The organism is Gordonia malaquae (assembly GCF_037148075.1).
GTDB classification, from domain to species: domain Bacteria; phylum Actinomycetota; class Actinomycetes; order Mycobacteriales; family Mycobacteriaceae; genus Gordonia; species Gordonia malaquae.
In genome coordinates this window covers 403,701-461,371 of record NZ_JBBCUB010000002.1, presented here as the reverse complement: position 1 = coordinate 461,371, position 57,671 = coordinate 403,701, and the positions used below count along the sequence as shown (strand labels likewise).

Here is a 57,671-nt window from a genome sequence, read left to right as displayed (position 1 = left end):
CTCGAACGCGTCGTGCACCACGAACTGCCTCGGCCCGATCGCCAAGGTCCTCGACGACGAGTTCGGCATCGTCAAGGGTCTGATGACCACGGTCCATGCCTACACCCAGGACCAGAACCTGCAGGACGGCCCGCACAGCGACCTGCGTCGTGCGCGCGCCGCCGCCACCAACGTCGTCCCGACCGGCACCGGTGCCGCCAAGGCCATCGGCCTTGTCCTTCCGCAGCTTCTCGGCAAGCTCGACGGCTACGCCCTCCGCGTGCCGATCCCCACCGGTTCGGTCACCGACCTCACCGCCAACCTGGCGAAGCCGGCCACCGCCGCCGAGATCAACGCCGCCATGAAGAAGGCTGCGGAAGGTCCGCTCAAGGGCATCCTGAAGTACACCGAGGACCCGATCGTCTCGAGCGACATCGTCACCGACCCGCACTCGTCGATCTTCGACGCCGGCCTGACCAAGGTGATCGACGACCAGGTCAAGATCGTCTCCTGGTACGACAACGAGTGGGGCTACTCGAACCGCCTCGCCGACCTCATCGGCCTCGTCGCGAAGTCGCTCTGAATCCATGGCAGTCCGTACCCTGAAGGACCTCCTCGCTGACGGCGTCGAGGGACGCGGCGTGCTCGTCCGCTCAGACCTGAACGTTCCGCTCGACGGTGGTCAGATCACCGACGCGGGCCGCATCATCGCCTCGGCGCCCACCATTCGCCAGTTGGTGGAGGCAGGCGCCAAGGTCATCGTGACAGCGCACCTCGGACGCCCCAAGGGCGAACCGGATCCCGCGCTCTCGCTGGCGCCGGTCGCCGCGCGTCTCGCCGAAGAGCTCGGACGCAATGTCCAGCTCGCGGGCGACGTCGTCGGCAGCGACGCACTCGCGCGCGCTGAGGGACTCACCGACGGTGACGTCCTGCTGCTGGAGAACATCCGCTTCGATCCCCGCGAGACCAGCAAGGACGACGCCGAACGGGCTCAGCTCGCATCGGCGCTCGTCGAACTGGTCGGCGACGACGGCGCGTTCGTCTCCGACGGGTTCGGTGTGGTGCACCGCAAGCAGGCGTCGGTCTACGACGTCGCGAAGGTGCTCCCGGCGTACGCGGGCGACTTGGTCGCCACCGAGGTCGACGTCCTGGCGAAGATCACCGGCGACGTCGAACACCCGTACGCGGTGGTTCTCGGCGGTTCGAAGGTGTCCGACAAGTTGGCCGTGATCGAGGCGCTGGCCCCCAAGGTCGACACTCTGGTGATCGGCGGCGGCATGGCGTTCACGTTCATCAAGGCGCAGGGCAGCCCCGTGGGCGACTCGCTCCTGCAGGCCGACATGATCGACACCTGCAAGGATCTGTTGGAGCGCTTCGGCGACGTGATCCACCTGCCGCACGACATCGTCGTGGCCGACAAGTTCGCACCCGACGCGCAGACATCGATCGCGATGACAGCGGACGGTTTCACCGAGGGGATGGGTCTGGACATCGGTCCCGGCACCGTCGAGCGGTTCGCCGCCGTCCTCACCGGAGCCAAGACCGTGTTCTGGAACGGACCGTCGGGCGTCTTCGAGTTCGAGAAGTTCGCCGCCGGTACTCGCGGTGTGGCCGAGGCGATCGCCCAGGCCACGGCGAACGGCGCGTTCAGCGTCGTCGGAGGTGGCGATTCGGCTGCCGCCGTCCGTGCACTCGGACTGGCGGATGAGGCGTTCTCGCACATCTCGACCGGCGGCGGCGCGTCGCTGGAGTACTTGGAGGGCAAGGAACTTCCCGGCCTCTCCGTTCTGGAGGTCTGAGTCGTGGCTCGCAAACCCCTGATCGCAGGCAACTGGAAGTGCAATCTGAATCACCTCGAGGGCATCGCCCTGGTGCAGAAGATCGCCTTCGCGCTGCCGGAGAAGTACTTCGAGAAGGTCGACGTGACGGTGATCCCTCCGTTCACCGACATCCGCAGCGTCCAGACTGTCGTCGACGGCGACAAGCTCCTGCTCACCTACGGTGCGCAGGACGTCTCCGAGCACGATTCGGGTGCGTACACCGGTGAGATCAGCGGTGCCTTCTTGGCGAAGCTGGGCTGCACCTACGCTGTCGTCGGGCACTCGGAGCGTCGGACGCTGCACGGCGAGTCGAACGAGACGGTGTTGGCGAAGACCAAGGCGGCTCTCCGTCACGGTCTGACACCGATCGTGTGCATCGGCGAGGGCCTGGACGTCCGTGAAGCGGGCGACCACGTCACGTACAACGTCGAGCAGATCAAGGCGTCGCTGGCAGGCTTGTCGGCCGCCGACATCGCCAAGGTCGTCGTCGCGTACGAGCCGGTGTGGGCCATCGGCACAGGCCGGGTGGCCAGCGCCGACGACGCTCAAGAGGTGTGCGCCGCGGTGCGCGGTGCACTCGTCGAGCTCGCGGATCAGGCGACGGCGGACGGCGTACGAGTTCTGTACGGCGGCAGCGTGAACGCCAAGAACGTCGGCGACATCGTCGGCAAGGCAGACGTCGACGGTGCGCTCGTCGGCGGAGCATCGCTCAAGGCTGACGAATTCGCTCAGCTGTCGGCGATCGCCGCCGGTGGGCCGCTTCTCTGATCGCAGTACCCATCACGTAGACTGTGGCAGGTCGTCCCCGCACTGTCGGGGATGACCTGCCACACTACTTTTCCTCCACTGACAGGACAGACGACTCGTGACTCTCGCGCTCAACATCGGCCTGGTCATCACCAGCCTCCTGCTGATCGTGCTCGTGCTCCTGCACCGCGCCAAGGGCGGCGGCCTGTCGTCCCTGTTCGGCGGCGGCGTGCAGTCGAGCCTTTCCGGATCGTCGGTCGTGGAGAAGAACCTCGACCGCCTGACGGTGTTCGTCGGTCTGGTCTGGGTGATCCTGATCGTCGGTGTCGGCCTGAACATCAAGTTCGGCGGCTGACGAGCCTCGTTCATCAGCAAGGAGCCCGGCAGGTCCAGATCGGACCTGCCGGGCTCCTTCGTCTGTCAACGCTCGTCTACGGGCTGGGGGCGGTGAGTGCGGTGAACACCACTTCGGCGCGGAGAGTGAAACCGAGGTCCTCGTACAGCCGTCGGGCGGGGTTGTCCGCCGCGACGTGGAGAAACGGCGTCGACCCGGACGCGATGATGTTCGCCGCGACGTGCCGGACCAGGGCCGACGCGAGACCCTGCCCGCGTGCTGCGGGGTCCGTGCACACCGCGCTGATCTCAGTCCACCCGGGCAGGCGGAGTCGTTCACCTGCCATGGCCACGAGTGCTCCGTGCTGGCGGATGCCCAGATATGTACCGAGTTGCACCGTGCGGGCCAGAAACGGGCCGGGTTCGGTCCGATCGATGAGGTCGAGGATCTCCGGCACATCCGCTCCGGTCAGCACCACGCTGCGTTCGTCGCGGACAGCCTCTACACGATCGCCGACGTACTGGGCGCCGGCGCCTTCGAACGCAACCGACCATCCGGTGGGCGGTGTGATTCCGCTCGGCGAGCCGAACGCGACCACTCCGCCCGGCCCGACGAGTGTTGCGAGGTCGGTCCAGTCGTCCGCGGTCGGATCTGAGGGGATCGCGGTGAACGGGGAGACGTCCGTCGGATAGCGCACAGCTGCGCCCACCCGTTCGGCGAACCCGCTGTGCGGTCCGTTGAGCGCCGCGAAAGCAGGATTGTCGAGGATGCTCGTGTCGACAGCCGTCACCGCCGGGCCCACTCGTCGGCCAGCAGCTCGTACGAGCGGACCCGCTCGGCGTGCCCATGGGTGATCGTGGTGATCACCAGTTCGTCGGCTGCGGTCGCATCCCGCAAGCGTTCGAGATGGTCGGCGACCTCGACGGCGGTGCCGACGAATCTGGTGTCGACGCGGTCGGCGACGAGTGCCGCATCGTCGTCGGTCCACGGGAGGGCCCGGGCCTGGGCTGGCGTCGGATACTCGATGGCGCCCTGCAGGGTGCGGATGCTGCGGACCCACGGCCCGTAGCCCTCGGCGAGCTCAACCGCGTCGTCGTGGGTCGGTGCGACGACGACGTCAGCCGAGACGCTCACATACGGCTGGTCGAGGACTCTGGACGGGACGAACGCCGATCGATACGCGTCGACGGCGTCGAGAACGGTACCCGGACTCACGTGATAGTTCGCGCCGAATCGAAGCCCGTTCGTACCCGCCACGGTCGCGCTCTCGCCTGCGCTCGACCCGAGGATCCACACCTGCAGGTCGGCGCCTTCGCCGGGGACCACGTGAGCCTCCTGATCGAGTTCATCGCGGAAGGTCCCAGCGATGAGAGCGAGGATGTCGTCGACCTGTTCGGTGTAGTCCTGCGGGGTTGCGCCGGGCAATTGGAGAAGCCGCTGGATCAAGCCGATTCGAGGATTGTCGAGAAGGCTCGCAAACGAGAACGGCTCTGGAACCCGGAGACCGTTTTCTGTCCGTCCGTCGACGATCTCGCGAGCCGGAGGAGCCGTCGTCGCCAACACCTTCGGGGGCTTGCCGCCGGACCTGCCGAGTCCGAGGTCGATGCGGCCAGGGTGCAAGGCGTCGAGCAGGCCGAACTCCTCGACGGTCGACAAGGCGGTTCGGTGGCCGAGTTGCACCGCGGCGGTACCGATGCGGATGGTCGACGTCGCAGCGGCGGTCAGCGCCAAGACCACAGCGGGCGATGTCCCGGCGACCCCCGGATTCAGATGATGCTCGGCGAACCAGTATCTGCGGTAACCGAAGCGTTCCGCCTGCTGCGCCAGGTCGATCGTGTTGTGCAGGGCGTCGGCCGCCGTCGATCCGGTGGATATCGGCACGAGGTCGAGGACGGACAGGTCGGTGGTGGTCATGAGGCGGCCTCTCGGCTGGTGGTCGGTTCGGGACGCGTGAGGCCGAGGTGGTCTCGCAGTGTGGTGCCGTCGTAGTCGGTCCGATAGACGCCCCACTCCTGCAGGATCGGGATCACCTTGTCGACGAACGGGGTGAGGCCTCCCGGCGTGATGTGCGGGGCGAGGATGACGCCGTCCGCGGCGTCCGACTGGACGAGTTCGTTCAACTGGTGAGCGACGGTCTCCGGTGAGCCGACGAGTCCGCCGCGGTGGAAGGCCTTTGCGACGACCTCTCGAGCCGACAGCCCTTCTGCGGCTGCGATGGCCCGCCACTGTTCCGCGACCTCCGCGGCTTCGCGTCCGAGCATGCGGACGCTCGCGCGTCCCTTGGACACCGTGGACTCGCCTTCGACAGGGTCGAACGACGGGAACGACCCGTCGGCGTCGAAGTCGGGCAGTGCGACGTTCCAGAGCTGTTCGATGAACCGGGTCGCGGTGGCCGCAGACACCTGGGCGAGGCGAACCCTGGCGGCGGCGTCGGCGGCTTCCGCATCGGTGTCGCCGAGCACGAAAGTGACTGCGGGAAGAATCAGCAGTTCGTCACGACGGCGACTGTACTTGGCCAGCCGCCGCTTCACATCGGCGTAGAACCTCGTGCCGGTCTCGAGATCGCCGTGCCGAGAGAAGATCGCATCGGCTTGAGCCGCCGCGAACTCGCGGCCGGCGTCGGAGTCGCCTGCCTGGAAGACAACCGGTCGACCTTGCGGGGACCGCGGCACGTTGAATCGTCCTTCGATGTCGAAGAACCGGTCGTGGTAGGAATATGCGCCCGCGTCTGGGCGGCGCAGGAAGCGCCCTGCCGCCTTGTCGGCGATCACGTCGTCGTCCCGCCACGAGTCCCACAGGGTCTGCGCGGCGGACAGGAACGATTCGGCGCGACCGTACCGATCCTCTTCGGCGAGAAAGCCGCCGCGCCGGAAGTTCTCTCCGGTGAACTCGTCCCAGCTGGTGACGACGTTCCAGGCCGCTCGACCGGCGGAGAGATGGTCGAGGGAGGCGAATTGACGCGCCACCTCGTACGGTTCGTTGAACGTCGAGTTGATGGTGCCGGCGAGGCCGAGACGATCGGTGACGGCGGCTAGTGCGGACAGAATCGTGAACGTGTCGGGTCGTCCGACGACGTCGAGATCGTAGATCTGTCCGTTCTGCTCACGAAGGCGTAGGCCTTCGGCGAGGAACAAGAAGTCGAACTTGCCGCGCTCCGCCTCCTGCGCGAATGTGCGGAAACTGTCGAACTCGATGTGGCTGCCAGCCTCCGGGTCGCTCCACACGGTGGTGTTGTTGACCCCGGGGAAGTGCGCGGCGATGTGGATCTGCTTGACGGGTTCGGAGTGTGCTGTGGTGGACATGGAATCTCCTGTCTACGAATGTGCGGTCGCGTAGCGGTTGGTCGGGCGTGGCAACCCCAGCAGTCCACGCAAGGTCGACGACTTCGGGTACTCGGACCGGAACGCTCCGCGCCGCTGAAGTTCGGGGACCAGACCGTCGACGATCCGATCCAGATCGGTCGGGAGCGTCCCGGGCCGTAGCCGGAATCCGCTGAGCCCTGCCGACTGACGCTCGATCAGCAGGTCGGCGAGACCGGCCGCCGTGCCGACGAACACCGGAGCGTCGCTGCGGAACGCCGCTCCCGCGGCATCGTCGAGCCGAGCGACGCGCTCGTGCGCATCGTGGTCGGTGTCGTCGAGGAAGACGACGAGGTCAGCGAACACATGGATCGTCTCGCCGTTGCGGCCCGCTGCCGCCGCGGCGGCGTGGATCGTCGCGACACTGTCGGCGGCGTCTTCCTGGGTGCTCGGAGTGATCAGCCCGATGTCCGCGGACTCGCCGATGAGCTCCAGGCCACGGGGCAGATGTGCGAGAGCTGTGACGGGCGGTTGCCCCTGCGGTGGGCGTGGGGTGATCGACGGTCCTTTCACCGAGAAGTTCGCACCCGCGAAGTCGACGTAGTGGAGCTTGTGTCGGTCGATGAATCGGCCGGTCGCGACGTCGCGGATCTCGGCGTCGTCCTCCCAACTATCCCAGAGACGACGGACGACCTCGACGTAGTCGGCGGCCTCCTCGAACAGCGCCGACTCTGCGGTGTCGAACTCGTCGGTGCCGACATCGTCGATGCGAAGGTGGGGTAACTGCCGTCGACCCACGTTGGCGTTCGCCTGCGGCGCCGCAGCGACCTGGACTCGCAGCCCGGCTCGGCCGCTGCTCACGTAGTCGAGTGTGGCGACTGCCTTGGACAGGTGGAACGGTTCGGTGTGGGTGACGACAGCTGTCGGAACGAACCCGATCGAGGTCGTGGCCGGGGCGACACGGGCCGCGATCTCGACAGCGTCCAACCGTCCGCGCACCCGGTCGGTGCGTTCGTCGGGTGAGAAGGGGTCATCGGACTGGACGGCCAGGGCGTCTTCGACGGTGACGAAGTCGAGCAGTCCCCGTTCGGCGGTTCTGGCGAGGTCGATCCAATAGGCGGCGTCGAACAGGTCGTCCGGCCGGGCCTGCGACTCGCGCCATGCGGCGGGATGCCAGCCCGCGCCGTCGAGGGCGACGGCGAGATGCAAGTGATCAGTCATGGTGGTGGGGCTCCTCGTTGTGCGCGCGTACGTCAGAACGTCGACGCGTCAGAAAGTCGTGGCGGGATTGAGTTCGGAGCGCTCGATCTTGTTGCCCGGGACATTCCACTTGTCGAAGATCTTCTGGTAGTCGCCGGTTGTGATGAGTTGGTTCACGGCGTCCACGATTGCGGGCGCGATGGGCGATCCCTTGGACGCGATGAAGCCCACTGGCGACTTGTAGATCTCACCGAGGTACCGCGTGTGGGGGATCCTCGACTCCGCGTACTGCAGGGCCAGCGACGGCCCGAAGTAGAGGTCGAGCTTGCCGTTCTGCAGTCCGAGGGTGATCGGTGCGGAGTCGGTGAAGTACTGGACGGTCCAGTCGGGCTTGCCGATCTTCTTGCAGGCGTCGGCGTTCTGTTCGAGCAGAGTCTGGAACGACGATCCCGGGGCGGTGCCGATCCGGTATCCGCAGGCGTCGCTGATCTGCGTGAACTTGTCCTGTGTCACCTTCTCGGCGCCGAGGAACCCTTGTCCGTCGGTGACGAAGGTCGCGAAGTCGACGACTTTCTCCCGGTCCTTCGTCACACTGAAATTGGCCTGGCCCACTTGGTATCGGCCGTTCTGGATGCCGGGCAGGATCGACGGGAACGTTCCGTACTGGTAGTCCGCCGTGAGGCCGAGCACCTTTGCGACGGCGTCGGTGAGGTCGCGGTGGAGCCCGACCGGCTCGCCGTCGACCTCTCCGCCGATAGGCAGGGAGGCGAGTCCTGGAGTCTTGATGGTGCCTATCGTGAGCTTGCCCGATGACCGGACGTCGGCCGGCAGCTTCGAGGCGATGGCATCGACCTTCGCGATGCCGGACACGACGTCTTGCGTGGGCACGGCGGGTGCGTCGCCGCCGGCGTCGGTGCTGGGATCGTCGGATGAACCGCAGGCGGTCAGGGCGAGTGATGCGGCCGCGAGAAGGGCTGCAGTCGCCGATGCGAAGCGGACCGAGCGGCGTCGGGAACGTGAAATGGGCATGGTGGAGCCTTTCGCGGAAGGGTGAATCGGGGGAGACGGGGTGGGGTTCAGAGAACGGCCGACACGAACGACCGGGTGCGTTCGTTGACCGGTGCGAGGAGCACGTCGTCGGGCGGTCCGGATTCGACGATCCTGCCGTCCTCGAGGAACACGACGGTGTCGGCGACCTCTCGGGCGAAGCCCAGCTCGTGAGTGACGATCAGCATCGTCATGCCATCGGCGGCGAGGTCGCGGATCACCGACAACACCTCTCCGACGAGTTCGGGGTCGAGCGCGCTGGTCGGTTCGTCGAACAGCATCAGGTTCGGACGCTGCGCCAGAGCCCGGGCGATGGCGACGCGCTGCTGTTGGCCGCCCGACAGTTGGCGCGGGTACGAGTCTTCGCGCCCGGCGAGTCCGACTCGCTCGAGAAGCTCTGAAGCATGGCGCAGGGCGTCGCGCCGGGACCCGCCTGCGGCGACAGGGCCCTCGATGATGTTCTGGGCAACGGTCCGGTGTCCGAACAGGTTGAACTGCTGGAAGACCATTCCAATCCGAGCGCGCTGCGCCGCGATCTCGCGAGACGGGCGTTCGCGGAGGCGTCCGCCGACGTGCCGATATCCGATGATGTCGCCGTCGACCTCAACGAATCCCGCGTCGGGCTTCTCGATGTGATTCACGGTGCGGAGCAGTGTCGACTTGCCCGATCCCGACGGACCGAGGAGCACGGTGACTTCGCCCTCGTTCACGTCGAGGTCGACGCCTCGCAACGCCGGGTGTGCCCCGAATGACTTGGTGAGTCCACGCACGCGGACCAGCGGGCGGCTCATGCCTTGCCTCCAGCTGTGCGGCGCTGAAGTGGCCCGAACAGTGGCAGGTTGTCGCGGAACGTCTGAGCGAACGACGACGGCTGCTGTCGACGGCGGCCCCGGTTGTAGTGGCGTTCGACGAAGTACTGGCCGATCGACAGGATGGTCGTGAGGATGATGTACCAGACCGTCGCCACCAGGAGCAGCGGGATGACGAGGTAATTCTGCTGGTAGATGAGCTGTGTCGAGTACAGGAGATCCTCGACCGCGATCACGCTCACGATGGACGTGGCCTTCAGCAGTCCGATCAACAGGTTTCCGGTCGACGGAACGATGGCCGGCATGGCCTGCGGCAGCACGATCCGCCAGAAGATCCGGACCCGGCTCAGGCCGATCGACTGCGCCGCTTCGGTCTGGCCCTCGTCGACCGACAGCAGTCCGCCGCGAACGATCTCGGCGGAGAAGGCTGCGACGTCGAGTGTCAGAGCGATGAACGCCGCGACCACCCCGGTGATGAGCGTGGCGGTGTCGAATGTGACAAAACTCGGGCCGAATGGGACGCCGATGGAGAGTTGGGGGAACAGCGACGCCAATTGGAACCAGAACAACAGCTGGACGAGGGGCGGGACAGACCTGATCAACCAGACGTACCCGAAGCTGATCGACGACAGTACCGGGCTCGATGAGAGTCGCATCGCCGCCAGGAGGACGCCGAGCGCGAAGCCGACGACCATGGTGGCGGCCGTCAGCCACAGAGTGAGCCACAGGCCGTTGAGCACAGACGAACTCGTGAAGTAGTCGCCGACGACGTCCCACTGGAACCTGTCGTTGGTGACGAGGGTGTGCACGAGCATCGCGGTCAGTACCAGCACGATGCCGGTGCCGACCCATTGCCACGGATGGCGTGCGCCGACTACCGGAGCGGCGAGGAGTTCGTCGTCGCCCGGACGGCTCACGGGGCCGACCGATCCGGGAGACGACGGGGATATGACAGCAGTCACGGGGGAGTCCTTACTGAGTTTTGCGCTTACCGAGGCGCAGGGAGCGCACGGTCGGGTTCTCACCTGGAGCACCCCGCCGCACAGTGGAGGGTTGCCGGCCAGCAAGCCAGGGCTTGTCGCTGACGCTCGTAACCGGATACGACCGTAAGCCGACAGCGGACGAAGACGGAGACTAAGGCGCACGCTGCGTCGAATAGCTGCCGGATCGTCAGGCGCAGAGGTACATTCGCCGTGCTCTCCATCCCGTGCCGCCGAGCTCGTGCTGAGCGAGCCTGCGAGTCGAAGTGCGCCATCGCGCGTAGGTTGAGGACATGACACCCGAGCGGCATCACGATTCCGAAGCGATCGCGCGGGCGATCGCAACGCCGATGGTCGACCGGATTCGCGTCGACGACACCGGTAGGTCGGCGACTGAACCACTGCGTGACGACATCCGCTTCCTCGGCGGACTGCTCGGCGAAGTGATCCGATCCCAGGCCGGCGACGATGTGTTCGACCTGGTCGAGGACTCACGGCGGGATGCCTTCGGCATCCGATATCAGGACGTGTCCCGCGACGACCTGGCGGAGCGGTATATCGGAAGAGACGTGTCGGAACTGATGCCGGTGATCCGCGCGTTCACCAACTTCGCACTGCTGGCCAACCTCGCCGAAGACCTGCACCGTGAACGACGGCGACGGATTCATCTGATCGCCGGGGACCCGCCGCAGGCGTCGTCGCTCGGGGCGACGTTCGCTCGACTGGCCGACGCCGGCCTGGACGACGAGCGGGTGCATCGGTTGATCGCCGACGCCAATGTGGTCCCTGTGATCACTGCCCATCCCACTGAGACCCGCCGCAAGAGCGTGTTCGATGCTCAGAACCGCATCAACGAACTCATGCGAGTCCGCGGGCGGACCGAGTTGACCGCAGATGAGGAGTCGGCGGTCACTCGGGAGATCTCCCGCCACATCCTGATGCTGTGGCAGACGGCGCTCATCAGGATGCGACGCCTGACGATCAGCGACGAGATCACCACTGGCCTCCGTTACTACGGCGCCTCGTTCTTCGACGTGATCCCGGCGTTGAACAACGACGTCAGAGAGTCGCTTCAAGCGGCCTTTCCGACTGCCGGCCTCGACACGTCGATCATCACCATGGGCTCGTGGATCGGTGGAGACCGCGACGGCAATCCGTTCGTCACCGGCGACATCGTGACCGAGGCGACGTCGGCGGCCGCAGCCACCGCGATGCGGCATCACCTCGACGAGCTCACCGCCCTGCATCAAGAGCTCAGCATGTCTGTGCGTCTGATCAGTGGTGTGACCGACGAACTGTCGGCCCTCGGTGAGGGATTTGCGCCCGAGACCCCGGACGGTGTGGACGACGAGCCGTTCCGGTCGGCTGTGACCGCTGTCCGCTCACGGCTGCTGGCGCGTGCCGACGCGACCCTGGGCAGCGACGTCGTCGCACCGACCGATCGATACCTCGCGGCAGACGCGGAGCCGTACGCCGACGCGGCGGAGTTCCTCGCCGACCTCGACGTGATCGACGCCGCCCTGCGAGCGGTCGTGGACGACGCGATCGCCGACGACCGTCTCGCGGCGCTCCGAGAGGCGGTCCGCACGTTCGGATTCCATCTGTCCGGGCTGGACATGCGGCAGAACTCCGAGACCCACGAAGAGGTTGTCGGCGAACTGCTCGCGTGGGCTGGCGTGTGTGACGACTACGCGGCCCTCGACGAGGACGAACGAGTCGAGGTGCTGGCCGCGGAGCTCACGTCGCGCAGGCCGCTGACCAGTCCTGATGCTCAACTCAGCGAACTCGCGGTGAAAGAGCTGGGTGTGGTGCACGCGGCGGCGGCCGCGGTCGAGCGCTTCGGACCGAAGGCCGTGCCGGTGTACATCATCAGCATGTGCCAGTCCGTCTCAGACATGTTCGAGGCGATGATCCTCCTCAAGGAGGCCGGTCTCTACGACGCCGGCGACGGCTCACCGGCGTGCAGCGTCCGGGTGGTCCCGCTGTTCGAGACCATCGAGGACCTTCAGGCCGGCGCGGGCATCCTCACTTCCGCGTTGGGTGTGCCGTTCTACCGCGAACTGATCCGGTCCCAGGGCGACCTCCACGAAGTGATGCTCGGCTACTCCGACTCCAACAAGGACGGCGGCTACCTGGCGGCCAACTGGGCGCTGTACCGCGGGGAGCTCGACCTGGTGGACGCCGCTCGCACCGCAGGCGTCCGACTCCGGCTCTTCCACGGCCGCGGCGGAACGGTCGGTCGCGGCGGCGGCCCGAGCTACGACGCGATCCTCGCGCAGCCACCGGGTGCGGTCCAAGGGTCGCTGCGGCTCACCGAGCAGGGCGAGATCATCGCCGCGAAGTACGCCGAGCCGGTCCGGGCCCGGCGAAACCTGGAGTCGTTGGTCGCCGCGACGCTCGAATCGTCCCTGCTCGACGTCGAGGGCCTCGGTGACGAGTCCGCCGAGGCCTACCGTGTGTTCGATGAACTCGCCGCGTCCGCACGTGCCGCTTACTCGCGACTGGTGCATGACACGCCGGGGTTCGTCGAGTACTTCACCGCATCGACACCGTTGTCGGAGATCGGCGCCCTGAACATCGGAAGCCGCCCGACGTCGCGGAAGCAGACCACCGCGATCTCCGACCTGCGAGCGATTCCGTGGGTGCTGTCGTGGACTCAGTGCCGGGTGATGCTGCCGGGCTGGTACGGAACGGGAACCGCGTTCGCCGAGTGGATCGGTGACGACCCCGATCGCCTCGCCGTTCTCTCCGACTACTACCGTCGCTGGCCGTTCTTCCGGTCGGTCATGTCGAACATGGCGCAGGTCCTCGCGAAGAGCGACATGGGGCTGGCGTACCGCTACGCGCAGCTGGTGCCCGACGTCGAACTCCGGGACCGGGTCTTCACTATGATCGTCGACGAGCACGAACGCACCATCGCGATGTGCGCGGCGATCACCGGCACTGACGATCTCCTCGCCGACAACGATGCGCTGAAGCGTTCGGTCGTGAATAGATTCCCGTACCTCGAACCGCTCAATCTGCTCCAGGTGGAACTGCTTCAACGATTCCGCGCAGGCGACGACTCACCACAGATCCGGCGCGCCATCCAACTCACCATGAACGGACTGGCGACGGCTCTGCGTAACAGCGGCTAGCAGTCGGCCCGGATCAGAGGCCGGATGCGGCGGCGTGGTCCAGGAACCAGACGGTGCCCTCGGTGCCGCGTGCTCCTGCACACGGCCAGTCGTCGCGTGACGCGCCGTCGTGTGCGGCGGCGACGGCCTCGGCCTTCTCCGCTCCCGACACCAGGAACCACACCTCGCGGGAAGCGTTGATCACCGGGAACGTCAACGTCAACCGGGCAGGCGGAGGCTTCGGCGAGTCGGTGACAGCCACCACGGGGAGGACGTTCTCCGCGGTCGCAGCCGTGTGCGGGAACAGCGAATTGACGTGCCCTTCGCCGCCCATGCCGAGAAGGTGAACGTCGAAGACGGTGTCGTTCCCGATCAAGCGAGCGTAGTCACGTGCGGCCGCGGCGATGTCGTCGCCGAACTCTCCGTCGGACGGCGCCATCACGTGCACGCGAGACGGATCGACGGCCACGTGATTGAGAAGCGCGTCGAAGGCCTGCCCAGAGTTGCGCTCCGGATGGGTTGCCGGCACGAACCGGTCATCGCCCCAGTAGATCTCCACGCGCGACCAGCAGATGTCGCCGGAGTCCGCGGCGAGTGCCTTGAGCAGTCCGATGCCGTTGCTCCCGCCGGTCAGCGCGACCGAGGCCACGCCGCGGGCCTCCTGCGCACGGACCACGAGATCGACAAAACGAGCGCGCGCCGTCTCGATCAGTTCGGCGGACGATTCGAAGACCAGAGTCTCGGGTGCGGTCACAGCGTCTCCTCGTATTCGACTGCGGGCAGACCGTGGAGGGCCGCCTCGTACACTTCGTCTGCGTCGAGGCTGCGGAGCTCTTCCGCGAGACACTCCGCAGTGGTGCGGCGCGAGAACGCCGCTCGGCCGTCGGGGTGGCCGGTGCTGCGCAGCACCCCGCCGCCTGATTCGTTGACAGACACCTCCAGTTCGCCGTTCTCGCGCAGAAGCCGGACGCCGAGGCGACCGGGTGTGCGGACGACCCTGGTCTTGAGCGCGTGGGCGAGCCAACCCGCGAAGATGTCCAGGCCCGGCATGTCGAACGGTCCGCTGACTTCGGCAGACACGACACGAGTATGCGGAGGTCGGTCGAGCGCCGACACCAGCATTGCCCGCCACGGCGTGATCGCCGACCACGACAGGTCGGTGTCGCCTGGATGATAGCCGGCGCGTCTGGCGAGGAGGAATGCGTTCGGGTCCGACGACTGGCGGGCGTCGGTGATGCGTCGCGAGGCGAGGCGACCGAGACGGTCCTTCGACGGGTCCTCCGGAGCACGGCCCGGCCACCACGTGACAACGGGGGTGTCCGGCAGCAGGAACGGCGTAACCACGGCGTGGGGATGCTCGGCGAGTGGACCCGACAACGTCAGCAGGACCACCTCTGACGCGCCTGCGTCACCGCCGACGCGGATCTGGGCGTCGAGTCGGGCGGCGACGTCCCGATCGGCACGGCACACGACGATCACGCGACACGGGTGCTCACGGCTGGCGGCGTTCGATGCGGACACGGCGGCTTCGGTGTCGTCGGTCGCGTCGACGTCGATGATCAGGGTGAGGACACGGCCCAGCGTGACGGCCCCGCCGCTGCTGCGCATACGCACCAGCTTCTTGCTGATCTCGGTGGTGTCGGTGTCCGGCAGATCGACGATCATCGGGCTTCCCTCGCGTCCTGCACTGTCACGGTCGCCTCCAGATACGGCCCGTCCGGCTCATCATCTCGTCGGCCGACGTCGGGCCCCAGGTGCCCGACTCGTACTCGTCCGGTGTTCCGGACGCCGCCCACTCGGCGAGCACCGGGTCGAGGATGTCCCAACTCAGCTCCACCTCCTCGTTGACCGGAAACAGCGACGGCTCGCCGAGGAGGACGTCGAGCAGCAGACGCTCATACGCCTCGGGTGAGGACACGGTGAACGCGCCGCCGTAACTGAAGTCCATGTTGACGTCGCGCACCTCCATGCCGCTACCCGGAACCTTCGACCCGAACCGCAGCGTGACGCCTTCGTCCGGTTGCACTCGGATGACGAGAGCGTTCTGGCCGAGCTCCGCTGTCATCGTGTCGTCGAACGGCAGATGCGGCGCTCGCTTGAAGACGAGTGCGATCTCGGTGACCCGTCGGCCGAGACGTTTTCCTGTGCGCAGGTAAAAGGGGACGCCGGCCCACCTGCGAGTGTCGACTTCGAGGGCGATGGCCGCGAACGTCTCGGTGGTCGAGTCCGCGGCGAAACCGTCTTCGTCTTTGAGCCCGACGACCTGTTCGGATCCCTGCCAACCGGGGCCGTATTGACCGCGGGCGGAGTTCTCCGAGATCGGGAGGATGTTGCGGGTCGACTGGAGGACCTTGATCTTCTCGGTCTGGAGATGTCGCGGAGAGAACGAGACCGGCTCCTCCATCGCGACCAGCGCGAGAAGCTGCAGAAGATGGTTCTGGATGACGTCTCGGGCCGCGCCGATGCCGTCGTAGTATCCGGCTCGACCGCCGAGACCGATGTCCTCGGCCATCGTGATCTGGACATGGTCCACGTAGTGGGAACTCCACAGCGGATCGAACAGTTGGTTCGCGAAGCGCAGGGCCAGGATGTTCTGGACCGTCTCCTTGCCGAGATAGTGGTCGATGCGGAACACCGACTCCTCGGGGAACACACTGTTCACGAGCTCGTTCAGTCCGACTGCGGATTCGTGGTCGTGACCGAACGGCTTCTCGATCACCACTCGACGCCAGCTGTCGCCCGAAGGGTCGGCCATGCCGGTTCGCCGAAGCTGGCTCAGCACGACGGGGAACGCCTTCGGCGGGATCGACAGGTAGTACGCGTGATTCCCATCGGTCCCGCGGGACGCGTCGAGGTCCGCGAGAGTCCGCTGCAGTTCGGCGAACGCCTCGTCGTCCTCGAAGGAGCCCGCGACGAACCGGATGCCTTCGGCGAGTCGCTCCCACACCTCCTCGCGGAACCCGGTGCGGCAATTGGCCTCCACCGCCTCACGCACCAGTGTGGTGAAGTCCTTGTCGGCCCAATCCCGACGGGCGAAGCCGACGAGGGCGAAACTCGGCGGGAGGAGCCCACGATTCGCGAGGTCGTAGATCGCGGGCATCAACTTGCGACGGGCCAGGTCGCCCGTCACACCGAAGATCACCAGCGCCGACGGCCCCGCGATTCGCGGGAGACGGCGATCGTGCGGATCCCGCAGGGGATTGGTCCACTCGGGTTTCACCGCACGCGGCATACTCGCCCTTTCGCCCGTCGTATCCGTATCGCTTCTAGCGTGCCGCGTCGAGCTGCTGCGACGTCGCCGTCAGGAGTTCATCCCACGCCTGCTCGAACTTCTCGACGCCTTCGGTCTCGAGGACCGCGAACACGTCGTCGAGGTCCACTCCGACACCGCGCAGCGCGGCGAACACTTCGCGGGAGCTGCCTTCGAGTCCGACGATCGACTCGTTGTTGACCCAACCGTGATCGGCGTACGCCTCGAGGGTCTTGCCGGGAACCGTGTTGACGGTGTTCGGCGCGACCAGTTCGCTGACGTACAGGGTGTCGGGGTAGTCGGCGTTCTTGGTGCCCGTGGAGGCCCACAGCGGACGCTGGGGAAGCGCGCCGTGCGCCTGCAGGTCCGGGAAACGCGTCTCGGTCTCGAAGACCTCTTGGTAGGCGGCGTACGCGAGGCGCGCATTCGCCAGACCGGCCTTGCCACGCAGCTCGAGCGCCTCCGGGGTGCCGATGGCGTTCAAGCGGTTGTCGATCTCCGAGTCGACACGTGAGACGAAGAACGACGCGACCGACGCGATCTTGCCTGCGTCGTGCCCGTTGCGCAGGGCGCGGTCGAGGCCGTCCAGGTACGCGTCCATCACCTCGCGGTAGCGCTCCACCGAGAAGATCAGGGTCACGTTGACGCTGATGCCCTGCGCGATCACGTCGGCGATCGCCGGAACGCCCGCCGCGGTGGCCGGGATCTTGATCAGCACGTTGGGCCGGTCGACGAGTTTCCAGAGCTCGGCGGCCTGCTCGACGGTCTCCGCGGTCTTGTTCGCGAGGCGGGGATCGACCTCGATCGACACGCGGCCGTCGAGACCGTCGGTGGCCTCGAAGATCGGCGCGAACACGTCGCAGGCGTTACGGACGTCGTCGGTGGTCAGTGCGGTGATCGTGGCGTCTACGTCGGCGCCCGACTTGGCGAGCTCGGCGATCTGATCTGCGTACGCGCCGCCGCCGGACGAGATGGCGTTCTGGAAGATCGCCGGGTTGGTCGTCACACCCACGATGGAGCGGGTGTCGATCTGCTCCTGCAGACCCCCGGACGAGATCAGCGTGCGCGACAGGTCATCGAGCCAGACGGAGACGCCTGCCTCGGACAGTGAGGCGAGATTCGGGTTCTGAGTCATGGAGAAATCAGTGTCCTTCCGAGATCACTTGCCGAGGAGTCCGCGTGCGGCGGCGGCGACGGCCGTCGACGTGACGCCGAACTCCTCGTACAGCTTCTTGTAGGGGGCTGACGCGCCGTAGTGCTCGATCGAGACGATCGCGCCGCCGGCGACGATCGCATGCCACGGCATGGCGATGCCGGCTTCGACGGCCACACGTGGGACACCGGTCGGGAGGACCGACTCGCGGTAGTCCGCGTCCTGCTCGTCGAACCACTCGATGGACGGCATCGACACGACGCGGGCCTTGATGCCGTCGGCCGCGAGCGCGTCGCGTGCCTCGACGGCGAGGCTCACCTCGGAGCCGGTGCCGATCAGGATGACGTCCGGCGCGCCGTCGGCGTCGGCGAGGACGTAACCGCCCTTGGCGACACCTTCATACGACGTGCCCGCGAGGACCGGAACGTTCTGGCGCGTGAGAGCCAGGCCGACCGGGCGGTTCCGGCGAGTCAGGAGGTGACGCCAGGCGTGTGCGGTCTCATTGGCGTCGGCCGGGCGAACCACGTCGAGGTTCGGGATCGCGCGGAGTGCGGCCAGGTGCTCGATCGGCTGGTGCGTGGGGCCGTCCTCGCCGAGGCCGATCGAATCGTGCGTCCACACGTAGATCGGGTCGATCTCCATGAGCGCTGCGAGACGGACCGCGGGACGCATGTAGTCGGCGAACTGCAGGAACGTTCCGCCGTACGCGCGCGTCGGGCCGTGCAGGACGATGCCCGACAGGATCGAGCCCATCGCGTGTTCACGGATGCCGAAGTGCAGAGTCCGGCCATAGGGCTCGGCGTTCCACGTCGACGTCGAGATCGACGCGGGGCCGAAGGACTTGGCGCCGTCCATCGTCGTGTTGTTCGAGCCCGCGAGGTCCGCCGAACCGCCCCACAGCTCGGGAAGGATCGGTGCGAGTGCCGAGAGCACCTTGCCCGACGCCGACCGCGTGGCCACATCCTTGTCGCCGGCCTCCCACGCGGGGAGAGCTTCGGTCCAGCCCTCGGGCAGTTCGTGCGCGAACAGGCGGTCGAACAGTTCCTTGCGCTCGGGGTTGCTCGTGGCCCAGGCGTCGAAGCCCTTCTGCCACTCGGCGCGGACTGCGGCCGCCCGTCCCACGAGTCCGCGGGTGTGCTTGATGACGTCGTCGGCGACGTCGAAGTTCTTCTCCGGGTCGAAGCCCACGGCCGCCTTCGTCGCGGCGACCTCATCGGCGCCGAGTGCACTGCCGTGCGAGGCGCCGGTGTTCATCTTGGTCGGCGCCGGGAACGCGATGATGGTGCGGACCCGGATGATGGACGGCTTGTCGGTGACCGCCTTGGCGGCTTCGACGGCCGCCTCGAGGGCTGCGACGTCCTCGCCGCCCTCCACGGTCTGGACGTGCCAGCCGTACGCCTCGTAGCGCTTGGCGACGTCCTCGGTGAGGGCGATCTGAGTGTCGTCTTCGATCGAGATCTGATTGTCGTCGTAGAAGACGATCAGGTTGCCGAGCTGCTGCGTGCCCGCGAGCGACGACGCCTCCGAGGTGACGCCCTCCTCGATGTCGCCGTCGGAGGCGATCACGTAGACGTAGTGATCGAAGGGGCTCTCGCCTGCCGGAGCGTCCGGGTCGAACAGACCGCGCTCACGACGCGCCGCCATCGCCATGCCGACGGAGGACGCGAGGCCCTGGCCGAGCGGGCCGGTGGTGATCTCGACGCCTGCGGTGTGGCGGAACTCGGGGTGACCCGGCGTCAGCGAGCCCCATGTGCGCAGTGCGACGAGGTCGTCGAGTTCGAGGCCGAAACCGCCGAGGTACAGCTGGATGTACTGGGTGAGGCTCGAGTGCCCGCAGGAGAGGACGAACCGGTCGCGGCCCACCCACGCCGGATCGGCGGGGTCGTGGCGCATGACGCGCTGGTACAGGGTGTAGGCGAGGGGAGCGAGGCTCATCGCGGTGCCGGGGTGGCCGCTGCCGCAGTTCTGGACCGCGTCGGCGGCGAGGATGCGGGCCGTGTCGACAGCCTTGGTGTCCACATCGGTCCAGTCGGCGGGGTGAACCGGTCGGGTCAGTGCGCGGATCTCGTCGGTGATGGCCACGATCGTGGAGTCTCCTGTGGGTCGATGCTGGTGCTCGTCTTCTACGAAGACGATTCTCGTCGTCCAGCCTAGCGGGGCGAGCGCGCTGTGCGTACGACACCACTGTGCACGGTTGTGTGGCGGTCGTCGCACCCCCGCGCGCCCGATTCCCTCCGTGATGATCGCCCGGTCTACCATCGCTTGTAGTAGTGGTCGGCGTGTGACGCGACCTGATGTGGTCGCGACCGTGAGGAGTATGTGGTGAAGACGTCCGAGAGCGCTGGTGTCGACGCGCCGTCGTCAACCGGATGGGGACGAGTCCGCACCACGATTCTCGCGTACATCGCGCTGACGAAGCCTCGCGTGATCGAGCTCCTCCTCGTCTCGACGATCCCGGTGATGCTGCAAGCACAGCGTGGACATGTCGACATCCGGTTGATTCTGGTCACCGTCGTCGGCGGTTGGCTCGGAGCGGCGAGTGCGAACAGTCTGAACATGGTCGCCGACGCCGACATCGATCAGAAGATGAAGCGCACCCAGAAGCGTCCGCTCGCCCGCAAGGCCGTCCCGATCCGGAACGTCTTGATCTTCGGCATCGTGCTGGCCTTCGCGTCGTTCGCCGTCCTGTACTTCGGGACCGCCGACGCCGACGGCAACCGATCGTTCCTGCCGTCGATCCTCGTGTGGATCACCATCGCGTTCTACGTCTTCGTGTACACGCTGATCCTGAAGCGTCGCACCTGGCAGAACGTCATCTGGGGCGGCGCCGCAGGCTGCATGCCGGCCCTGGTCGGTTGGGCCGCGGTGACGCACTCGTTGAACTGGCAGCCGTTCGTGCTGTTCCTCGTCGTCTTCTTCTGGACGCCGCCGCACACGTGGGCGCTCGCGATGCGGTACCGCGAGGATTACCGCGCAGCAGGCGTTCCGATGCTCCCGGTTATCGCGTCCGACGAGAAGGTCACCTTCCAGATGCTCGTGTACACGGTGCTCACCGTGATCACGTCGCTGTTCCTCATTCCGCCGTCGAGCTGGATCTACCTGGTCGTCGCCATCGCGTCCGGCGTCTGGTTCACCTGGTGGGTCGCGAAGCTGTACGTCCAGACGCGTGCCGGCGTGGAACTCAAGCCCCTGAAGATCTTCTTGGTCTCCAACGAGTACCTCGCACTCCTGTTCTGCGGTCTCGCCGTCGACGCCGTGATCAACCTCCCGACGATCTCGAGCTACTTCTCCTAGTCCTCAACCCGCCTCACACGATTGGCGAGTGAGCATGCGCATCCCGAAACCACAGGCCACTGTCGGTATCGCTGTCTTTGTGACACTCGTTGCGTTCGCCGTCGCAGCTATCGCAGACACGCTGCTTGTACGCCTCTTCGCAGTCGTGCTCGGCGCGGTGGCCGCGATCGTGCTCGTCAGGTCCGCGGGTCGCCGATCGACACGTGCGGGCGCCGCAGGCGTATTCCTTGTCCCCGTCGTCATGCTCGGTCTCGGAACCACCGTCGTCGGTGCGCTGACGGATGGGTCTGGCACTCCCTCGTATCAAGAGTCCGCCGACGACACGACGGCGCGAGCCGATCTCGTCGAGGATCCGAACGCCAGACTTCGGGCGGCGTTCGACAAGGCGGACGAACTGGTGCCCGGCGGCTCAGGCCACGTCCAGTTGATCGACCTGGACGAGGATTCGACACGCGTCGTCGTATTGGACCCGAACACAGGCCAGCAGGTGACCGCCAACGAAACGTCATCGGGATGGAGCGACCCGACCCGTGATTCGGCGAGCGACCGAAACACGTTCGGCCGCGCAGACACCGCACGACTGGATCTGTCCTCCGCCCAGAAGAAGGTCGGGGATGCCGCGCGCCGGATGAAGATCGACCTGTCCGAACGCAACTCGTCGGACGGCATCGAGATCAGCCAGCGCTACCAAGACAAGAAGCTGATCGCGACCTTCACGGTGGGGGGCTCCGAGATCGAGGTCGACATGGCCGGTGGGCTCCCCGACACGCTCGACGCGGGATCGTTCGACACGGTGGTCGATTCGATGACCCGGGTCATGACGACGAACGGTTTGGATCCGCGGAAGCGAACACTGTCCGACGCCGACTTCAAGTCGTCTCTCGAGACCGCGTACTTCCCCGGCGCCGGATCGGTCGGCCACTACGGCGGATTCGTTCTGAGTTTCGATTCCGGGCCGGTTGCGCGCATTGAGGTTGTTCCTGGCGCATTTCCCGTCGTCACTTCGGCGGAGTCCGACTCTCGGCCCTCATCTGGAGCCTTCGCCCTCAGCGCGGTCACGATGAAACTCCTCACAACGATTCGGGACGACGTCGTCGAGCGGTTTCACGCGCCCGCCTACGACAGGCAAGCGGTCGGGTTCGAGATCGAGCGGGAGCGCGACGACACCCTCGACGAGTACGTCCCGCTCATCACGCTGAGCGTGGGGCCGAGTTCGGCGGAGGCGCAGGCCGTCTGCAACCTCCGCGGCGTCGAGGTTCCGAAGAACTGAGCAGTCGCCGGTGGTCGCCGGCTTCGATTTCCGTCTGGGCCCTCCCGAGGTATGGGCGCACGGGTATGCGCTCGTGAAGTGCAGGTTCAGCGGGGGACCGTGTGAGGGCTCTGCCGCGGAATATGCTGATCGGGTGAGCATGCCCTCTCCGAAGCCTGCGGTCGCTGTAGCCGTCGCCGTCATCGTCGCTTTAGGTGCGTTCTCCCTCGCGTCGCTGGCCGACTCGCTCGCGCTTCGACTGGTCGTTGTGGTCGCCGGCGCGGTGACCGTCGTCTGGCTGGTCCGGTCGGCGAGCGCGCATTCCGACGCCGCGGGCCTCACCGGAATCGCTGTGGTTCCGATCGTCATGCTCGCCGTCGGTACCACTGTCGTCACGATTGCATCGTCCTCGACGGACTCTTTCGGTGCTGACCCGCCACCGGCGGGCGCGGACGACACCTCAGTCCTCGAGTTGGTCGCCGACGCCGACACGCGGCTGCGTGCGGGTCTCGACCATGCGGACGCGATGATCCCCGGAGGTTCGGCGCATCTCCTGGCCGTCGACCTGCGGGGTGACGACGCGATCAGCGTCACGGTCCTCAATCCCACGAACGGAAAGCGGATGTACGCATCTACGTCGTCGGCCGGGTGGAGTGAGGTGTCGACGTCGGCGGCGTACACCCGTGTCACCTTCAGCAGGGCCGACCTCGCGCGGCTCAACCTCGCGGACGCATCACGAAAGGTCGAGGCCGCCGCACGGAAGATCGGCGTAGACGACGAACATCAGTCGTCGTCTCCCGGCATCATGATCGCGCCGCGGTCCAGGCCCGACAACAAGGTCGTCGCGACGTTCACCGTCAGCAGCGACCTGGGCATCGAGGTCGACCTGAACGGAGACCTTCCCGATACCGTGGACGCCGGGTCCATGGACACCATGCTCGACGCGGCGAGTCGAGCTCTCAAGGCCAACCGGGTCCCGCTTCATCAACGGACTCTGCGTGAGCTGCAGTTCATGTCCTTAGCGGACGGCGCGAGCAGCATCTCGGCGACATCGGTCCAGAACAGTGGCGGAGTGGAACTTGAATTCGACACCGGACCGGTCAGCGAAATCACGCTCGTCCCCGGCTCGTTTCCGGCTGTGAGACCGCCTGCCGAATGGGCTCGCCTACAGGACACTTCGTTCGCCTTCTCATCGATCACGACCGACCTGCTCAATCGGATCAGGGATGACGCCATGAAGCGGTTCCGTTCACCCGCCTACGACCGCGAGGTCGTCGCGGTAAGAGTCGGCCATGCACCTGGTACTGACCGCGATGAGGGGACAACCGTCACCATTCGAGTGGGCCCGAGTTCGGCGGACGCAGCCGCGATCTACACGATGACCGGCGAGCACCTTCGTGACGGGACTTGGTGAAGCGGGTCAGGCTTCGATCGCGAGTTGAACACGGGTTGCGAGTTCTTCGCTGATCTTCGGGACTGCTGACACCACGCCGCGGTTTGTGAGTCGGTCGACGGTCGTGATGACCTGGCCGAGATAGGAAGCTCGTTCCTGGCCAGTCGTGCCATCGGCGTGCCGCAGCAGTTTCAACGCGCGTCGGCAGTCCCGCGCGTCGGGCTCGGCGAGTTGATCGGTGCCTGTGGTGCGTGCGAAACGGTCGGCCTTCGTCCAGGCGCTACGGAGGATGTCGACGGCGTCCGCGTAGTCCTGTGCGTCGGATGGATCAGCCGGGTATGCGTCGGACTGGAGCCCTCCGGCGAGGTCGAGCGCATCGTGGAAGTCCATCACGGGTTGCGCGCTTAGGTCCCACAGTGCGGGGTATTGCAGAAGCATCGCCGGGTCGAGTTCATATGCGCCGTATGCGCTCAGAACTGCGCTGTGGTGTTTGCAGGCCGCTGTCCACCGGCTCTTCAATGCGACGGCTGGATCGACCTTCGTTGTCGGACTGGCTGGGCGAGCATGCGTGGTCGGTGCGCTACGGGGCTTGGTCGCTTGTGCTGCGGTGACCGCGACCGAGGTGAATGACGGCATTGCGAGAGCGGCCAGGAGTGCACCCAGGAGCAAGGCGTATGAGACGATCTGGCCTTCCGGCGGGAAGGGGCGAAGCACCGTCAGGATCAGTATTCCGAAGGCAGCAGCAGCCGCAGCGGTGATCCGGCGGGGGCCGAGGCCGCTCACGGGATCAGCGCCGTCGCGCCGGTGGTGGACCGGGCCTCGAGTGCGCGGTGAGCGTCGGCGGCGTCGGCGAGTGCGAATGTCTGGCCCACGTCGATGTGCAGGACGCCGTCGGCGATGGCGCCGAAGAACTCGTCTGCGCGCCACGCGAACTCGGCCGGGTCGGAGATGAAGTACTGCAGCGACGGGCGTGTCACCGACAGTGAGCCGCCGCGATTGAGCCGCTGCAGGTCGAATGGCGGGACGGGGCCGCTCGCGGCGCCGAACAAGACGACGGTCCCGCGGACGGCGGTCGCGTCGAGAGATGCGTCAAATGTGGACGCACCCACACCGTCGTAGACCACGGATGCGCCGCGTCCATCGGTCAGCTCCCGCATGCGGTCGGCGATCGGGTCGTCGTACCTCAGGACATGTGCCGCGCCTGCCTTGCGGGACAACTCGGCCTTCGCATCGGACGAGACGGTGGTGACCACCGTGATACCGCGCGCAGCTGCCCACTCGGTGAGAATCAGACCGACGCCACCGGCGCCCGCATGAACGAGGACAGTGTCGCCCGACGTCGGACGAGCACTGCCGTCGAGGAGATAGTGGGCGGTGAGACCCCGTAGGAGAGCGGACCCTGCGACGTCGAACGGCACGCCGTCGGGGACGTGCAGTGCGTCGACCGCGGGCACAGCCACCTGTTCCGCGTAGGAGGACACGACGTCACACCATGCGACACGATCGCCGACCGCGAATCCAGTGACGTTCGACCCGACCCTGGACACGATCCCGGATCCCTCGAAGCCTGGAATGTACGGCGGCTCGGAGGGATACACGCCTTCTCTCAGATACGTGTCGATGAAGTTGACGCCGGCTGCTTTCACATCCACCAGAAGATCGTCGGGGCCGGCCGTGGGAGAGGTGACGTCGACACTCGTCAGAACGTCGGGACCGCCGTGACGGGACACATGGATCGCGCGCATGGATCCATTTTGGCACGCCGGTATGATCACCCGTATGAGTGATGATTCCGCAGTGGCGACGACCGTGACCGCACCGGCCGACGTGGTCGGTTCCATCCGAAAGTACGTCGCAGCCGAGGGCGGCTCGGCCAAGGCCGTCCTCCAGGCGGCAGGCGACGCAGGCGTTCGGATCACCCTGGTCGGCGGCTCGAACGGTGTCCTCGGCGACCGTGTGGTCCGCGACATGGCGACGGCCGAAGCTGTGATCGACGCCGTCGAGGGGCTCGAGAAGGCCGAGTGGGACCGCGACCTGACGTCGTCCGCGACTGTCAGTCCGTCGCACTGGCGCAAGATGGCAGGCTGGGTGGCAGGCCAGAAGCGTTTCCCGAAGGCACGTAACCGCAAGATCGTCGACTGACGCCGCACCTGCCGACAAACGCTCCTTTCAACGACAAACGCTCCCTTCGCGAAGGGAGCGTTTGTCGTTGAAAGGAGCGCTTATCCGTATCAGGCCTTCGTCGCGGTGGACTCCGTGGACCGGGTCGCGGAGACCAGCAGGTAGGTGGCGCCCACCATGAGCAGGGCGCTTCCGAACATGTGCAGGACGACCATCCACTCGGGCAGGCCCGCAGCGTACTGGATGTAGCCGATCAGCCCCTGCAGCACGATGACGCCTCCGAACGTGATCGCCGCACGCCGCGACGGGAGCTTCGCGACGACGGTGACCAGGATCAGCCCGATCGAGATACCGACGAGCGTCCACACCGCATCGACGTGCAGCTGGGTGGACTGAGTGGGTTCGAGACCGTTGCGGTGCGACTTGATATCGCCGGCGTGCGGCCCCGACCCGGTCACGACCGTCCCGAGATAGATGGTCACCCATGTCAGTGCGTAGACGACCCAGGACGCGGCGATCGCCAACCGCGTGACGACTGCGGGAGCATCGGGCGCGGTGTCGTGCTCGCGGGCGGGGTTGGTGTGGAACACGAGCCAGGTAGCCAGCGAGATGATCAGGATCGTCGCCAGGAAGTGGAACGAGACCACCCACGGATTGAGGTTGGTGAGGACAGTGACGCCGCCGACCACCGCCTGAAGCGGCACGCCGAGAGCCACACCGGTCGCGAGACGACGAGCGAGGCGATCCATCGGTCGGTAGCGCATCGCGGCGACCCAGGCGCCCACGGCGACCACGACCAGCACCCACGTGAGCATTCGGTTTCCGAACTCGATCACGCCGTGAATGCCCATCGCCGCATGCGGTGTGAGCGACCCCGAGGTGCACTGCGGCCACGTCGGGCATCCGAGACCGGAGTCCGTCACGCGGACCGCGCCTCCGGTCACGACCAGCAGGATGTTCGCGGCAAGGTTGGCGATCGCCCACCTGTACAGGAATACGCGCGTCGGGGCGCGGAAGCCTCCCCACGACTGCGACAACGATTGAGTGCTCATTCGAACCGGAACCACCTCACTGCGAGGGCGCCGCCGACGACGGCCCACGCCGCCAGCACGCCGATGCCGAACAGATCAACTGAGCCGGCCAACGCCTGCGTCAGGGACTCGGTGAGCGCACCGGACGGTGTACACCTGGCGGCCCAATGGACGGCCGCCGGAACGTGCTCGTCGAAGACGACAAGACTGGAGACTCCGAGTAGGACGAACCAGATCAGATTGCCGAGGGCCAACACCACTTCGGCTTTCATGGTGCCGCCGAGCAGAAGCCCGAGCGCCGCGAACGCGACAGTGCCGAGAACGATGACGACCGCGCCGAGCGCGAGCCCTCCGACACTCGGTCGCCAACCGAAGGCCGCGCCGATGCCGCCGATGATCACGGCCTGCAGAGCGACGACGATGGCTACCGCCGACGACTTTCCCGCGATGATTCCCCAGCGGGGTATCGGGGTGGCGCCGAGTCGCTTGAGTGCGCCGTATCGGCGGTCGAAACCGACCGCGATGGCTTGCCCGGTGAACGCCGTCGACATGATCGCGACAGCCAGGATCGCCGGCACGAACGTCGTCGCTCGTGCAGCCGGGGTGTCACCCGACCCGGTGTCGATCGGCAGGATCGACAGGCCGATCAGCAGGGTGATCGGGATGAACATCGTGAGCAGCAGCTGTTCGCCGTTGCGCAACAGCAGGGTCAGCTCCATCCGCGTCTGTGCCGCGAGCATGGCGGTGAGCGGCGCGGGCGACGGAGCCGGGGCAAAGGTGCCCGCCGGAAAGCGGTTCGGTGTGGTGGTCTGGTCGGTCATGCACGTACCTCGCGGCCGGTGAGTTCCAGGAACACGTCCTGCAGGGAGTTGGTGTCCACCGCGAGGCTCGTCACGAGAATGTCGTGCTCGGCACACCACGCGGTGACAGCGGCGACGATGCCTGGAGTGATGTCGCCTGCGACGAGGACGTCCCCCGCAGGTGAGCGCCTGCAGGAGAAGCCGTCGGGTAGTGCCTTCTCGAGCTCCGCCGCCTCGAGTCCTTCTGCGGTGACACGCAGTTGGCCCTCGGCGTCACGGCGGACCAGGTCGGCGGGCGTCCCCGACGCCACGACGCGACCGCGGTCGACGATGACGATGTGATCGGCGAGCTCTTCGGCCTCATCCAAGTGGTGGGTGGTCAGCAGGACCGACACGCCGTCGGACTTGAGGCGACTGATGAGCTCCCAGACCATGATGCGGGCGTGGGCGTCGAGACCTGCGGTGGGTTCGTCGAGGAACACCAGCTCGGGCCTGCCGACGAGCGCGCACGCAAGCGACAGCCGTTGCTGTTGCCCTCCCGACAGCCTGCGGAAGGGCGTGGTCGCCACATCGGCGATGCCGAGGACGTCCATCAGCCAGTCGGGGTCGATCGGATCGGAACTGTACGAAGCGCACAGTCGCAGCATCTCGGCTGCCTTCGCGCCGGGGTAGGCGCCGCCGCCCTGCAACATGACACCGATGCGGCTGCGGAGGGCGTCGTTGTCGGCGATCGGATCGAGTCCGAGAACTTCGACGCGGCCTGCGTCGGGAGCGCCGAAGCCTTCGCAGATCTCGACGGTTGTCGTCTTCCCCGCGCCGTTCGGGCCGAGGAGCGCGAGGACCTCGCCGGTTCGGAGTTCAAGATCGAGGCCGTCGACGGCGACGACGTCGTCGAACCGCTTGACCAGCCCACTGATGCTCAGGGCGACGGAGGAGACTGACGGTTCGGGCACGCCTGCCAGCCTAGGCCAGACGCGGCCCACGGACGGTGCCGGGTGCGACCGACGCGGCGTGTGTCACACCTTGTGTCGGCGGCGGTTGAACCAGACTCGAATCGGACTGTCGATGAAGAACGCGGTGGCTGCCACGCCGACCATCAGAACTCCGGTGGCCAGGCCTTGCGCGACAGTCAGAGGCGGAGTGTCCGAACTCGTCGGCATGACGACCACGGACATGATCCCGGAGATGATCACGGTGCCGAGGCGGAACCAGCGGGTGGTGGCCCAGGCGGCGAGCGGGATGATCGCCCACAGGAGGTACCAGGCCTGCACGAATGGGAAGAACACCACGAAGGTCGCCATCGCGATGCCGAGACCACCGAGCGCGTGGACGCGACCCGCGAGGCACGCCAGCAGCCAACGGATCACGAAGACTCCCGCGATCACCTGGCCGATCGGACGGGCGATGTCGAGGATCGCCTGTGTCTGCTCACCGAGCCCGAGCCACAGTCCGACGCGGCCGGAGACGACGCCGAGCAGGGTGGGCATCGACATCCACGAACGGACGATTCCTCCGGTGCTGAGCGTTCCGGTCCACCCGAAGCCGAGGCCCGTCGCCGTGCCGATTCCACCGATGACGATCGCCGACACGGCGAGCAGAATCGACGCGGACTTGCTGAGCGCGATGATCGACGTCTTCGATCGAGTCCACCACTGACCGATCGGGGCGTGTCTCAAGGCCGGGAGCGTGGCGCCCCATCGTCGAGCGAGAGCGATCCCGACGAAGCCGAGCGCGAGCATCGACGCGACTTTGATCATGGCCGACGCGGCGATCAGGGCGGCGCCGCCGATCAGGATCCAACCGGCCCGGGAAGGGAGCGGCCCGGACGGTCGGCGTAGTGGATCGGAGCCTTCGATTGCCCGGAAGCACAACTCCATGCCGACGAGCATCATGCCGAGCATCAGCGATTCGTTGTGGATGCCGCCGATCAGATGAAGGATCAGAAGCGGATTGAGAGCACCGATCCAGAGAGCCGCAACTGTCGAGACGCCGCAGCGGCGAGCGAGACGGGGGAGCGCCCAGACGATCATCGCGACGCCGGCAAGTGCGATCAGGCGATGCAGGAGCACGGCGGCCGTGATGTTGTCGCCGGTCAGGGCCGTGACATGTTCGCCGATCCACAAGAACAGCGGACCGTACGGCGCAGGCGTGTCCTTCCAGAGGTTCGGGACCGACAGCGTCAGCGGATGGTCGACGCCGAGCCCGCGCATCGGACTGTAGGTGTACGGGTCCATGCCCTTGTAGGCGATCGCGCTCTGCGCGAGATAGGAGTACACGTCCTTGCTGAGCAGCGGAGGCGCAAGGAGCAGCGGAGTGATCCACATGATGAGCGTGGTGTCTGCCTGCCTGCGCGACATGCGCCGCGCCGGGCTCCGGCCCTCCGCCACTTCGACGGAGAACCTGCCGATCGCATATCTGCCGAGCAGGAGCCAGGCGACGACGAGCATCATCATGCCGCCGATGGAGACGGTCAACGCCGTCGAGTACATGCGGGACGGGAGCGACAGGATTCGGGTGCCGACGATCGGATTCTGCAGCACCGGGAGCATGCCCGTGCCGAGCGAACCGATGAGGATCAGGACGGTGCCCGTCGTCCCGAACAGCTGGATGCGTCGTAGTCGCTTGTTCTCGTACGCGTTCAGCGGGCCGACTTCGGCCTCGTCGTCGTGCATCCGGGCAAGACGGGAGCCGTAGTCGCCGGTGTCGTCGACGGAACGCTCGACGGGCGGCTTGGCCAGGCCCAGATAGTCCAGGCCGCGGCGCAACAGGGGGAGTTCCGGCACAGAACGACTGTAGCGGCCCGGTGCTTGGAGTTCGGCGAGGGCGGGTGAACGCATGCGGCTCGCACAGCGTAGAGGCTTAGGTCACCCTTGCTGGAAGAGGGGAATCAATTAAGACACACTTGTGTTGTGAAAAGCATGACCGACTCGAAGCAGCTGCAGTGGCAGCAGCACGCGGAAGGGGCTGGCGCAGACGGCCAGACCCGCGCGGCAGTCGTGTCTCTGCTGGTCGACGAGGGGCCGATGACGGCGAGCGACATCGCCGAACGTCTCGGGATCAGTCCCGCGGGCGTCCGACGTCACCTCGACAACCTCACCGACTCCGGCGACGTGGATCTCGCGCCAGCCGGATTCAACAAGGGCGGCCGAGGTCGCCCAGCCAAGTGGTTCCAGCTGACCCCGACAGGTCGCGGCAAGCTGCGTCACGCCTACGATGATCTCGCCGGAGCGGCCATCCGCTCGCTGCGTGACATCGCAGGGCAGGAAGCAGTCGAGAAGTTCGCGCGCGAGCGCGTGAACGGAATCGTCGCGAAGGTTCAACCCGTCCGTGAGTCCGGCTCGGTCATCGCGACCGTCGACCAGATCGCCGACGCGCTGACCGGTGCAGGCTATTCCGCAGACACCCGCCAGGTCGGGAACGGTGTGCAGATCTGCCAGCATCACTGCCCGGTGGCGCATGTCGCCGCAGAGTTCCCGGAACTCTGCGAAGCGGAGACGGCTGCCTTCACTGAACTGCTCGGCACCCACGTTCAACGTCTGGCGACGATCGCCAACGGTGACTGTGTCTGCAGCACTCACGTGCCGGTCAGCACAATCGCCACCGCGGTTCACACGAAAACGTCAGACCCGAAGGCGGACGCTCAGCCCGGCGCCGCCGACAACCCCGATGGAAAGGTCCCCCGATGACGGTCACCGATCCCGCCGCACCGCAGCAGCTGTCCCAGGAAGAGACGATCGCTTCCTTCGACCGCTACGGATACGGCTGGTCAGACAGCGACGACGCAGGCGCCGCCGCTCAGCGCGGTCTGTCCGAGGCTGTCGTCCGCGACATCTCGTCGAAGAAGAACGAGCCGGAGTGGATGCTGGAGCAGCGCCTCAAGGCTCTGCGGATCTTCGACAAGAAGCCGATGCCCAGCTGGGGCGGCGATCTGTCGGGTATCGACTTCGACAACATCAAGTACTTCGTGCGGTCCACGGAGAAGCAGGCGGAATCGTGGGAGGACCTCCCCGAGGACATCAAGAACACCTACGACAAGCTCGGCATCCCCGAGGCGGAGAAGCAGCGCCTCGTCGCCGGCGTCGCCGCGCAGTACGAGTCCGAGGTCGTCTACCACCAGATCCGTGAGGACCTGGAGGAGAAGGGCGTCATCTTCCTCGACACCGACAGCGGACTGCGCGAGCACCCGGAACTGTTCCAGGAGTACTTCGGCAGCGTCATCCCCGCCGGTGACAACAAGTTCTCCGCACTGAACACCTCAGTGTGGTCCGGCGGATCGTTCATCTACGTCCCCAAGGGCGTCCATGTCGACATCCCGCTGCAGGCGTACTTCCGCATCAACACCGAGAACATGGGTCAGTTCGAGCGGACGTTGATCATCGTCGACGAGGACGCGTACGTCCATTACGTCGAGGGCTGCACCGCGCCGATCTACAAGTCCGACTCGCTGCACTCGGCTGTCGTGGAGATCATCGTGAAGAAGGGCGGTCGCTGCCGCTACACGACCATCCAGAACTGGTCGAACAACGTCTACAACCTCGTCACCAAGCGTGCGAAGGCAGAGGCCGGCGCGACGATGGAGTGGGTCGACGGCAACATCGGCTCCAAGGTCACCATGAAGTACCCGGCCGTGTGGCTCACCGGCGAGCACGCCAAGGGCGAGGTGCTCTCGGTGGCGTTCGCAGGCGAGGGCCAGCACCAGGACACCGGCTCGAAGATGGTCCACCTCGCGCCGTACACCTCGAGCAACATCGTCTCGAAGTCGGTGGCGCGCGGCGGCGGACGCTCGTCGTACCGCGGCCTGATCAAGGTGAACCCGGGCGCACACGGCAGCCGCTCCACGGTGCAGTGTGATGCTCTGCTGGTCGATCAGATCAGCCGCAGCGACACCTACCCCTACGTCGACATCCGCGAGGACGACGTGACGATGGGCCACGAGGCCACGGTCTCGAAGGTCAGCGACGATCAGCTGTTCTACCTGATGAGCCGCGGCCTCACTGAAGAAGAAGCGATGGCCATGGTCGTTCGCGGATTCGTCGAGCCGATCGCCAAGGAACTCCCGATGGAGTACGCACTCGAGCTCAACCGGCTCATCGAACTGCAGATGGAAGGATCGGTCGGCTGATGGCAGACCTCGAGACCACCGCTCCCGGCGCCGGCGCAGGAAGCGTCGTCGTCAACAAGGGCGAGATGTTCAGCTCGTTCGACGTCGACGCGTTTGAGGTGCCCGCACAGCGTGAAGAGGCGTGGCGGTTCACCCCGTTCCGCCGCCTGCGTGGACTCCACGACGGTTCGGCGAAGGCCACGACGTCGGTCGACTACGCGGTCACCGAACTGTTCGACGGCGTGACCGTCGAGACCGTCGGCCGCGACGACGCGCGCCTCGGGACGGGCGGCACCCCGTTCGACCGCATCGCGGCCCAGGCCTACTCCTCCTTCACCTCGGCCACCGTGCTGACGGTGAAGAAGGAAGCTCAAGTCGCCGAACCTGTGTTCGTGACGCTCGACGGACCCGGCGAGGGCGAGGTGGCCTACACCCACCTGCAGATCCACGCTGAGCCGTTCTCCAAGGCCGTGATCGTTCTCGATCAGCGCGGCAGCGGGACCATCGGTGAGAACGTGGAGTTCGTCGTCGGCGACAGCGCGCATCTGACGGTCGTCAACGTCCACGACTGGGCCGACGACGCGGTTCACGTGACGGCTCACCACATCTCGGTCGGACGCGACGCCGCGATCCGCCACTTCGCCGTCAGCCTCGGAGGCGATCTGGTCCGCCTGTCGCCGCACGTGCAGTACCGCGCTCCCGGCGGCGACGCCGAACTCTGGGGCCTGTACTTCGCCGACGCGGGGCAGCACCTCGAGCAGCGCCTCCTCGTCGACCACTCGGCGCCGCACTGCCGCTCGCACGTCACCTACAAGGGCGCCCTGCAGGGCGACCTGTCCGGTGACAAGCGCGGCGAGGCGCACACGGTCTGGATCGGCGACGTGCTGATCCGGCCGAGCGCCGAAGGTACCGACACCTACGAGCTGAACCGCAACCTGGTGCTCACCGACAACGCGCGCGCCGACTCGGTCCCGAACCTCGAGATCGAGACCGGCGAGATCGTCGGCGCCGGACACGCCAGCGCCACCGGTCGCTTCGACGACGAGCAGCTCTTCTATCTGCAGGCGCGTGGAATCCCGGAGGACCAGGCCCGTCGTCTGGTGATCCGCGGCTTCTTCGGTGAGGTGCTCGCCAAGATCGCCGTCCCCGAACTCCGCGAGCGACTCGAGGCGGCCGTCGAGGCCGAACTCGAGACCGCAGGCGCCTGAGCGCCTTCGCCCCACAGCCACACTCTTACGAAGGAACTTCACTTCACATGACGACTCTCGAGATCCGCGACCTGCACGTCGACGTGACCCCCTCCGACCCCGATGCGGAGCCGATCCACATCCTCAAGGGTGTCGACCTGACTGTCCGTTCCGGTGAGACCCACGCGATCATGGGCCCCAACGGCTCGGGCAAGTCGACGTTGTCGTACGCCATCGCCGGTCACCCCAAGTACACCGTCACCTCGGGCACCATCACGCTCGACGGCGAGGACGTCCTGGAGATGAGCGTCGACGAGCGCGCCCGCGCAGGCCTGTTCCTGGCGATGCAGTACCCCGTCGAGGTGCCCGGCGTCTCGATGTCGAACTTCCTGCGTTCGGCCGCGACCGCGGTCCGCGGCGAGGCTCCGAAGCTGCGCCACTGGGTCAAGGAAGCCCGCGAAGCGATGACTGAGCTCGACATCGACCCGTCGTTCGGTGAGCGCAGCGTGAACGAGGGATTCTCCGGCGGCGAGAAGAAGCGCCACGAGGTCCTGCAGCTGAGTCTCCTCAAGCCGAAGATCGCGATCCTCGACGAGACCGACTCGGGCCTGGACGTCGACGCACTCCGCATCGTGAGCGAGGGTGTCAACAAGTACTCGGAGCGCGAGAACGGCGGCATCCTGCTGATCACGCACTACACGCGCATCCTGCGTTACATCAAGCCCGACTTCGTCCACGTGTTCGTGAACGGACGCGTCGTCGAGTCGGCCGGCCCGGAGCTGGCAGACGAGCTGGAGGAGAACGGCTACGAGCGGTTCACCTCTGCCGTCGCCAAGTGAGCCGATGACCATCACAACGGGGTCCGGCGTGACGGCGTTCGACGTCGCGACGGTCCGGGCCGACTTTCCGATCCTGCACCGCACGGTGCGCGACGACAAGCCGTTGGTCTACCTCGACTCCGGTGCGACGTCGCAGCGGCCGCTGCAGGTGCTCGACGCCGAGCGCGACTTCCTGCTGAATCGCAACGCCGCCGTGCATCGAGGTGCACATCAGCTCGCTGAGGAGGCGACCGACTCGTACGAGTACGCACGCGGCGCGATCGCCGGGTTCGTCGGAGCGGCCGTCGACGAGATTGTGTTCACCAAGAACGCGACCGAGTCGATCAACCTGGTCGCCTATACGCTCGGAGACGAACGGGCCGCAGGCGTGCTCGGTGGAAAGCCGCTGGGCGAAGGCGACACGATCGTCGTCACCGAGCTCGAACACCACGCGAATCTCGTCCCGTGGCAGGAACTGGCACGTCGGACCGGTGCCACGCTGCGCTGGTACTCGGTGACCGAGGACGGCCGGATCGATCTGGACTCGCTCGACGTGGACGACACGGTGAAGATCGTGGCGTTCACGCATCAGTCGAACGTGACCGGAGCGGTGGCGGACGTCGAGGAACTCGTCCGTCGTGCACACGCCGTCGACGCGCTGGTGGTGCTCGACGCATGCCAGTCCGTTCCACACATGGCTGTCGACTTCGCGGCCCTGGGCGTGGATTTCGCGGCGTTCTCCGGGCACAAGATGCTCGGGCCGTCGGGTGTCGGCGTCCTGTACGGACGTGCGTCGCTCCTCGCGCAACTGCCGCCGTTCATCACCGGCGGTTCGATGATCGAGACGGTCACGATGGAGGGCTCGACCTACGCGCCGCCGCCGCAGCGATTCGAAGCGGGCGTTCCGATGACGTCGCAGGTGGTCGGGCTCGGCGCCGCCGTCGACTACCTCGAGAAGATCGGGATGGACGCCGTCGCAGGCCACGAACACGACCTGGTCGTACGAGCGCTCGAGCGTCTCACCGCGATCGAGGGACTTCGGGTCGTCGGGCCGACCGACGCCGATCGTCGGGGCGGTGCCGTCGCGTTCGTCGTCGACGGCATCCATGCGCACGACCTCGGTCAGGTCCTCGACGACGAGGGCGTCGCGATCCGCGTCGGTCACCACTGCGCGTGGCCGCTGCACCGCACGTTCGGCATCGCAGCGAGCGCCCGCGCGTCGTTCGCGTTGTACAACACGCTCGACGAAGTGGACAAGCTCGCCGATGCGATCGGTGTCGCCAAGAGTTTCTTCGGGGGCCGCTAGATGCGGATGGAGCAGATGTACCAGGACGTGATCCTGGACCACTACAAGCACCCGCATGGGCGTGGACTTCGTGATCCGTTCGACGCCGAAGTCCACCACGTGAACCCGACGTGCGGTGATGAGATCACCCTGCGTGTGTCCGTGGTCGACGGCGAGGTGGCCGACGTCTCGTACGACGGTCAGGGTTGTTCGATCTCGCAGGCGTCCACGTCGGTTCTGTTCGATCAGATCGTCGGATTGAGCGTCCCCGATGCGATGATCGCGCTCGACTCGTTCAACACGATGATGACGTCGCGTGGCCAGGACGAGGGCGACGAAGACCTGATCGGCGACGGCATCGCCTTCGCCGGCGTGAGCAAGTACCCGGCACGCGTCAAGTGCGCGCTGCTCGGGTGGATGGCGTTCAAGGACGCGGTCGCCCAGACCGTGGCCGGACAGACTGGAGCGTGAACCGATGACCGATACCGTGACCACCTCGCTGCCGAGCGAGGACGACGTCGAAGAGGCGATGCGCGACGTCGTCGACCCCGAACTGGGAATCAACGTCGTCGATCTGGGGCTGGTGTACGGCTTCGAGATCAACGACGAGGCGGCGGTCCGCCTGGACATGACGTTGACCTCGCCCGCCTGCCCACTGACCGACGTGATCGAGGATCAGACGCGGAACGCACTGGTCTCCAGCGGTCTGTGCACCGACGTGGAGATCAATTGGGTCTGGATTCCCGCATGGGGCCCGGACAAGATCACCGACGACGGCCGCGAGCAACTGCGCGCACTGGGCTTCACCGTCTGACGGACGTAATAGCCGCCTGAACCGCATGACAGTGGTTCAGGCGGCTTTTTGCTCTGGTCAGACGCAACGGAGTCCAACGTCGTCTACGGTCGGTGTGAAGGTCGACATCCGAGGGGACGGCATCAAGCTGTTTCATCCATAGTCTCCCGTGGTGTGTTCGACGGCCGTGGGCAGCTTCGTGCCCCGGGATTCACTGTTCGACAGGCACAGAACCCGCCGGTAAGCGCATAATCGTGCCGATGAATCCCATTCAGCGGGCATGAATCGTCGGGTGGATCACTTTTGGTGCAAACATGTGAGGCGCGTCATAACGACGTGCTGATCAAGCCCCGAAGGAATCCTCCCCATGACCCATAAGAAGTCACTCCGCGCTCGCCTGGGCGCCGTTGTCGCCGCCGCCGCCACCGCGGCGTGTGTCGCGACAGCCGTCGTGCCGGCTGCGCCCGCCGAAGCAGAACCCGAGCTCACGATCACGTTCGTCCGCCACGCGGAATCGGCAGGCAACGCGTCGGGCCTCGTCGACACCAAGACTCCTGGCCCTGCGCTGACCGAACTGGGTCGCACTCAGGCGCGCCAGGTTGCAGTGCTGCTCGAGGACCGCAAGTTCGACGGAGTGTTCGCCTCGCGGATGATTCGTACCCAGCAGACCGCGGCGCCGCTGGCCCGCAAGCTGTTCAAGCATCCCGTGGTCCTCCCGGGCATCCACGAGATCCTGGCGGGCGACTACGAGGGCACTCCCGAGCGGGACGCTCCGACCGGGTACATGCTGGCGCCGCAGCAGTGGCTGCGTGGCGACCTCGCGGCCCGTATTCCCGGTGCCGAGAGCGGTACCGAGTTCAAGGCTCGGTTCACCGATTCGATCGCGGCTGTGGTGAAGGCGCGCAAGACGAACGCCGTGGTCTTCTCCCATGGCGCCACCATCATGTTCGGCACGATCCTGGCGTCGACCAACGGACGCGAGTACATGGCCCGCCTCGGCACGGACTACATGAAGAACGTCGGACGCGTGGTGCTCAAGGGCAACCCGACAGACGGTTGGCGGATCACGGAGTGGGTCGGCAACCCGACGCTTCCGAACGTTCCGGACTGCATCTCGACCGGATCGATGATGATCGATCCGTCAACGCTCGCTCCGTGCTGAGCTGAGGCATCTCGACTCCGCTCGATGATCGGGAGGGTGACTCCGCTCGATGATCTGGAGGGCGGCTCCCTCGCTACGCGCGCATCTCACCCCTGACCGGCGGTGAGGTGCGCGCGTTCGCCGTCTCTGTCGAAGATCGTCAGGATCTCGGCGACCCTGCGGTGGGCGGTGAACGCGTGCGGCACCATCGTCGAGAATTCAGCCGCTTCGCCCGCCTCCACGTCGATCACTCGATCCGCGAGTCTCAGGCGGACGGTGCCGGACAGCACGGTGAACCACTCGTAACCGGGGTGCACACGCTGCTCGGGCTCCACCCCGGGCTGCGGCGTGAGGCGCATCTTGGCGACGACGACACCGTTCTCCGCTCGATCGCGGGACAGCATCCACGTGACGACGCCGGGGCGTTGATGCGGTTCGGGTCGGATCACGACGTCGCGGTCGTCCAGAGGTTCGACGAGGTGATCGAGGGTGGTTCCGAGAGCCCGTGCGATCGGAACGAGCTGATCGAGTGCCACTCTGCGATGACCGGTCTCGATACGGGAAAGCGTCGACGGGCTGAGGTGGCAGCGACGGGCGAGGGAGTCCAGCGTCCAGCCCTGGGCGACCCGAAGGCCACGGATCCGGGCTCGGACCAGGCCGTCGACGTCGTTCTCAAGCGATTCTTGCGTCATGAGCAAGAGTGTATGCCCATTCGGCAATCTTGGTTGTACGGTCGGAGACATGAGTAACTCGACAGCCAACATCGGAGCCCGATTCGACGCAGTCATCGTGGGAGGAGGCGCCGCCGGACTGTCCGGAGCGGTCGCCCTCGGGCGGTCACTGCGCTCGGTCTTGGTCGTGGACAAGGGAGAACAGCGGAACCTGCCGGCGGACGCCGCGCACAACGTGATCGGCCGGGAGGGGATCTCGCCCCGAGAGTTGGTCGCAGAGGGACGACGAGAAGCGGTGTCCTACGGCGTCGAGTTCGCCGACGACGAGGTGATCTCGGTCGAGCGGGACGGAGACTTCACCGTCACCTTGGGCTCCGGACGGATCGTGACCGCCCGACGACTGCTGCTCGCCACCGGTCTCGTCGACGAGCTGCCTCGGATTCCAGGTGTGCAGGAGGCATGGGGACACGGCGTCCTGCACTGCCCGTATTGTCACGGCTACGAGGTCCGAGGCAGGCGTATCGGCGTCATCGCCACCACGTCGATGGGCTCGGTCCACCAGTCCCTGCTGTTCGCGCAGCTGAGTCAGCACGTCACTCTCTTCGCGGGCGCCGTCGAGTTCGACGAACAGCAACTCGCGGAGCTGCGGGTGAGCGGAGTCGGCATCGTCGAGGGCGAGGTGGAGCGAGTGATCGAACACGACCGCGACGTGACCGGCGTTCAGGTCGACGGGCGGGTCCACGACGTCGACAACGTGGTCGTCGGCACGCGGATGATGGCTCGAACGGAACTCTTCGAGCAACTCGGTGGAGTTCCGCAGGATCATCCGTTCGGTCAGTTCATTCCGTCCGACCCGACCGGGGCGACTGGAGTCGACGGCGTCTGGACCGCCGGGAACGCTGGAAATCTCGCTGCGATGGTGTCGGTCGCCGCAGGCGCGGGTCTGCTGGCGGGCATCGCCATCAATGCCGATCTTGTCGCCGCAGACGTCCGGGCGGCGCTCGTCTGAGTCCGTCCCGCCCACCGGGACGGCGCGAGTCGTCATCGCACGCCGACTGCGACCATCGGCCGATGCAGATGTTCACGTCCTCGGTCCGTCCCATCCCCGTCGATCAGGTCGAGGCGTTCGACCACGACGTCGACGTCCTCGTCGTCGGCTTCGGCTGTGCCGGAGCGTCGGCGGCGCTGGAAGCCGACGCCGCCGGCGCGCAGGTGGTGATTCTCGAACAGCGCAGCGGCGGCGGTGGATCGTCTGCACTGTCGGGTGGGGAGATGTATCTCGGCGGCGGGACGTCTGTGCAGCGAGCATGCGGTTTCGACGACTCGGCATCCGCTATGGAGGCTTTTCTGCTCGCCGCGCTCGGGCCGGACTGTGACCCCGAGAAGGTGCGTCTCTACTGCGAGAACAGCGTTGCTCACTTCGATTGGCTCGTCGATCAGGGCGTGCCGTTCAAGGATTCGCTGTGGCCGACTCCGACCTGGGTCCCGCCCACGGACGACGGCCTGATGTGGATGGGGGAGAAGGCGTTTCCGTTCGCGGACCTGGCGGTACCGGCGCCGCGTGGTCATCGGGTCACCGCTGACGGATTCGGCGGCAAGGTGTTGATGGACGTGCTCTGCCGCCGAGTCTCCGAGTCGACTGTCGATGTGCACGTCGACACCGTCGCTCTACGTCTTGTCGTCGACGGAGACCAGGTCGTCGGCGTGGTCGCACGACACTTCGACACGACGGTGACCTATCGCGTGCGCGGTGGGGTGGTCATCACGACAGGTGGGTTCGCCGACAACAAGGCGATGCTCGCCGAACACGCGCCTGCGCTCGTCGGCCTGCCGGTCAACAGCGACGGAGGCGACGACGGTCGGGGCATCGCACTCGCTCAGGCCGCAGGCGGGGCAGTCCGTCACATGTCTGCGGGCCAAGTCGGCATCTCGTTGATTCCGGGCATGGCGGTCCGGGGCATGGTGGTCGACGATCGTGGCAGGCGATTCATCAACGAGGACGTGTACCCGGGCTTGATCGGGCAGGCTGCACTGTTCAAACACGGACTGCGCGTCTGGGTGATCCTCGACGAGGAGGCCTTCGAGGCGGTGCCCGAAGTGGAGCGATGGGGTGTGCGTCCACACCATGTGGCGGAGACGCTCGCCGAACTGGAAGCCGAGATCGGCATGCCCGACGGGTCGCTCGTGTCGACCGTCGGCGAGTACAACCGACACGCGGAGAACGGTGACGACCCGTACTTCCACAAGGCTCCCGAATGGGTCAGGCCTTTGCGATCTCCGTTCGCTGCGATCGACGTGAGGCGCGGCATCGTGCCCCCGGAGCACGGTGGAAGCTCCGGAGGGGCTGAGGTCTTCACCATCGGCGGCCTCCGGACATCAACGGAAGGCGAGGTGTTCGACCTCGACGGACGACCGATCCCGGGACTGTACGGTGCAGGCCGCGCGACGTCGGGCCTGCATTCGTGGGGATACATCAGCGGTACGTCCTTGGGAGACGGAACGTTCTTCGGACGGCGTGCGGGTATCGCGGCCGCGCGCAGATCCAGTACGTCGGCGGAATAGTCGGCGGCTCGCAGCTGTTAGATTCAGGCATGGCAACGATTGATCTGACAGGCTCCGACTTCGAGCAGACCATCATCGACAACAAGATTGTTCTGGTCGACTTCTGGGCAGAGTGGTGCGGCCCCTGCAAGCAGTTCGCGCCGACGTACAGCGCGGTGTCGGAGAAGTTCGACGACATCGTGTTCGCGAAGGTCGACACCGAGGCAGAACAGCAGCTCGCCGCCGCAGCCAGCATTCGCTCGATCCCGACGATCATGGCGTTCAAGGACGGCCACCTCGTGTACAACGAAGCCGGAGCACTGCCTCCGCAGGCCCTCGAGTCGCTGATCGGCCAGATCCAGGAACTCGACGTGGAGAAGGCGATCCGGGAGAGCGGACAGGCACAATAGCGCCGGTTACATCGTTCGGATGAGGGACGCAGCACCGCTGCGGTGGGGCGCAGACCTTACGATGATGGGCATGCGCATGCTGTCACGAGTCGTCGTCCCCGCCGTCGCACTCGCCACCGCCGCGGTGCTCGCCGGATGCACAGTCGACGGTTCGCCGCAGCGCGGGCCAGTGGACCTTGATCTCGGCAAGTACGGATCGATGCAGGCGGCGACGCTGCCGTCCGCCACGACGGACGGTCAGTGGGCAAAGCTGCGTGCTGTGCGCCTCGCCGATCACATCGTCTTCCCCGTCGACATCGACGCCGGCATGACGGACATAAAGATGCCGACCATGCCGATCGTGGTTCCGAAGAATCTGGGTCTGGTGATGTCGGAAATGGTGGACCTGCCCGTGATGGAACGCTTCCAGTACGGGTTCAGCATGGCGGCAGGGAACGGCCCCAACGACTTCGGCGTCAATCACGTCGTCATGCGGTTCGCCGACGATCGGTCGGCAGGAGACGCCGTCACACAGATCGGCGGCGTTGCAGCGAAGCCGAAGGACTACTACAAGCCGGGCGGTGGGCGCGTCGATGTCGCCGGCATGCCGCCGGGCAGCGTTGTGGTCCACAATGTCGGCTCCGGCAACAAGCACGTGTTCGTCGCGGTGTCGCAGTCCGGCCCATACGTCGTCTACACGTGGGCCGACTCGCCGGACCGCGCGTGGGGAGAACGGGCGATCGTCACAGCATTCGACAAGCAGAAGTCGCTGCTGGACGCGATTGGACCGGAGAACCCGGACCGTAACCCCGACCCGACCGGACTGATCCGTGGCACCATCCGGGTGCCTTCCGATGAGCAGACCGTCTCGACGCAGATCGTGTTCGGTCAGCGTGGCGCCGCACTTCTCTACGGCAACGGCCCGGAAGCATACAGCGAGCTGAAGAAGGCAGGCATCACTGCTGCCGCGCTCAATCAGACTCAGGCGTACCGGGCGGCCGGCGCGGCTCAAGCGGAGGGCTGGCGCGACTACCTGATCAAGGGCTTCGGAGACGACACCTCACGCAAGGCCGCCAGCCCCCGCGACCTGTCGTCGGCCAAGTGCTTCCAGAAAGACGATCGAGTCGGCTGTTTCATCGCCGTCGGCGACTACGTCGGCGAAGCGTACGGGAAAGAACTCATCGACACCCAGCAGCAGATCTCGGCCGTCTACACGTTCTTGAAGGCGATGTGACTCGCTCGAGTCGCGTGCAGTTCTCGATCGCGGCGATCCGGCTCTAAGCTCGCCCCATGCGTAGTCGGGTGAGTCGATCGATCGGTGCCACCGTGGCTCTGGTCGCCGCGGCGTCAATGACGGCGTGCGCGGTGGACGGTTCGCCCGTCCGCGCGCCGTCAGCGTTGGACGTCGGCGTATATGGAGCGCTGCGCGAGTCGGCTCTTCCCGATGCGACAACCGACGCCGCATGGGCACGGCTGCGCGCCGTCCGCCTCGCGGACCACATCGTATTTCCGATCGACGTGGAGCCGGAGCTGACCAGAGTCAAATTCCCGACGATGCCGATCGTCGCTGAGACCAACCTGACCTTCGTCATCGACGGTGCAGACTCAGTACCCGAGCTCATGGCGATGCGACACGGCTACACCGTGGCCGCCGACGATCAGGCATCCGACATCGGCCTCAATCACACTGTGCTCGCATTCGCCGGCGATCGTGCCGCTGACGCAGCCGCGACTGCGCTTGCGGCGCTCGAATCCCGAAAGGATCAGGGCCGTCAAGGTGAGGGGCGTCTCCGCGTGGACGGGATGCCGGACTCGAGCGTCGTCGATCATGTTCGTGTCGGCGGGAGCAACCGAGTCACTGGAATCACGGTTGCCGGCGCGTACATCGTCGTCACTCGGGCGCGTGCGCCCGAGCAGGAGCACGCGGAGCGAATTGTCGCCCGCGCATACACCGAGCAGGCGAAGCTCATCTCCGGAGTCGGACCCGAGGACACCGACCGCAACCCCGACCCGACCGGACTTATTCGGGGAACTGTCGCGATCCTGGACAAGGATCGGATGATCTACGACCGGGTGGTCCGCGGACGACGCGCAGAGGCACTCCATCACTCGAACGGACCGCGCGCTCTCGCCGCGATGACCACAGCAGGCATCACCAGCTCTGCGACGAACAGAACTCGGGCGCACCTCGCCGCGAGTCCCCGGCAGGCACAGGGATTCCGCGACTACGTCACCGCCGCGTTCGACAGCGGAGGAGCCAAGAGGGCCGATAGTCCGAGAGACCTGTCGACGGCATCCTGCTTCGTGAGCGGAGGGACGCGATTCTCCTGTGTGGTGGCAGTGGGGCGATACGTCGGCGAGGCTTCCGGCGGCACCCTGCTGAGTGCCCAACAGCAGATATCGGCTGCCTACACCTTCCTTTCGCAGATGTGACGGATCGAGTGTGCCGCGACCCGCAGTCGTAAGGGGACGGGGAGACGGCGGTAGACCGACCACATCGCCCGCAGGACGCCCGCCGCATCGTCGCGTGCCGAGAGGTACCCGCGCTGCACGCGCGGATCGAGCTGGAAGAAGGCGTCGAAGAACATGATGAGTTCCTCGGCGGTGAGTCGCAGAAGAACGCCGAGGCCCAACCGGCGCAGGCGGAAGGCCAGTCGGGCTCGACCCGTCCACAGCGCGCGGTGTGGGTCCCTGCCGGCGACGATGGCGTCGACGAGGACGTCTGCCGCAGCGAGTGATTGCGCGACGCTGTACCCGGTTGCCGGATTCATCAGCCCGCCTGCCGCGCCGAATCTGAGCGCATCGCCCGCTCTGAGCCGCCACGGCCTCGACGAGACGAGCATCGGGAAGTCGACGTGCTCGTCGATCCGGGATGTTCCGCCACGGTCTATGTTCCGCACCGCGAGGTCGACGACCGGGACTGGCGGCAGTCCGGCCAGGCAAGTCTCCTCGACGAGTCGGCGACCGTCGCCGAGCGGAACCCGATAACTGAACGACGGCCCGCCGTTGCCACCGACAGGCCGCCAGTCCATGAGCACGACGTCCCGCTCAGACGAGTCGATGACCGCGCCCACCGCCGTCTGACGGGGCAGCCGGGAGCGGTCGACATGTCCCGTTCCGCGGGCGTCGACGACATGTCGCGCTCGGACGACGCTGCCGTCGTCGCAGACGATCGCCGTCGCCGATACCGTCCGGGCGCGTGCAGCTGTGACTGTTGCGCCTTCGATGGACAACAACTGCTGGAGCCGCACCGAATCCAGAACGACATAGCCGCGGTCGATCACCCTGCAGTCGGGCGTGTAGACCGTGAACGACGACGCTGATGCCACGATCGCCTCTGAATCCAGCCACGGAGGACAGTCGTCGTCGTACATGCCATATGTCGCGGTCCATCGCTTCGTCGGCGCAGGATCGACGAGGCTTACTCGCAGACCGGCGGCGAGTGCACGGTGGGCGAGCGCCCGACCGGCCGGGCCGGCTCCGACAACAGCCAGGTCGGCCGGTCGGCCGACGGTCACATACCTCCGGTCGCCAGCAGGCCGCCGTCGACGCGGAGCGTCTCGCCGGTGATCCAGGCGGCGTCGTCGCCGACCAGGAAGGCGACGGCGGCGGCGATGTCCTCGGGCGTGCCGAGTCGCTTCATCGGGTACGGCGCCGCGGCGGCGTCCTCGCCTGCCGCGAGGAGTCCCGCTGCGAACTTCGTCTTGACGATGCCGGGTGCGATGGCGTTGACCCGGATGGCCGGTCCGAGCTGCCATGCGAGCTCCTCGGTGAGCCGGATCAGCGCGGCCTTGGACGCGCCGTATGCGGCGATGACGCCGGTCGATCGCAGACCGGCGACGGACGCGATGTTCACAACGGCTCCACCGCTGTCGGCCATCCCCGCGCGATGCGCCTCCTGGATGTACCCGAGCGCAGCGACGACGTTCGTGTCGAGCAGCTTGCGGAAGCCGTCGAGGTCGGCCTGCATGAGGTCGCCGAACACCGGGTTGATGCCGGTGTTGTTGACGAGGATGTCTATGCCGCCGTTGGCGACGGCAGCGGCAACGGCCTCGGCGCGATGTGCGGCGTCTCCGGTGTTGCCTGCGACGGTGCCGACCACTGCGTTCGGCACGGCGGCGCGGATCGTGTCGGCGGCTTCGGCGAGGGTGTCGGCCTTGCGCCCGGTGATGATCACCGCCGAGCCGCGGCGGGCGAGTTCGGTTGCGACGGCCAACCCGATGCCGCGGCTACCGCCGGTCACCAGAGCCGAACGGCCGGTCAGGTCAGTCGATGACGTCGAGTTCGAAGTAGTCATGTCAGTCACGGTATGCGACGAGCGAGTCGCCGGCGACGCGGTCCGGTCGAGTAGGCTCCGCTCGTGCAACACGCTGGGGGAGGGGCTCCGATGAAGGCGACGGTGCGCCCCGACCGCGACGATCATCACCATGCGCTGCGAGTCCTCGCCGGTCTGCTCGTCCCGATGTCGGTTCTGCTGCTGATCGGCCGGCCAGAACTACTGGTCTACGCGGTGTTCGGATCGTTCGCCGGCATGTACGGACGTCGTGTGTCCGGACGTCCGAGGATCGTGAGGCAAGTGCAGGCAGCGGGTCTGCTCACCGTCGGGGTCGCGATCGGGGTAACGCTCGCCCACGTCGGGGCGCCCGTCTGGGTCCTGGTGATCGTGGAGACCGTGTACGCGCTCGTCTGTTCGCTCGCAGCCGACGTGGCACGGCTGCGGCCCGCAGGGCCGTTCTTCTTCATCTTCGCGCTCGGCGCCACCGCGACCGTCCCACCGGACCTCGTGGCTCCGCCGCTGGCTGTCGCGATCTGTGGCGCCACCGCAGTGCTCGCCGTGGGAATCGGGATGATCGGGTTCCCTCATCCGCTCGACGGAAAGCCGTGGCTCACCGGTATGCGATGGTTGCTGCGCACTCCGCCGTCTGGGGTGCGTGTGCACGCGGTCCGGTATGCGCTCGCCGTAGGCGTCGCGGGCACGATCGGGACGGTCCTCGGCTTCGACCACGCCAACTGGGCGATGGCGGCGGCGGCCGTCCCGCTCGCAGCGATCGATGGGACGCGGCCGGGCGATGCGACAACCCGCGCGGTACTTGTCCGCGCAGGTCATCGAACTCTGGGAACGTTCGCCGGGCTGCTGATCGCCGCCGTGTTGCTGGCGTTCGAACCGGGCGCTGCAGTGGTGGTCGCCGTCGCCGTGCTCCTGCTCTGGCCGACGGAACTGTTCATGAGCCGTCACTACGCTGTTGCGATCGGCTTCTTCACCCCGCTGATCATGTTGATGACAGAGCTCACCGCACCTGCGCCACCCCTGGAGATGCTGACGCTGCGAGGAGTGGACACGCTGATCGGAGTCGCTGTGGGCGTCGCTGTCGCCGTGATGATTCCCGCCGGGACGGGCCGACGGAAGGCCACCGGCCGCGACTGATGCGTCTCGGGTCACACACGGTGGCGTTTCGCTGCAAAGGATTGGCCCTGCGACCATCGCAATCCGTACGATGGACCCTCGTGATCACCGCGACCGACCTGGAAGTTCGAGCGGGCGCGAGGACCCTCCTGTCGGCGCCCGGAGACCAACTGCGCATTCAGCCCGGAGACCGAATCGGCCTCGTCGGTCGAAACGGCGCAGGCAAGACGACGTCGTTGCGCATCCTCGCAGGCGAGACGCAGCCGTATGCGGGTGAGATCCGCACATCGGGACCGGTCGGCTATCTCCCGCAGGATCCGAAGGAAGGCGACCTCGACGTCCTCGCGAAGGACCGCGTGCTCTCGGCGCGTGGCCTCGACGAGATTCTGGCGTCGATGGCCAAGCAGCAGACGCTGATGGAAGAGGCCGCCGACGACAAGATCCGCGACCGCGCGATCAGCAAGTACGCCCGCCTCGAAGAGCGCTTCTCGGCGCTCGGCGGGTACGAGGCGGAGAGCGACGCGGCTCGTATCTGCAGCAGCCTGGGACTGCCGGATCGGGTCCTCGAACAGCCGCTCCGCACGCTGTCAGGCGGTCAGCGTCGTCGTGTCGAACTCGCACGAATCCTGTTCGCAGCGTCCGACGGTTCGGGCAAGTCCGATATGACACTCCTGCTCGACGAGCCGACCAACCACCTCGACGCCGACTCCATCGCGTGGCTGCGGACGTTCCTGCAGAATCACGACGGCGGACTCGTCGTGATCAGTCACGACGTCGACCTGCTGGCCGACGTCGTGAACCGTGTCTGGTTCCTCGACGCGGTCCGCGGTGAGGCCGACGTCTACAACATGGGCTGGAAGCGGTATCTCGACGCGCGTGCCACCGACGAACAGCGTCGCAAGCGCGAACGGGCGAACGCGGAGAAGAAGGCCGGAGCGCTTCGTGTGCAGGCCGCGAAGCTCGGGGCCAAGGCGACCAAGGCGACCGCGGCACAGCAGATGCTCAAACGCGCCGAACGCATGATGGACGAGCTCGACGAGGTGCGCGTCGCCGACAAGACTGCGCACATCCGTTTCCCGGAACCCGCGCCGTGCGGAAAGACTCCGCTCATGGCGTCGAACCTCACGAAGGTCTACGGATCGCTGGAGATCTTCACCGGCGTCGATCTGGCCATCGACAAGGGCAGCCGCGTGGTTATCCTCGGACTCAACGGCGCAGGCAAGACGACATTGTTGAAACTGCTCGCCGGGGTGGAGAAGCCGGATCTCGGTGGCCTCGAACCCGGCCGCGGGCTCAAAGTGGGCTACTTCGCGCAGGAGCACGACACGCTCGACGACAACGCGACCGTCTGGGAGAACATCCGACACGCCGCGCCCGACGCGGGGGAGCAGGACCTGCGAGGGCTCCTCGGCGCGTTCATGTTCACCGGCCCTCAACTCGAGCAGCCTGCGGGCACCCTCTCGGGCGGTGAGAAGACCCGCCTCGCTCTCGCCGGGCTGGTGTCGTCGGCGGCGAACGTGCTGCTGCTCGACGAGCCGACCAACAACCTCGATCCGATCTCGCGCGAACAGGTCCTCGAGGCGCTGCGGAGCTACACAGGGGCCGTTGTACTGGTGACCCACGACCCCGGTGCGGCGGAGGCTCTTGAACCGCAGCGGGTGATCCTGCTGCCGGACGGCACCGAGGATCACTGGTCCGACGAGTATCAGGAACTCATCGAACTCGCCTGATCACGACGTCCGTCCGGTCGGGATCGATCGGATCGGAATCCGCGGACCCGGGGCGGGGACGACCGTCTGGGTGCCGAGCGGAACCAGGACGAACCCGAACGACGTGTTCGATCCGGCCGTCACGAGTCCGGTCGCGTACGCGTGACCGTCGAAGCGGTAGCCGGCAGGCGCGGACACAGCGGTGACCCCCACGCGGCCCGAGGCGACAGTGATCGTCGCCGGAGTGGTCAGCTGGAAGTCGAAACCCGCGGAGTCGGACACCTGCACCACTGCTCCCGGGAGGGGTCTGTCGGTCCCGGCTTCGCGTGAGGACACGGTGACGGTGCCGGTCCCCACCGGTGTGGTCGTCTCACTGCTGGTGGATGTGGACGAACCGGTCGGGGCCGTCGAACTCGGGTCGGCGGTGGAACTCGAGGTCGGTGGACTCGACGACGTGGTCGTCGTCGCAGTCGATGACTCGTCAGCGGCGGAAGGCCCCGGGGCAGCGACCGCCACGAGCCCGACGATTGCGGCGAGCGCGCAAGCGGAACCGAACGCGCGGCGACGGATGGTGATCATGATGAACCTCTGTTCTCCCCGACAGTCGGTCCCCGACGTAGTGATTCCTCGGGCCGCCCGTCACGTGGGCGACGCGAACGCGATGATGTTGTCGCGATATCCGAGCGGTGGCCCGACGAACGGTCCGCCGCATGTCACCAATGCGAGCGTCTCCGGACCGGTCTGACGGTTCAGCTCGTCGTAGGGCACGGCGTCGGCGCCGGTCCCGTGCTTCTGCGCGTCGATCACCGAGGTCACGCGATAGTCGACTCTCTTCTGCGATGCGGTCACCAGGGTGACGGTGTCGCCCGCGCTCAGATCGGCGAACCGTGCGGCATATCCCTCGCCCTGAGCGATGTCGTCGACGTGCCCGGCGACCACGATGGTCCCGGCACCCGATCCGGGGAGGGACGAGTCGACCCACCACCCGAGCCGCCCGATGTCCGTCGGCGGCAGGAGGGTTCCCTCGGCGTCGGTCGCGACGGGATCGGTCGGCGCGCTGTCGCCGTCGATCTCGAGGCCGACGGGCGTCGAGGGATGCTCGGACTCGGCGGTCACAGGCGGCCGTAGGCTCTGTTGCGCCGGTGTCGACGCGGGGGAGACCTCCTGCTCCGTGCATCCAGCCATCAGCGCCACCGAGGCGGCGAGCGCAACGGCGATCAGACTGGCGCGGTGTCCGGGCATCGTTCCTCCTCTCGCATGGGATATGTCGGGGATCGAGTGACGTCGGTTACCGTCGGGGTCGTTCACCTGAATGATGGACACTCACTCGCCACGGCCGGTCGGAACGGATCTCACGGGAACTCGGTGGGTGGGATCGCGGACCACACGGTAATGCGTCGGAAGGTCGTACACGGTCACCGTGGCAGTCCTGCCGTTCGCGACGGTCGTCCGCCGCGTGTCGGCCTCGTCGACGAACCCCGTCGGTGTTCCGGTTTCGGTCACCGAATAGCATCCCGCGGGCAGCCCGGCCAGGGGAGCGATGCCGTCGGCTCCGGTGAACACAGTGTCCATGAAGTCTCCGGTGCACGTCTCGACGGTGAACGCAGCCCCGCGCAGCGGCGCCCCGGTCACCCGGTTCCGAGCAACCGCGTTGATCGATCCGCCGCCGACCGGTTTGCGGCGGAGTTGGAATGTGAACGAGCTGATTTTTCCCGGTTCGACTAGTCCGGATCGGAACAGGCTGCCTTCGTAGCGGTATCCGCCGGGTGCATCGGACGCGGTGATCGTGACCTCACCTGCGGGAACGGTGATGCTGCTAGGCGTGACGATCGTGCGTCGCCCGTTTCGGTCGGTGACGTAGAGGGCCGCACCACGCACGGGTTGGCCGGTGTCGGAGTCGAGCGCGAGAACCGACACGGTGCCGTCGCCGGTGGGTTCGGACGTCGGAGTGATCGTGAGTGTCGGAGCACCGCTCGGCTCTGACGGCGGCGGCGTCGGGACGGGTGCAGTCGGCTGCGTCGAGGGCAGAGTGGTCACGCCCGGTGCGGTCGACGGTGTCAGACGTGGTCTGCGCGGCGTGCTGCTGTTGCCGGGCGTGGTGGTCTGAGGGGTCGGCTGCGCGGTTCCGGTGTGCGGTGTGGCCGACGGCGTTCCGAGGTGAGGTGGTGTGAACGTGCGGGGAACCGGCGGTCGCGGAATCGGAACGGGCCAGGTCGAGTCGGCGGCCGCCGGCGAGGCGCCGACCAGGAGCGCGATCGACACGACTGCGCCGACGGAGCCTGCTGCGACGCGGCGTCGCTCGCGCGGCGTGCGTCGTCGATCCATCGATGCTCCCCCTGTGCTCCCACGATCCCGTCGTCTGAACGTACTACATCACAGGAGGATAACGATGGCTCAGTGAAATGTGGCGGCCAAGAAGTCGAGCTGATGGGTGATGGTCGCCTCGAACCAGTCGCGCCCGGCGAAGACGTCGAAGTGGTCGCACGGATAGTGCCGGACCTGTGCTTTTCCGGCGAACGCGGCCTTCGCTGCGGCGTGCGGTGGGGCGGCCTTGTCGAAATCGGCTATCTGAACGAGCATCGGCGCACGAACGGACGACGCCGACTTGTGGGCGCGGTACCGTCCGAGTTCCGAACCGATCGACGCGTCGACCTCGTTGCGCCAACTCGGACCGGCGATCGCCTCGTACGCCTCCTGGTATCCGTCGACGGTGAGTGCGGCGAGTGAACCGGGCGGACCGACGAGGGGAATCGTCGAGGGTTCGCCGCCGAAGCGCTGCCGCACACTGCTGATCACGCCGGTGGCAGTCGACCGCGCCAACGTTCCAGGCGAGTGCAACGGCAGTGCGTGGCGCGCCGCCGCCATGCCGCTCACCATCGGGACGACCGCCAACACCGCGCCGACGTCATCCCGACCGACGGCGGCCTGCAGGACGTGTCCACCCGCCAGGGAGACGCCCCACAGGACGATCCGTGACGGATCCACACCCGGCAGTTCCGCGGCCGCCCGGCAGGCCGCGCGGTAGTCGTCGACCTGCCCGCTCAGCGACACCTTCTGCCGAGGGGAGCCCTCGGACTCGCCGAAACCTCGGTAGTCGAATGCGAACACCGGATAGCCGTTCTCCGCGAAACGCCGAGCGAAGGGCACCAGGCCGGCGTCGACGGTGCCGCCGAGTCCGTGCGCCATCACGATGACCGGCTCCGGCGTTGTGCCCTCGACGGGGAAGAACCAGCCCGAGCACCGTGTGCCGGACGAATCGAACCAGACCTGCGTCGGATCGGTCACGATGCGGCTCCTCGCTGAGCGTCGGCCCATGCGACGGGGCCGTCCTGTGCCGCTCGGCGGGCGCCTGCGGGCAGTTCCTTCACTCGCATGTCGTGCTCGTACAGGAAGTAGTCCAGTTGCTGGGTGTGACGCGGACGGTCGAGCATGTGCCCGGTGTACTTTCGCGTGTCCTCTTCGATCACCCGCCGCATCTCGCCGGGCGACGGGGGACGATACCTGCCGACGGCGTACGCGCCGACGAGCCTCGCCTGCGCCTCCACGAAGGGGAACAGAGTCGGCGTGGCCTGTGCGAAGCCGACGAAGACCAGATCATCGATCCCTGGATACAACATGCGCTTGTACAGGTCGATCCGATTGTCGGGAGCACTGATGAACTCGGTGTCGAAGAACGGGAACGTGATGTTGTATCCGGTCGCGTAGACGAGGATGTCGACGTCGTCGACGCTGGTTCCGTCCGCGAAGTGCACACTGGTGCCGTCGAGCCCTTCGATGTTCGGCTTCGGGATCACATCACCCGATCCCAACCTCAGCGGGAGTTCCACCGATTGGGTGGGGTGTGCCTCGAAGAATTTGTGATTGGGAGTCGGCAGACCCAGATTCTCCGGTCGACCGGACATCAGCGGCTGCCCCAACTGCGCGATCTTTCGCTGCCAGGCCGTGGGGATGTAGGGATTGGTCTTGTAGAACTTGTCGGCGGGCTGCCCTGCGACGTACTTCGGGACGATCCACGCGCCGGATCTGGTGGACAGGTACAGCTCGGTGTCGAGGGCCTTCGAGGAGAGCTCCACTGCGATGTCGGCAGCGCTGTTCCCCAGGCCGACGACGATGATCTTCTTCCCGGCGAAGTCGTGCGGCGTGCTCGGGTCGATGTACTGGTGGGCGTGCATCTCGATGCCGTCGAATGAACCGGGGAAGTCGGGCCACCGGGGATCCCAGTGGTGGCCGTTGGCCACGACGAGGAGATCGAACCGGCGAGTCTGCCCTCGCTGAGTGGTCAGTTCCCATCCGCCGTCGGGCAGTCGTGCGGCGTGGGTGACTCCGTTCTCGAACTCGATCGTCGAGTGCAGCCCGAATGCCGACGCGTAGTCGTCCAAGTACTGCTTGATCTGTGTGTGGTGCGGAAAGTCCGGGTAGGAGTCGGGCATCGGGAAGTCGCGGAACGACAACTGGTGCTTCGACGTGTCGATGTGCAGGGATCGGTATGCGCTCGAATGCCCGTTGGGATTGCCGAACGCCCAGTTGCCGCCGATCCGGTCGGACGACTCGAACACCGTGTGTGGAACGCCGTAATCGGTGAGCATCTTGGACGAGGTCAGTCCGCTGATGCCCGCACCGATCACGGCGGTCGTGGGGTTGGTCATGGGCCGCAGTGTACAGAGTTCTGGACAGCTGTCCACGATTTCCGAACGGCCCGGCGCACGACGTCAGACGCCGAGCACACGCTTGCGCAGGTCGCCCTTCACGAGCTTGCCCGTGGGCGTCCTCGGTAGTTCGTCGATGAAGGCGATGCTGCGCGGCACCTTGAACGCGGCGAGTTCTGCCCTTGCGAAATCCGTGAGCTCCTGAGCGAGTTCGTCAGACGGTGCGACACCGTCCATGAGCTGGACGAACCCTGCGGCGACTTCGCCGAGGTCGTCGTCGGGAAGCCCGATCACGCCGACGTCGTACACCGCGGGATGGTTGATCAGGACGTTCTCGGCCTCCTGCGGATAGATGTTGACACCGCCGGAGATGATCATGAACGCTTTCCGATCCGTGAGATAGAGGAACCCGTCCTCATCGACGTAGCCGAGATCGCCGGTCGTGGCCCAGTTGGGGTGGTCGGGGTGTTGTGCGGCGGCAGTCTTCGCAGGATCGTTGTGGTAGGCGAACGGCATCTCCTCCCGTTCGAAGTAGACCGTGCCCACCTCGCCCGTCGGCAGGTCGACGCCGTCGTCACCGCAGACGTGGATCACGCCGAGAACACCGCGGCCGACCGAACCGGGGCGCTCGAGAGCGTCCTGCGACCCGATCAACGTGACACCGGCGGCCTCGGTGGCCGCGTAGTACTCGTTGATGATCGGACCCCACCAGGCGATCATCGCCTTCTTCACCTCGGCCGGGCACGGTGCGGCCGCGTGGATCGCGACCTGCAGGCTCGACACGTCGTAGGAGGCACGGACCTCCTCGGGCAGCTTGAGCATGCGCACGAACATGGTCGGCACCCACTGGCTGTGCGTCACCCGGTACTCCTGGATGAGGGCCAGAGACGCTTCGGGCTCGAAGCGGTCCATCAGGATGACCGTGCCGCCGAGTGCATTCACCATCGCGCAGTACCGCAGCGGTGCGGCGTGGTACACCGGGGCGGGCGAGAGGTACACCGTGTCGGTTCCGAATCCGTAGACCGGTCCGAAGACCTGCGAGATCAGATCGAAAGATGCGTCGACTTGAGTGCCGGGAAGGTTCGGCTTGATGCCCTTGGGTCGACCGGTGGTGCCGGACGAGTAGAGCATGTCCGCGCCGCGCGGCTGGTCGGCGAGCGGTTCGGCCGATGACGCGGCGAGGACCTCGTCGTAGTCCATGAAGCCGGTGATGGATCCGCCCCAGGCGACCCGTCGTTCGGGCGCGGACAGGACAGCGATCTCATGCGCGAGCGCGACGGCGTCTGCCACGTTCGCCGACGCGAACACGATCTTCGCGTCACAGTCGTCGAGGATGTAGTTCACCTCCGGCGCCGTCAGGTGATGGTTGACAACCGTGACGTAGAACCCGCTGCGGATCGCGGCCCAGTACACGTCGAACACCCGCAGATCGTTGTCGGTCACCACAGCGACGGTGTCGCCGACTTGCAACCCGAGATCGCGGAGATGGTTGGCGATCCGCGTGGAATTGTCGGTCAGCTGTGCATACGTGACAGTCTCACCGGTACTCGGGCGGTTCACCGCAGGCTTGTCGGGGGTGGTCGTGACGTAGCTGCCTGGATACACGTGGCGCTCCTCATAGTGGGGGTGAATCCGACAGTAACCGAGCGCTCGGTCGTTCGACGTGCCTTCGTCCGAGCCGCCTGCTCTCTCGCCTACGATCAGCGAATGATCGAACCGACCGAGCCTGCGTCGTCCCAGCTCGTCGGCGACCGGTATCGCCTGGTGGAGCGGATCGGCCGCGGCGGCATGGGGGAGGTCTGGCTCGCGCGTGACGAGCTCCTCGACCGTGACGTGGCGGCCAAACGCATCCTGACCGTCGGTGCCGACACCGACCAGGGATCGACCCGCAGGCGCAGGGCGATTCGTGAGGCCAGAGCAGCGGCCCGGCTCACCCACCCGCACGCGGTGGCGATGTTCGACGTGGTGGTCGCCGACGATCCGTGGCTCGTGATGGAGTACTTCCCGTCGGTCAGCGTGGCCGACGTCCTCCGCCGCAGCGGAACGATGTCGCCCGCGGAGGCGGCACGGATCGCGGCGGATGTCGCCGGTGCGCTCGTCGAGGCGCATCGTCGGGGCGTCGTCCACCGCGACGTGAAGCCTGGGAACATCCTGATCTCGACGGGGTCGAGCGGGTACGGGACGGTGAAGGTCGCTGATTTCGGAATAGCTCGATCGGCGGGGGACCCGTCGATCACGCGGAGCGGAATCGTCACGGGTACGCCCGCCTACTTCGCGCCCGAGGTGGCCCGCGGCGCTGAAGCGACGACGGCGTCCGATGTGTACTCTTTGGGCGCCGCGCTGTACACGATGATCGAGGGGCGACCGCCGCACGGCGACGACGACAACGTCATCGCGACGCTTTTCCAGATCGCGAACACCGAGCTTCGCCCGATGACCGCCGACACGGATCTGACGCAGGTAGTCGTCCGACTCATGACCCGGGACGTCGAATCACGCCCGTCCATGTCGGAGGCGCGCGACCTTCTTGCCGACTGGGTGACGCGGTCGACCGGATCGGTGGACCTCGGACTCCTCGGCGGCGTCGCCGACGTCGTCGCCGAACTCTCATCGGCCCCGCCGACGCTGATGCCGACGTCGTCGACCCCGTCGTCACCCGTACGGCGAACCCGCAACGTGCCCGCAGAACTGACGTCGTTCATCGGCCGGGAACAGGAACTCGCCGACCTCGCAGCCATGATGGCGACCAGCCGGGCGGTCACGATCACCGGACCCGGCGGGGTGGGGAAGACGCGCCTCGCACAGCGAGTCGCCTCGACGAGGGCCGACGCGGATGGTCCCTGGTTCGTCGAGTTCGATCGTGTCCGCGATGCCGCGGGCGTTGCTGACGCGCTGGTGTCCGTCCTGGGCATCACGACCGCCGGCGGTGTCGCCGCGGTTGTCGAACACCTCGGCTACCGCTCCTGCCTGCTCGTCTTCGACAACTGCGAGCACCTCGTCGACACCATCGCCGACACTGCGCACCAGATCCTTCAGGCGTGCCCGCAGGTGACGATCGTGGTGACGAGCCGCACCGCGTTGGGCGTTCCGGGAGAGCGGAGGTACGCACTCGCGCCACCGTCGGACGGCACCGAACTGTTTCTGGCGCGGAGCCCTCAAGCTGTGGGTCCGGAAGACCTGGACGACGTGCGGCGTCTGTGCGAGGCAGTCGATCACCTTCCGCTCGCCATCGAACTGGCCGCGGCGCGCACGAGGATCCTGTCCGTTCGGCAAGTTCTGACCAGCATCGGAGACAATCTCGCGGTGCTCGGGTCACACGACAGCGAACGGCGTTCGAGGCGAACCAGTTTGATCACAGTGATCGACGACTCGTTTCAAGCGCTGCGCGAATCGCGTCGGTCGTTGCTGATCGACCTGTCGGTGTTCGTGGGGAGCTTCGACGTCGATGCGGTCGCCGCCGTCACCGGTCGCGATTTCGGGCTGGTCGACGACCTCGCGGGTCTGGTGGACGAGTCACTCGTCGCGGTGGTCGGGGGAGATCCCCGTCGGTATCGGCTGCTCGACACGGTCCGCACGTTCGCGTCCGGGCATCTGGACGCCGCGCGACGAACCGACTTGGTGGATCGCCGCAGACGGTGGGCCGTCGCACTCGCCGCCGACGCCTTCGACGGACTCCGCGGTCCCCATTCGGTCGCGTGGATGACGCGTGTCGACGCCGAGATGCCGAACATCCGCGCGGCGCTCGACGACGCGTCGCCGGTCGACTCGGTCGAGTATGCACGGATCGTCGGTGGCCTGTACTGGATCTGGTACCGCAAGGGAAGGATCGACGAAGGCAGCAGGCTCCTTGATCCCGTGTTGGCCGAATCCGTCTCGTCGGTGTCGGATTCCGACCTGGTCCGATGCGTGGTCGGTCGAGCGCTGCTTGCCTACCTGGCCGGGGACGTCGACGTCATCGCCGGTTGCGGGGATCGCCTTCGGGCGATCGCTCACCGGCTGGGACCCGATCCAGCACCGGGACAGGCACGGCGCGCCGCGGCCGAGTCGGCCGCGATGTTGGCGTTCATGGCGGCAGGCATGGGGACCCCGAATGAGACACGCGAATGGGCGGTGCGGGCCCGAGGATTCGCGATGTCGGAAGGCCTCGCGTGGACGGCTGCCGAGACCGAGATCGCCTTCGCCGGCACCGCGTCCCGCATCGGCGACGTAGCCGCGGTCGGGCGGCACCTGGAAGCGATGAGGTCCACCGCGCAGGAGCACGGATTCGACTGGCTGCACGCGTCCGCGCTGTGGCTGACGGCCAAGCACACGATTCGGACGACCGGCGACACCGCCGGGTCACGTCGCCTGTTGACCACGATGAT

At 66.6% G+C, this 57,671-nt stretch carries 52 protein-coding genes and 1 riboswitch (2 of these 53 cut by a window edge); of the genes, 25 read left to right on the top strand and 27 right to left on the bottom strand.

What is annotated here, in order from left to right; all coding sequences use genetic code 11:
* From gap to secG, 4 genes are all read left to right on the top strand, one after another.
* Positions 1–562 carry the 3' portion of a type I glyceraldehyde-3-phosphate dehydrogenase gene (gap, locus tag WFK36_RS09180; RefSeq protein WP_008377919.1) on the top strand. 458 nt of this gene lie to the left of the window's left edge, so the window shows 562 of its 1,020 coding nt (coding positions 459–1,020); its start codon lies off the left edge, out of view; its stop codon occupies positions 560–562.
* A gap of 4 nt (positions 563–566) precedes the next feature.
* Positions 567–1,778, top strand: a complete 1,212-nt coding sequence (locus tag WFK36_RS09175) for a phosphoglycerate kinase (RefSeq protein WP_336791420.1) — start codon at positions 567–569, stop codon at positions 1,776–1,778.
* A 3-nt stretch (positions 1,779–1,781) separates the two neighbouring features.
* Entirely contained in the window at positions 1,782–2,567 is a 786-nt protein-coding gene (gene tpiA / locus WFK36_RS09170; protein WP_336791419.1) for a triose-phosphate isomerase, read from the top strand.
* Between the two features lie 97 nt (positions 2,568–2,664).
* Positions 2,665–2,901 carry a preprotein translocase subunit SecG gene (gene secG, locus WFK36_RS09165; protein WP_008377913.1) on the top strand — a complete coding sequence of 79 codons (237 nt, stop codon included), beginning with the start codon at positions 2,665–2,667 and terminating at the stop codon, positions 2,899–2,901.
* Positions 2,902–2,977: 76 nt separating this feature from the next.
* Here the strand turns inward: secG and WFK36_RS09160 are convergent, their stop codons facing one another.
* The 7 genes from WFK36_RS09160 to WFK36_RS09130 are packed head-to-tail and all read right to left on the bottom strand — an operon-like array spanning position 2,978 to position 10,197.
* Positions 2,978–3,670 carry a GNAT family N-acetyltransferase gene (locus WFK36_RS09160; RefSeq protein ID WP_336791418.1) on the bottom strand — a complete coding sequence of 231 codons (693 nt, stop codon included), beginning with the start codon at positions 3,668–3,670 and terminating at the stop codon, positions 2,978–2,980.
* A complete protein-coding gene (locus tag WFK36_RS09155; RefSeq protein WP_336791417.1) occupies positions 3,667–4,794 on the bottom strand; it encodes an LLM class flavin-dependent oxidoreductase in 1,128 nt (375 codons plus the stop codon). Before WFK36_RS09155 ends, WFK36_RS09160 begins: the two co-directional genes overlap by 4 nt.
* The gene (locus WFK36_RS09150; RefSeq protein WP_336791416.1) at positions 4,791–6,182 is read right to left on the bottom strand and encodes an NtaA/DmoA family FMN-dependent monooxygenase; all 1,392 of its coding nucleotides are present in this window, start codon (positions 6,180–6,182) and stop codon (positions 4,791–4,793) included. The genes WFK36_RS09155 and WFK36_RS09150 overlap by 4 nt, the downstream gene beginning before the upstream one ends.
* A 12-nt stretch (positions 6,183–6,194) precedes the next feature.
* Positions 6,195–7,400, bottom strand: a complete 1,206-nt coding sequence (locus WFK36_RS09145; protein WP_336791415.1) for an LLM class flavin-dependent oxidoreductase — start codon at positions 7,398–7,400, stop codon at positions 6,195–6,197.
* Between the two features lie 48 nt (positions 7,401–7,448).
* Entirely contained in the window at positions 7,449–8,408 is a 960-nt protein-coding gene (locus WFK36_RS09140; protein ID WP_336791414.1) for a transporter substrate-binding domain-containing protein, read from the bottom strand.
* Between the two features lie 47 nt (positions 8,409–8,455).
* A complete protein-coding gene (locus WFK36_RS09135) occupies positions 8,456–9,217 on the bottom strand; it encodes an amino acid ABC transporter ATP-binding protein (RefSeq protein ID WP_336791413.1) in 762 nt (253 codons plus the stop codon).
* A complete protein-coding gene (locus WFK36_RS09130; RefSeq protein ID WP_336791412.1) occupies positions 9,214–10,197 on the bottom strand; it encodes an amino acid ABC transporter permease in 984 nt (327 codons plus the stop codon). The genes WFK36_RS09135 and WFK36_RS09130 overlap by 4 nt, the downstream gene beginning before the upstream one ends.
* 17 nt (positions 10,198–10,214) lie before the next feature.
* Positions 10,215–10,331, bottom strand: a riboswitch (SAM riboswitch).
* A gap of 177 nt (positions 10,332–10,508) precedes the next feature.
* Here WFK36_RS09130 and ppc point away from each other — a divergent pair.
* Positions 10,509–13,352, top strand: coding sequence for a phosphoenolpyruvate carboxylase (ppc, locus tag WFK36_RS09125; RefSeq protein WP_336791411.1), 2,844 nt, complete (start codon positions 10,509–10,511; stop codon positions 13,350–13,352).
* Between the two features lie 13 nt (positions 13,353–13,365).
* On the opposite strand, the gene pgl is transcribed toward ppc, so the two are convergent.
* The 5 genes from pgl to tkt are packed head-to-tail and all read right to left on the bottom strand — an operon-like array spanning position 13,366 to position 19,816.
* Positions 13,366–14,085 (bottom strand): 6-phosphogluconolactonase, encoded by a 720-nt coding sequence (pgl, locus tag WFK36_RS09120; RefSeq protein ID WP_336791410.1) that lies wholly within the window; start codon positions 14,083–14,085, stop codon positions 13,366–13,368.
* The gene (locus tag WFK36_RS09115; protein ID WP_336791409.1) at positions 14,082–14,996 is read right to left on the bottom strand and encodes a glucose-6-phosphate dehydrogenase assembly protein OpcA; all 915 of its coding nucleotides are present in this window, start codon (positions 14,994–14,996) and stop codon (positions 14,082–14,084) included. Before WFK36_RS09115 ends, pgl begins: the two co-directional genes overlap by 4 nt.
* 25 nt (positions 14,997–15,021) lie before the next feature.
* Positions 15,022–16,563: a glucose-6-phosphate dehydrogenase gene (gene zwf, locus WFK36_RS09110; protein WP_336791408.1), complete on the bottom strand. Its 1,542-nt coding sequence runs from the start codon at positions 16,561–16,563 to the stop codon at positions 15,022–15,024.
* Positions 16,564–16,597: 34 nt separating this feature from the next.
* Positions 16,598–17,716 (bottom strand): transaldolase, encoded by a 1,119-nt coding sequence (tal, locus tag WFK36_RS09105; RefSeq protein WP_336791407.1) that lies wholly within the window; start codon positions 17,714–17,716, stop codon positions 16,598–16,600.
* 24 nt (positions 17,717–17,740) lie between these two features.
* Complete coding sequence (gene tkt, locus WFK36_RS09100) at positions 17,741–19,816, bottom strand: transketolase (protein WP_336791406.1); 2,076 nt, start codon at positions 19,814–19,816, stop codon at positions 17,741–17,743.
* A gap of 240 nt (positions 19,817–20,056) precedes the next feature.
* Between tkt and WFK36_RS09095 the strand changes: the two genes are divergently transcribed.
* From WFK36_RS09095 to WFK36_RS09085, 3 genes are all read left to right on the top strand, one after another.
* Positions 20,057–21,028 (top strand): heme o synthase, encoded by a 972-nt coding sequence (locus tag WFK36_RS09095; RefSeq protein ID WP_336791405.1) that lies wholly within the window; start codon positions 20,057–20,059, stop codon positions 21,026–21,028.
* A gap of 28 nt (positions 21,029–21,056) precedes the next feature.
* On the top strand, positions 21,057–22,298 hold the full coding sequence (locus WFK36_RS09090) for a hypothetical protein (protein ID WP_336791404.1): 1,242 nt from the start codon (positions 21,057–21,059) through the stop codon (positions 22,296–22,298).
* 133 nt (positions 22,299–22,431) lie between these two features.
* The gene (locus tag WFK36_RS09085; protein WP_336791403.1) at positions 22,432–23,691 is read left to right on the top strand and encodes a hypothetical protein; all 1,260 of its coding nucleotides are present in this window, start codon (positions 22,432–22,434) and stop codon (positions 23,689–23,691) included.
* A 6-nt stretch (positions 23,692–23,697) separates the two neighbouring features.
* On the opposite strand, the gene WFK36_RS09080 is transcribed toward WFK36_RS09085, so the two are convergent.
* Positions 23,698–24,453: a hypothetical protein gene (locus tag WFK36_RS09080; RefSeq protein ID WP_336791402.1), complete on the bottom strand. Its 756-nt coding sequence runs from the start codon at positions 24,451–24,453 to the stop codon at positions 23,698–23,700.
* Positions 24,450–25,415, bottom strand: coding sequence for a quinone oxidoreductase family protein (locus WFK36_RS09075; protein ID WP_336791401.1), 966 nt, complete (start codon positions 25,413–25,415; stop codon positions 24,450–24,452). The genes WFK36_RS09080 and WFK36_RS09075 overlap by 4 nt, the downstream gene beginning before the upstream one ends.
* A gap of 34 nt (positions 25,416–25,449) precedes the next feature.
* On the opposite strand from WFK36_RS09075, the gene WFK36_RS09070 reads away from it, so the two are divergent.
* Entirely contained in the window at positions 25,450–25,812 is a 363-nt protein-coding gene (locus WFK36_RS09070; protein WP_373278337.1) for a hypothetical protein, read from the top strand.
* A gap of 89 nt (positions 25,813–25,901) precedes the next feature.
* On the opposite strand, the gene WFK36_RS09065 is transcribed toward WFK36_RS09070, so the two are convergent.
* From WFK36_RS09065 to mptB, 4 genes are read right to left on the bottom strand one after another with little or no spacing between them, the layout of a single operon-like run.
* Positions 25,902–26,843: a COX15/CtaA family protein gene (locus WFK36_RS09065; RefSeq protein WP_336791400.1), complete on the bottom strand. Its 942-nt coding sequence runs from the start codon at positions 26,841–26,843 to the stop codon at positions 25,902–25,904.
* Positions 26,840–27,643, bottom strand: coding sequence for an ABC transporter permease (locus tag WFK36_RS09060; RefSeq protein WP_008377879.1), 804 nt, complete (start codon positions 27,641–27,643; stop codon positions 26,840–26,842). The genes WFK36_RS09065 and WFK36_RS09060 overlap by 4 nt, the downstream gene beginning before the upstream one ends.
* A complete protein-coding gene (locus tag WFK36_RS09055) occupies positions 27,640–28,584 on the bottom strand; it encodes an ABC transporter ATP-binding protein (RefSeq protein ID WP_190243330.1) in 945 nt (314 codons plus the stop codon). Before WFK36_RS09055 ends, WFK36_RS09060 begins: the two co-directional genes overlap by 4 nt.
* A gap of 54 nt (positions 28,585–28,638) precedes the next feature.
* Positions 28,639–30,459 carry a polyprenol phosphomannose-dependent alpha 1,6 mannosyltransferase MptB gene (gene mptB / locus WFK36_RS09050; protein ID WP_336791399.1) on the bottom strand — a complete coding sequence of 607 codons (1,821 nt, stop codon included), beginning with the start codon at positions 30,457–30,459 and terminating at the stop codon, positions 28,639–28,641.
* 81 nt (positions 30,460–30,540) lie between these two features.
* On the opposite strand from mptB, the gene WFK36_RS09045 reads away from it, so the two are divergent.
* The 8 genes from WFK36_RS09045 (at position 30,541) to WFK36_RS09010 (ending at position 37,968) form a co-directional block, all read left to right on the top strand.
* Positions 30,541–31,308, top strand: coding sequence for a helix-turn-helix transcriptional regulator (locus WFK36_RS09045; RefSeq protein WP_008377872.1), 768 nt, complete (start codon positions 30,541–30,543; stop codon positions 31,306–31,308).
* On the top strand, positions 31,305–32,744 hold the full coding sequence (gene sufB, locus WFK36_RS09040; protein WP_008377869.1) for a Fe-S cluster assembly protein SufB: 1,440 nt from the start codon (positions 31,305–31,307) through the stop codon (positions 32,742–32,744). The genes WFK36_RS09045 and sufB overlap by 4 nt, the downstream gene beginning before the upstream one ends.
* Positions 32,744–33,931 carry a Fe-S cluster assembly protein SufD gene (gene sufD, locus WFK36_RS09035; protein WP_336791398.1) on the top strand — a complete coding sequence of 396 codons (1,188 nt, stop codon included), beginning with the start codon at positions 32,744–32,746 and terminating at the stop codon, positions 33,929–33,931. The genes sufB and sufD overlap by 1 nt, the downstream gene beginning before the upstream one ends.
* Positions 33,932–33,978: 47 nt before the next feature.
* Positions 33,979–34,749 (top strand): Fe-S cluster assembly ATPase SufC, encoded by a 771-nt coding sequence (sufC, locus tag WFK36_RS09030; RefSeq protein WP_008377865.1) that lies wholly within the window; start codon positions 33,979–33,981, stop codon positions 34,747–34,749.
* 4 nt (positions 34,750–34,753) lie between these two features.
* Entirely contained in the window at positions 34,754–36,034 is a 1,281-nt protein-coding gene (locus WFK36_RS09025) for a cysteine desulfurase (protein WP_336791397.1), read from the top strand.
* Complete coding sequence (gene sufU / locus WFK36_RS09020; protein WP_008377861.1) at positions 36,035–36,484, top strand: Fe-S cluster assembly sulfur transfer protein SufU; 450 nt, start codon at positions 36,035–36,037, stop codon at positions 36,482–36,484. It abuts the gene before it with no gap.
* Between the two features lie 4 nt (positions 36,485–36,488).
* Positions 36,489–36,827, top strand: coding sequence for a metal-sulfur cluster assembly factor (locus WFK36_RS09015; RefSeq protein WP_008377859.1), 339 nt, complete (start codon positions 36,489–36,491; stop codon positions 36,825–36,827).
* 346 nt (positions 36,828–37,173) lie between these two features.
* Positions 37,174–37,968 carry a histidine phosphatase family protein gene (locus WFK36_RS09010; RefSeq protein WP_008377857.1) on the top strand — a complete coding sequence of 265 codons (795 nt, stop codon included), beginning with the start codon at positions 37,174–37,176 and terminating at the stop codon, positions 37,966–37,968.
* Between the two features lie 86 nt (positions 37,969–38,054).
* Here WFK36_RS09010 and WFK36_RS09005 read toward each other — a convergent pair whose 3' ends face one another.
* Positions 38,055–38,639 (bottom strand): helix-turn-helix domain-containing protein, encoded by a 585-nt coding sequence (locus tag WFK36_RS09005; RefSeq protein ID WP_336791396.1) that lies wholly within the window; start codon positions 38,637–38,639, stop codon positions 38,055–38,057.
* 49 nt (positions 38,640–38,688) lie between these two features.
* Here WFK36_RS09005 and WFK36_RS09000 point away from each other — a divergent pair, with 49 nt between their 5' ends.
* The 5 genes from WFK36_RS09000 to WFK36_RS08980 all read left to right on the top strand — a co-directional run bounded on the left by WFK36_RS09000 (position 38,689) and on the right by WFK36_RS08980 (position 43,981).
* Positions 38,689–39,627: an NAD(P)/FAD-dependent oxidoreductase gene (locus tag WFK36_RS09000; RefSeq protein ID WP_336791395.1), complete on the top strand. Its 939-nt coding sequence runs from the start codon at positions 38,689–38,691 to the stop codon at positions 39,625–39,627.
* 68 nt (positions 39,628–39,695) lie between these two features.
* Positions 39,696–41,180, top strand: coding sequence for an FAD-dependent oxidoreductase (locus WFK36_RS08995; RefSeq protein WP_336791920.1), 1,485 nt, complete (start codon positions 39,696–39,698; stop codon positions 41,178–41,180).
* 29 nt (positions 41,181–41,209) lie between these two features.
* A complete protein-coding gene (gene trxA, locus WFK36_RS08990) occupies positions 41,210–41,569 on the top strand; it encodes a thioredoxin (protein WP_008377848.1) in 360 nt (119 codons plus the stop codon).
* A 19-nt stretch (positions 41,570–41,588) separates the two neighbouring features.
* Positions 41,589–42,782 carry a DUF7373 family lipoprotein gene (locus WFK36_RS08985; protein ID WP_336791394.1) on the top strand — a complete coding sequence of 398 codons (1,194 nt, stop codon included), beginning with the start codon at positions 41,589–41,591 and terminating at the stop codon, positions 42,780–42,782.
* Between the two features lie 56 nt (positions 42,783–42,838).
* Positions 42,839–43,981 (top strand): DUF7373 family lipoprotein, encoded by a 1,143-nt coding sequence (locus WFK36_RS08980; protein ID WP_336791393.1) that lies wholly within the window; start codon positions 42,839–42,841, stop codon positions 43,979–43,981.
* Here the strand turns inward: WFK36_RS08980 and WFK36_RS08975 are convergent.
* Together WFK36_RS08975 and WFK36_RS08970 are read right to left on the bottom strand one after the other, a co-directional pair.
* On the bottom strand, positions 43,957–45,066 hold the full coding sequence (locus tag WFK36_RS08975) for a lycopene cyclase family protein (RefSeq protein ID WP_336791392.1): 1,110 nt from the start codon (positions 45,064–45,066) through the stop codon (positions 43,957–43,959). The genes WFK36_RS08980 and WFK36_RS08975 overlap by 25 nt on opposite strands.
* Positions 45,063–45,845 (bottom strand): SDR family oxidoreductase, encoded by a 783-nt coding sequence (locus WFK36_RS08970; protein WP_336791391.1) that lies wholly within the window; start codon positions 45,843–45,845, stop codon positions 45,063–45,065. Before WFK36_RS08970 ends, WFK36_RS08975 begins: the two co-directional genes overlap by 4 nt.
* Positions 45,846–45,935: 90 nt before the next feature.
* Here WFK36_RS08970 and WFK36_RS08965 point away from each other — a divergent pair, with 90 nt between their 5' ends.
* Together WFK36_RS08965 and WFK36_RS08960 are read left to right on the top strand one after the other, a co-directional pair.
* The gene (locus WFK36_RS08965) at positions 45,936–46,973 is read left to right on the top strand and encodes an FUSC family protein (RefSeq protein WP_336791390.1); all 1,038 of its coding nucleotides are present in this window, start codon (positions 45,936–45,938) and stop codon (positions 46,971–46,973) included.
* A gap of 80 nt (positions 46,974–47,053) precedes the next feature.
* Positions 47,054–48,682, top strand: a complete 1,629-nt coding sequence (locus WFK36_RS08960) for an ABC-F family ATP-binding cassette domain-containing protein (RefSeq protein ID WP_008377842.1) — start codon at positions 47,054–47,056, stop codon at positions 48,680–48,682.
* Here the strand turns inward: WFK36_RS08960 and WFK36_RS08955 are convergent, their stop codons facing one another.
* From WFK36_RS08955 to WFK36_RS08930, 6 genes are all read right to left on the bottom strand, one after another.
* Positions 48,683–49,240 (bottom strand): hypothetical protein, encoded by a 558-nt coding sequence (locus WFK36_RS08955; protein ID WP_336791389.1) that lies wholly within the window; start codon positions 49,238–49,240, stop codon positions 48,683–48,685. It abuts the gene before it with no gap.
* Positions 49,241–49,300: 60 nt separating this feature from the next.
* Complete coding sequence (locus WFK36_RS08950) at positions 49,301–49,903, bottom strand: class F sortase (RefSeq protein WP_336791388.1); 603 nt, start codon at positions 49,901–49,903, stop codon at positions 49,301–49,303.
* A gap of 81 nt (positions 49,904–49,984) precedes the next feature.
* A complete protein-coding gene (locus WFK36_RS08945) occupies positions 49,985–50,986 on the bottom strand; it encodes an MSCRAMM family protein (RefSeq protein WP_336791387.1) in 1,002 nt (333 codons plus the stop codon).
* Between the two features lie 69 nt (positions 50,987–51,055).
* The gene (locus WFK36_RS08940) at positions 51,056–51,946 is read right to left on the bottom strand and encodes an alpha/beta hydrolase (RefSeq protein ID WP_336791386.1); all 891 of its coding nucleotides are present in this window, start codon (positions 51,944–51,946) and stop codon (positions 51,056–51,058) included.
* The gene (locus WFK36_RS08935) at positions 51,943–53,307 is read right to left on the bottom strand and encodes a flavin-containing monooxygenase (RefSeq protein ID WP_336791385.1); all 1,365 of its coding nucleotides are present in this window, start codon (positions 53,305–53,307) and stop codon (positions 51,943–51,945) included. The genes WFK36_RS08940 and WFK36_RS08935 overlap by 4 nt, the downstream gene beginning before the upstream one ends.
* A gap of 63 nt (positions 53,308–53,370) precedes the next feature.
* Complete coding sequence (locus tag WFK36_RS08930; protein WP_336791384.1) at positions 53,371–54,912, bottom strand: acyl-CoA synthetase; 1,542 nt, start codon at positions 54,910–54,912, stop codon at positions 53,371–53,373.
* Positions 54,913–55,014: 102 nt separating this feature from the next.
* Here WFK36_RS08930 and WFK36_RS08925 point away from each other — a divergent pair, with 102 nt between their 5' ends.
* A protein-coding gene (locus tag WFK36_RS08925; RefSeq protein ID WP_336791383.1) for a protein kinase domain-containing protein crosses the window boundary here: on the top strand, positions 55,015–57,671 show its 5' portion. It continues 358 nt past the right edge of the window; only the first 2,657 of its 3,015 coding nucleotides appear in the window; its start codon is at positions 55,015–55,017; its stop codon lies off the right edge, out of view.

Bases quoted from the DNA above. Each gene is read 5' to 3' on its own strand.
- mptB (WP_336791399.1), bottom strand. From the start codon at position 30,459: ATGCGTTCACCCGCCCTCGCCGAACTCCAAGCACCGGGCCGCTACAGT.
- WFK36_RS09000 (WP_336791395.1), top strand. From the start codon at position 38,689: ATGAGTAACTCGACAGCCAACATCGGAGCCCGATTCGACGCAGTCATC.
- WFK36_RS09065 (WP_336791400.1), bottom strand. From the start codon at position 26,843: ATGAGCACTCAATCGTTGTCGCAGTCGTGGGGAGGCTTCCGCGCCCCG.
- WFK36_RS08995 (WP_336791920.1), top strand. From the start codon at position 39,696: ATGTTCACGTCCTCGGTCCGTCCCATCCCCGTCGATCAGGTCGAGGCG.
- sufU (WP_008377861.1), top strand. From the start codon at position 36,035: ATGCGGATGGAGCAGATGTACCAGGACGTGATCCTGGACCACTACAAG.
- sufB (WP_008377869.1), top strand. From the start codon at position 31,305: ATGACGGTCACCGATCCCGCCGCACCGCAGCAGCTGTCCCAGGAAGAG.
- zwf (WP_336791408.1), bottom strand. From the start codon at position 16,563: ATGCCGCGTGCGGTGAAACCCGAGTGGACCAATCCCCTGCGGGATCCG.
- WFK36_RS09045 (WP_008377872.1), top strand. From the start codon at position 30,541: ATGACCGACTCGAAGCAGCTGCAGTGGCAGCAGCACGCGGAAGGGGCT.
- sufD (WP_336791398.1), top strand. From the start codon at position 32,744: ATGGCAGACCTCGAGACCACCGCTCCCGGCGCCGGCGCAGGAAGCGTC.
- WFK36_RS09070 (WP_373278337.1), top strand. From the start codon at position 25,450: ATGAGTGATGATTCCGCAGTGGCGACGACCGTGACCGCACCGGCCGAC.
- ppc (WP_336791411.1), top strand. From the start codon at position 10,509: ATGACACCCGAGCGGCATCACGATTCCGAAGCGATCGCGCGGGCGATC.
- WFK36_RS08970 (WP_336791391.1), bottom strand. From the start codon at position 45,845: ATGACTACTTCGAACTCGACGTCATCGACTGACCTGACCGGCCGTTCG.
- WFK36_RS09075 (WP_336791401.1), bottom strand. From the start codon at position 25,415: ATGCGCGCGATCCATGTGTCCCGTCACGGCGGTCCCGACGTTCTGACG.
- WFK36_RS08965 (WP_336791390.1), top strand. From the start codon at position 45,936: ATGAAGGCGACGGTGCGCCCCGACCGCGACGATCATCACCATGCGCTG.
- WFK36_RS09150 (WP_336791416.1), bottom strand. From the start codon at position 6,182: ATGTCCACCACAGCACACTCCGAACCCGTCAAGCAGATCCACATCGCC.
- tal (WP_336791407.1), bottom strand. From the start codon at position 17,716: ATGACTCAGAACCCGAATCTCGCCTCACTGTCCGAGGCAGGCGTCTCC.
- WFK36_RS09060 (WP_008377879.1), bottom strand. From the start codon at position 27,643: ATGACCGACCAGACCACCACACCGAACCGCTTTCCGGCGGGCACCTTT.
- WFK36_RS09145 (WP_336791415.1), bottom strand. From the start codon at position 7,400: ATGACTGATCACTTGCATCTCGCCGTCGCCCTCGACGGCGCGGGCTGG.
- WFK36_RS08935 (WP_336791385.1), bottom strand. From the start codon at position 53,307: ATGACCAACCCCACGACCGCCGTGATCGGTGCGGGCATCAGCGGACTG.
- WFK36_RS08950 (WP_336791388.1), bottom strand. From the start codon at position 49,903: ATGCCCGGACACCGCGCCAGTCTGATCGCCGTTGCGCTCGCCGCCTCG.
- WFK36_RS09135 (WP_336791413.1), bottom strand. From the start codon at position 9,217: ATGAGCCGCCCGCTGGTCCGCGTGCGTGGACTCACCAAGTCATTCGGG.
- WFK36_RS08955 (WP_336791389.1), bottom strand. From the start codon at position 49,240: ATGATCACCATCCGTCGCCGCGCGTTCGGTTCCGCTTGCGCGCTCGCC.
- WFK36_RS09155 (WP_336791417.1), bottom strand. From the start codon at position 4,794: ATGACCACCACCGACCTGTCCGTCCTCGACCTCGTGCCGATATCCACC.
- WFK36_RS09010 (WP_008377857.1), top strand. From the start codon at position 37,174: ATGACCCATAAGAAGTCACTCCGCGCTCGCCTGGGCGCCGTTGTCGCC.
- WFK36_RS08980 (WP_336791393.1), top strand. From the start codon at position 42,839: ATGCGTAGTCGGGTGAGTCGATCGATCGGTGCCACCGTGGCTCTGGTC.
- WFK36_RS09140 (WP_336791414.1), bottom strand. From the start codon at position 8,408: ATGCCCATTTCACGTTCCCGACGCCGCTCGGTCCGCTTCGCATCGGCG.
- trxA (WP_008377848.1), top strand. From the start codon at position 41,210: ATGGCAACGATTGATCTGACAGGCTCCGACTTCGAGCAGACCATCATC.
- WFK36_RS09025 (WP_336791397.1), top strand. From the start codon at position 34,754: ATGACCATCACAACGGGGTCCGGCGTGACGGCGTTCGACGTCGCGACG.
- sufC (WP_008377865.1), top strand. From the start codon at position 33,979: ATGACGACTCTCGAGATCCGCGACCTGCACGTCGACGTGACCCCCTCC.
- WFK36_RS09015 (WP_008377859.1), top strand. From the start codon at position 36,489: ATGACCGATACCGTGACCACCTCGCTGCCGAGCGAGGACGACGTCGAA.
- WFK36_RS08945 (WP_336791387.1), bottom strand. From the start codon at position 50,986: ATGGATCGACGACGCACGCCGCGCGAGCGACGCCGCGTCGCAGCAGGC.
- WFK36_RS09115 (WP_336791409.1), bottom strand. From the start codon at position 14,996: ATGATCGTCGATCTGCCGGACACCGACACCACCGAGATCAGCAAGAAG.
- WFK36_RS09175 (WP_336791420.1), top strand. From the start codon at position 567: ATGGCAGTCCGTACCCTGAAGGACCTCCTCGCTGACGGCGTCGAGGGA.
- WFK36_RS09005 (WP_336791396.1), bottom strand. From the start codon at position 38,639: ATGACGCAAGAATCGCTTGAGAACGACGTCGACGGCCTGGTCCGAGCC.
- WFK36_RS08985 (WP_336791394.1), top strand. From the start codon at position 41,589: ATGAGGGACGCAGCACCGCTGCGGTGGGGCGCAGACCTTACGATGATG.